The sequence below is a fragment of the Thermophilibacter provencensis genome, from assembly GCF_030372065.1.
Lineage (GTDB): Bacteria > Actinomycetota > Coriobacteriia > Coriobacteriales > Atopobiaceae > Thermophilibacter > Thermophilibacter provencensis_A.
In genome coordinates, this window is record NZ_JAUDEA010000006.1 from 56,644 (window position 1) to 114,314 (window position 57,671).

General features: G+C 65.1%; 48 protein-coding genes and 2 pseudogenes (2 of these 50 only partly in view). 14 read left to right on the top strand and 36 right to left on the bottom strand.

Features of this window, described 5'->3' with window-relative positions; all coding sequences use genetic code 11:
* On the top strand, positions 1-824 hold the 3' portion of the coding sequence (locus tag QUW25_RS05260) for an SLC13 family permease (protein ID WP_289511170.1). It extends 337 nt beyond the left edge of the window; only the last 824 of its 1,161 coding nucleotides appear in the window; the start codon falls outside the window, past its left edge; its stop codon occupies positions 822-824.
* A gap of 479 nt (positions 825-1,303) precedes the next feature.
* Here QUW25_RS05260 and QUW25_RS05265 read toward each other — a convergent pair whose 3' ends face one another.
* Together QUW25_RS05265 and QUW25_RS05270 are read right to left on the bottom strand one after the other, a co-directional pair.
* Complete coding sequence (locus QUW25_RS05265) at positions 1,304-2,668, bottom strand: D-alanyl-D-alanine carboxypeptidase family protein (protein ID WP_289511171.1); 1,365 nt, start codon at positions 2,666-2,668, stop codon at positions 1,304-1,306.
* Positions 2,669-2,680: 12 nt separating this feature from the next.
* Positions 2,681-3,601 (bottom strand): undecaprenyl-diphosphate phosphatase, encoded by a 921-nt coding sequence (locus QUW25_RS05270; protein ID WP_289511172.1) that lies wholly within the window; start codon positions 3,599-3,601, stop codon positions 2,681-2,683.
* A gap of 183 nt (positions 3,602-3,784) precedes the next feature.
* Between QUW25_RS05270 and QUW25_RS05275 the strand changes: the two genes are divergently transcribed.
* Together QUW25_RS05275 and QUW25_RS05280 are read left to right on the top strand one after the other, a co-directional pair.
* The gene (locus QUW25_RS05275) at positions 3,785-4,246 is read left to right on the top strand and encodes a universal stress protein (RefSeq protein WP_289511173.1); all 462 of its coding nucleotides are present in this window, start codon (positions 3,785-3,787) and stop codon (positions 4,244-4,246) included.
* A 128-nt stretch (positions 4,247-4,374) separates the two neighbouring features.
* Positions 4,375-5,592, top strand: a complete 1,218-nt coding sequence (locus QUW25_RS05280; protein WP_289511174.1) for a coiled-coil domain-containing protein — start codon at positions 4,375-4,377, stop codon at positions 5,590-5,592.
* 55 nt (positions 5,593-5,647) lie between these two features.
* On the opposite strand, the gene QUW25_RS05285 is transcribed toward QUW25_RS05280, so the two are convergent.
* Positions 5,648-6,571 (bottom strand): DMT family transporter, encoded by a 924-nt coding sequence (locus QUW25_RS05285; protein WP_289511175.1) that lies wholly within the window; start codon positions 6,569-6,571, stop codon positions 5,648-5,650.
* A 362-nt stretch (positions 6,572-6,933) separates the two neighbouring features.
* On the opposite strand from QUW25_RS05285, the gene QUW25_RS05290 reads away from it, so the two are divergent.
* Positions 6,934-9,864, top strand: coding sequence for an insulinase family protein (locus QUW25_RS05290; RefSeq protein ID WP_289511176.1), 2,931 nt, complete (start codon positions 6,934-6,936; stop codon positions 9,862-9,864).
* 58 nt (positions 9,865-9,922) lie between these two features.
* Here the strand turns inward: QUW25_RS05290 and QUW25_RS05295 are convergent, their stop codons facing one another.
* Together QUW25_RS05295 and QUW25_RS05300 are read right to left on the bottom strand one after the other, a co-directional pair.
* Positions 9,923-10,501 (bottom strand): nitroreductase family protein, encoded by a 579-nt coding sequence (locus QUW25_RS05295; protein ID WP_289511177.1) that lies wholly within the window; start codon positions 10,499-10,501, stop codon positions 9,923-9,925.
* 76 nt (positions 10,502-10,577) lie between these two features.
* Entirely contained in the window at positions 10,578-11,738 is a 1,161-nt protein-coding gene (locus QUW25_RS05300) for a pyridoxal phosphate-dependent aminotransferase (protein WP_289511178.1), read from the bottom strand.
* Positions 11,739-12,520: 782 nt separating this feature from the next.
* On the opposite strand from QUW25_RS05300, the gene nrdD reads away from it, so the two are divergent.
* Both nrdD and nrdG read left to right on the top strand, forming a co-directional pair.
* Positions 12,521-14,743: an anaerobic ribonucleoside-triphosphate reductase gene (gene nrdD, locus QUW25_RS05305; protein ID WP_289511179.1), complete on the top strand. Its 2,223-nt coding sequence runs from the start codon at positions 12,521-12,523 to the stop codon at positions 14,741-14,743.
* 349 nt (positions 14,744-15,092) lie between these two features.
* Complete coding sequence (gene nrdG, locus QUW25_RS05310) at positions 15,093-15,653, top strand: anaerobic ribonucleoside-triphosphate reductase activating protein (RefSeq protein ID WP_289511180.1); 561 nt, start codon at positions 15,093-15,095, stop codon at positions 15,651-15,653.
* Between the two features lie 24 nt (positions 15,654-15,677).
* Here the strand turns inward: nrdG and QUW25_RS05315 are convergent, their stop codons facing one another.
* The 12 genes and pseudogenes from QUW25_RS05315 to QUW25_RS05360 form a co-directional block, all read right to left on the bottom strand.
* Positions 15,678-16,019: a type II toxin-antitoxin system PemK/MazF family toxin gene (locus QUW25_RS05315; protein WP_289511181.1), complete on the bottom strand. Its 342-nt coding sequence runs from the start codon at positions 16,017-16,019 to the stop codon at positions 15,678-15,680.
* Positions 16,013-16,249: an AbrB/MazE/SpoVT family DNA-binding domain-containing protein gene (locus QUW25_RS05320; protein WP_289511182.1), complete on the bottom strand. Its 237-nt coding sequence runs from the start codon at positions 16,247-16,249 to the stop codon at positions 16,013-16,015. Before QUW25_RS05320 ends, QUW25_RS05315 begins: the two co-directional genes overlap by 7 nt.
* Before the next feature lie 275 nt (positions 16,250-16,524).
* The gene (locus tag QUW25_RS05325) at positions 16,525-17,004 is read right to left on the bottom strand and encodes a tetratricopeptide repeat protein (protein ID WP_289511183.1); all 480 of its coding nucleotides are present in this window, start codon (positions 17,002-17,004) and stop codon (positions 16,525-16,527) included.
* 12 nt (positions 17,005-17,016) lie between these two features.
* Positions 17,017-17,073 (bottom strand): annotated as a pseudogene (locus tag QUW25_RS09980) (hypothetical protein); the annotation flags it as partial.
* Between the two features lie 12 nt (positions 17,074-17,085).
* Positions 17,086-17,421 carry a hypothetical protein gene (locus QUW25_RS05330; RefSeq protein WP_289511184.1) on the bottom strand — a complete coding sequence of 112 codons (336 nt, stop codon included), beginning with the start codon at positions 17,419-17,421 and terminating at the stop codon, positions 17,086-17,088.
* Between the two features lie 135 nt (positions 17,422-17,556).
* Positions 17,557-17,667 (bottom strand): annotated as a pseudogene (locus QUW25_RS09985) (zinc-ribbon domain-containing protein); the annotation flags it as partial.
* A gap of 368 nt (positions 17,668-18,035) precedes the next feature.
* Positions 18,036-20,369: a hypothetical protein gene (locus tag QUW25_RS05335; protein WP_289511185.1), complete on the bottom strand. Its 2,334-nt coding sequence runs from the start codon at positions 20,367-20,369 to the stop codon at positions 18,036-18,038.
* A gap of 276 nt (positions 20,370-20,645) precedes the next feature.
* Positions 20,646-21,581 carry a GHKL domain-containing protein gene (locus QUW25_RS05340; RefSeq protein ID WP_289511186.1) on the bottom strand — a complete coding sequence of 312 codons (936 nt, stop codon included), beginning with the start codon at positions 21,579-21,581 and terminating at the stop codon, positions 20,646-20,648.
* Positions 21,578-22,519, bottom strand: coding sequence for a hypothetical protein (locus tag QUW25_RS05345; RefSeq protein ID WP_289511187.1), 942 nt, complete (start codon positions 22,517-22,519; stop codon positions 21,578-21,580). Before QUW25_RS05345 ends, QUW25_RS05340 begins: the two co-directional genes overlap by 4 nt.
* 7 nt (positions 22,520-22,526) lie before the next feature.
* Positions 22,527-23,267: a LytR/AlgR family response regulator transcription factor gene (locus QUW25_RS05350; RefSeq protein ID WP_289511231.1), complete on the bottom strand. Its 741-nt coding sequence runs from the start codon at positions 23,265-23,267 to the stop codon at positions 22,527-22,529.
* Positions 23,268-23,438: 171 nt separating this feature from the next.
* Positions 23,439-24,581: a hypothetical protein gene (locus tag QUW25_RS05355; protein ID WP_289511188.1), complete on the bottom strand. Its 1,143-nt coding sequence runs from the start codon at positions 24,579-24,581 to the stop codon at positions 23,439-23,441.
* A gap of 477 nt (positions 24,582-25,058) precedes the next feature.
* A complete protein-coding gene (locus tag QUW25_RS05360; RefSeq protein WP_289511189.1) occupies positions 25,059-26,771 on the bottom strand; it encodes a hypothetical protein in 1,713 nt (570 codons plus the stop codon).
* Positions 26,772-27,245: 474 nt separating this feature from the next.
* Between QUW25_RS05360 and QUW25_RS05365 the strand changes: the two genes are divergently transcribed.
* A complete protein-coding gene (locus tag QUW25_RS05365; protein ID WP_289511190.1) occupies positions 27,246-27,947 on the top strand; it encodes a hypothetical protein in 702 nt (233 codons plus the stop codon).
* A gap of 55 nt (positions 27,948-28,002) precedes the next feature.
* Here the strand turns inward: QUW25_RS05365 and QUW25_RS05370 are convergent, their stop codons facing one another.
* From QUW25_RS05370 to QUW25_RS05400, 7 genes are all read right to left on the bottom strand, one after another.
* Positions 28,003-29,211: a MalY/PatB family protein gene (locus tag QUW25_RS05370; protein ID WP_289511191.1), complete on the bottom strand. Its 1,209-nt coding sequence runs from the start codon at positions 29,209-29,211 to the stop codon at positions 28,003-28,005.
* 198 nt (positions 29,212-29,409) lie between these two features.
* Entirely contained in the window at positions 29,410-30,540 is a 1,131-nt protein-coding gene (gene leuB, locus QUW25_RS05375) for a 3-isopropylmalate dehydrogenase (RefSeq protein ID WP_289511192.1), read from the bottom strand.
* On the bottom strand, positions 30,540-31,049 hold the full coding sequence (gene leuD / locus QUW25_RS05380) for a 3-isopropylmalate dehydratase small subunit (RefSeq protein WP_289511193.1): 510 nt from the start codon (positions 31,047-31,049) through the stop codon (positions 30,540-30,542). Before leuD ends, leuB begins: the two co-directional genes overlap by 1 nt.
* 353 nt (positions 31,050-31,402) lie before the next feature.
* The gene (locus QUW25_RS05385; protein WP_289511194.1) at positions 31,403-32,905 is read right to left on the bottom strand and encodes an L-fucose/L-arabinose isomerase family protein; all 1,503 of its coding nucleotides are present in this window, start codon (positions 32,903-32,905) and stop codon (positions 31,403-31,405) included.
* Positions 32,906-33,144: 239 nt separating this feature from the next.
* Positions 33,145-34,632: a xylulokinase gene (gene xylB / locus QUW25_RS05390; RefSeq protein ID WP_289511195.1), complete on the bottom strand. Its 1,488-nt coding sequence runs from the start codon at positions 34,630-34,632 to the stop codon at positions 33,145-33,147.
* Positions 34,633-34,806: 174 nt separating this feature from the next.
* Entirely contained in the window at positions 34,807-36,069 is a 1,263-nt protein-coding gene (leuC, locus tag QUW25_RS05395) for a 3-isopropylmalate dehydratase large subunit (RefSeq protein ID WP_289511196.1), read from the bottom strand.
* Positions 36,070-36,207: 138 nt separating this feature from the next.
* Positions 36,208-37,743: a 2-isopropylmalate synthase gene (locus tag QUW25_RS05400; protein WP_289511197.1), complete on the bottom strand. Its 1,536-nt coding sequence runs from the start codon at positions 37,741-37,743 to the stop codon at positions 36,208-36,210.
* Between the two features lie 454 nt (positions 37,744-38,197).
* Between QUW25_RS05400 and QUW25_RS05405 the strand changes: the two genes are divergently transcribed.
* The 4 genes from QUW25_RS05405 to QUW25_RS05420 all read left to right on the top strand — a co-directional run bounded on the left by QUW25_RS05405 (position 38,198) and on the right by QUW25_RS05420 (position 41,388).
* A complete protein-coding gene (locus QUW25_RS05405) occupies positions 38,198-39,028 on the top strand; it encodes a Cof-type HAD-IIB family hydrolase (RefSeq protein ID WP_289511198.1) in 831 nt (276 codons plus the stop codon).
* Positions 39,029-39,246: 218 nt separating this feature from the next.
* Positions 39,247-40,488 (top strand): radical SAM/SPASM domain-containing protein, encoded by a 1,242-nt coding sequence (locus tag QUW25_RS05410; RefSeq protein ID WP_289511199.1) that lies wholly within the window; start codon positions 39,247-39,249, stop codon positions 40,486-40,488.
* 84 nt (positions 40,489-40,572) lie between these two features.
* Positions 40,573-41,067 (top strand): hypothetical protein, encoded by a 495-nt coding sequence (locus QUW25_RS05415; RefSeq protein WP_289511200.1) that lies wholly within the window; start codon positions 40,573-40,575, stop codon positions 41,065-41,067.
* Positions 41,068-41,106: 39 nt separating this feature from the next.
* On the top strand, positions 41,107-41,388 hold the full coding sequence (locus tag QUW25_RS05420; RefSeq protein WP_289511201.1) for a helix-turn-helix domain-containing protein: 282 nt from the start codon (positions 41,107-41,109) through the stop codon (positions 41,386-41,388).
* Here the strand turns inward: QUW25_RS05420 and nudC are convergent.
* Positions 41,385-42,287: an NAD(+) diphosphatase gene (nudC, locus tag QUW25_RS05425; RefSeq protein ID WP_289511202.1), complete on the bottom strand. Its 903-nt coding sequence runs from the start codon at positions 42,285-42,287 to the stop codon at positions 41,385-41,387. The two genes, QUW25_RS05420 and nudC, sit on opposite strands and share 4 nt — an antisense overlap.
* A gap of 109 nt (positions 42,288-42,396) precedes the next feature.
* Positions 42,397-43,362 (bottom strand): DMT family transporter, encoded by a 966-nt coding sequence (locus QUW25_RS05430; protein WP_289511203.1) that lies wholly within the window; start codon positions 43,360-43,362, stop codon positions 42,397-42,399.
* Positions 43,363-43,503: 141 nt separating this feature from the next.
* Between QUW25_RS05430 and QUW25_RS05435 the strand changes: the two genes are divergently transcribed.
* Both QUW25_RS05435 and QUW25_RS05440 read left to right on the top strand, forming a co-directional pair.
* Entirely contained in the window at positions 43,504-44,238 is a 735-nt protein-coding gene (locus QUW25_RS05435; protein WP_289511204.1) for an iron-sulfur cluster assembly scaffold protein, read from the top strand.
* 18 nt (positions 44,239-44,256) lie between these two features.
* Positions 44,257-45,261: a GGGtGRT protein gene (locus QUW25_RS05440; RefSeq protein ID WP_289511205.1), complete on the top strand. Its 1,005-nt coding sequence runs from the start codon at positions 44,257-44,259 to the stop codon at positions 45,259-45,261.
* A gap of 103 nt (positions 45,262-45,364) precedes the next feature.
* Here the strand turns inward: QUW25_RS05440 and QUW25_RS05445 are convergent, their stop codons facing one another.
* A complete protein-coding gene (locus tag QUW25_RS05445; protein WP_289511206.1) occupies positions 45,365-46,147 on the bottom strand; it encodes a transposase in 783 nt (260 codons plus the stop codon).
* Between the two features lie 276 nt (positions 46,148-46,423).
* Here QUW25_RS05445 and QUW25_RS05450 point away from each other — a divergent pair, with 276 nt between their 5' ends.
* Complete coding sequence (locus QUW25_RS05450; RefSeq protein ID WP_289511207.1) at positions 46,424-46,858, top strand: DUF1893 domain-containing protein; 435 nt, start codon at positions 46,424-46,426, stop codon at positions 46,856-46,858.
* 145 nt (positions 46,859-47,003) lie between these two features.
* Here QUW25_RS05450 and QUW25_RS05455 read toward each other — a convergent pair whose 3' ends face one another.
* The 9 genes from QUW25_RS05455 to QUW25_RS05495 all read right to left on the bottom strand — a co-directional run.
* Positions 47,004-47,684, bottom strand: a complete 681-nt coding sequence (locus QUW25_RS05455) for a PspA/IM30 family protein (protein WP_289511208.1) — start codon at positions 47,682-47,684, stop codon at positions 47,004-47,006.
* A gap of 20 nt (positions 47,685-47,704) precedes the next feature.
* The gene (locus tag QUW25_RS05460) at positions 47,705-48,793 is read right to left on the bottom strand and encodes a hypothetical protein (protein ID WP_289511209.1); all 1,089 of its coding nucleotides are present in this window, start codon (positions 48,791-48,793) and stop codon (positions 47,705-47,707) included.
* 369 nt (positions 48,794-49,162) lie between these two features.
* Positions 49,163-49,444: a hypothetical protein gene (locus QUW25_RS05465; RefSeq protein WP_289511210.1), complete on the bottom strand. Its 282-nt coding sequence runs from the start codon at positions 49,442-49,444 to the stop codon at positions 49,163-49,165.
* A gap of 5 nt (positions 49,445-49,449) precedes the next feature.
* Positions 49,450-50,484 (bottom strand): ABC transporter ATP-binding protein, encoded by a 1,035-nt coding sequence (locus QUW25_RS05470; RefSeq protein WP_289511211.1) that lies wholly within the window; start codon positions 50,482-50,484, stop codon positions 49,450-49,452.
* Positions 50,485-51,711 (bottom strand): ABC transporter ATP-binding protein, encoded by a 1,227-nt coding sequence (locus QUW25_RS05475; RefSeq protein WP_289511212.1) that lies wholly within the window; start codon positions 51,709-51,711, stop codon positions 50,485-50,487.
* A 21-nt stretch (positions 51,712-51,732) separates the two neighbouring features.
* Complete coding sequence (locus QUW25_RS05480) at positions 51,733-53,400, bottom strand: ABC transporter permease (protein ID WP_289511213.1); 1,668 nt, start codon at positions 53,398-53,400, stop codon at positions 51,733-51,735.
* Between the two features lie 19 nt (positions 53,401-53,419).
* Positions 53,420-54,406: an ABC transporter permease gene (locus QUW25_RS05485; RefSeq protein ID WP_289511214.1), complete on the bottom strand. Its 987-nt coding sequence runs from the start codon at positions 54,404-54,406 to the stop codon at positions 53,420-53,422.
* A gap of 213 nt (positions 54,407-54,619) precedes the next feature.
* The gene (locus QUW25_RS05490) at positions 54,620-56,887 is read right to left on the bottom strand and encodes an ABC transporter substrate-binding protein (protein ID WP_289511215.1); all 2,268 of its coding nucleotides are present in this window, start codon (positions 56,885-56,887) and stop codon (positions 54,620-54,622) included.
* Positions 56,888-57,232: 345 nt separating this feature from the next.
* Positions 57,233-57,671, bottom strand: partial view of a helix-turn-helix domain-containing protein gene (locus tag QUW25_RS05495; RefSeq protein ID WP_289511216.1) — the end only. 791 nt of this gene lie beyond the right edge of the window; 439 of the gene's 1,230 nt are visible here — the last part of the coding sequence; its start codon lies off the right edge, out of view; it ends in the stop codon at positions 57,233-57,235.

Consider the following 57,671-nt stretch of genomic DNA (forward strand, 5'->3'; position numbering starts at 1 on the left):
CGTTTGCCCTGCTCGTCCTGCGCATGCTGGGTCTCGGGGGCACCTCGGTCTTCACCGTGGTCATGATGACCATCGCCGCCAACCTCGGCAGCATGCTCACGCCCATTGGCAACCCGCAGAACCTCTATCTCTTCTCCGCCTCGGGCATGGGCGTGGGCGAGTTCCTGCTCCTCATGCTGCCCTATGCCGCGGTCTCGGGCGGCCTGCTCGTGGCGAGCGTGCTCCTCTACGGGGCGCGCCACCGCGGCCTTCCCCTCTCGGACGCGGCCGGCGAGAAGGACCTCGCGCCCCAGGAGGCGCGCATTCGCCGCCGCGCGCTCGCCCCGTGGGCGGCGCTCTTTGCGCTCAGCCTGCTCGCCGTGGTCCGCGTGGTTCCCGTGGCTCTGCTCGTGCCCGTCGTTGCGATCGCGGCGCTAATCATTGACCGGGGGGCGCTTGCCGAGGTGGACTTTGGCCTGCTCCTCACCTTTGTGGTCTTCTTCGTCTTTGTGGGCAACGTCGGGCGCATGGGCGCGGTGAACGACCTGCTCGCCTCGCTCGTGGGCGGCAACGAGCTCGCCGTCTCCGTCGCGGCGAGCCAGGTGGTCTCCAACGTTCCCGCGGCGCTGCTGCTCTCCGGCTTTACCTCGGCATGGCCGGCGCTCATCGTGGGCACCAACCTCGGCGGTCTGGGCACCCTCATCGCCTCGATGGCGAGCCTCATCTCCTACAAGCAGGTCGTCGAGTCCGAGCCCGACGCCGCAGGGCGCTACCTGGTCCGATTCACCATCGCGAACGTGGCGTTTCTCGCCGCGCTGGCGCTTCTCGCGCTGCTGCTCTTCTAGGCGGTCGCGCCCGAACCCGCATGGCCGCCCCGCCCAAACCCGCATGGCAGTCCCACCCGGGACAGTTCGGCCGGTTTTGGGCAACAACTTTTATGTTGGTGCCCCGGCGCACGCCAACTTTTCTCTCGGCGAGAAGAACGACCTGCGCAAACGTGGTCGAGGTTCTTCTCGGCGCGCCCTACAAGGGCGGCAGGGGTGCCGCAACATCAAAGATGTTGCCCAAAACCAGCCAAAAGGTCCCGGAAGAGCACCCCGCGGCAGCGCAGGAGGACTCGTTCACGCAAAACTTCCTGAAGTGAAGCATAATAATTGAATCAATCGGTGGCCGGTGGCCGGTGGACGGCAGCCATCCGGTAGCCGGCAGCCAATCGGTGCCCGGCAACCAACCGGCAGCTGGAAGTCAACCGATGGCCAGCCGCCAACTGGCGTCGGCAACCAGCCAGCGGCCACCCAACGACCAGCGCGCGGGCAAGAAGGGCCTACAACCTGAGGTGCCTTGACCCCACGGCGCGGCTACGCTTGCGGCGGCGAGAAGCCCAGCTGCCGATAAGCCCCACAACTAGGCAGAGGCCCACAAAGGATCCCACGACGATGCCGGCATGAACTGGGTCGGAGAGCCACCACATCACGTACGCGGGGATTGAGAGCTCCAGGGAGCGCGCGGCCACCACGGGAAGAGTGCCGAACGACTCCTCCCCCAGCGAGACGTCAACCGTGCCGAGCGCCTGACCCTCCTCAATCGGCGCCTGGAACGCCCCGGTCTCGGGGTCCGTCCCCTCCCATGCAGGGGTGAGCGTGAGGTCCTCGAACGTCATCTCGCGCGGCACCGTGCCCGAGGCCCCGCCCGCGGCCAGCGCCTGGACGGTGTCGCCCTCGTCGGAGAGCGTGACGTCAGCGGTCCCCAGGGCGTCCCCCGGGCTCACGATCGCGCCGGTCCGCCAGGCGCTGAGCCCCCACTCAACCAGGTTCCTCATGTCATAGAAGTTCTGGCCCACGCCCTCCTCGTCAACGTCCTCGAACGGCACGCCGAGCACCACGCCGATCACGTTGATGTCCTCGCCCGAGGCGGCAACCACCAGGCAGCGTCCGGCGTCCCCGGTGGTCCCGGTCTTGCCGGCCGCCACCGCGCCGTCCATGTAGAGCGAGCTCATGGGGTTGATGAGAAGGTTGGAGTTGGTGAGGGTTCGCGCGGGGTTGCCCGAGGTGGCGGGAAGGTCCCACGTTGCAGCCCCGGCAACCTCAACAAACTCCGGGTACGCCATCGCGGCGGAGAAGATCGTGGCGAGGTCGCGCGCCGTGGTGTAGTGAGCGTCGTCATGCAGGCCGCAGGGGTTGGCAAAGTGCGTGCCCGTGCAGCCCAGCTCCGCGGCCCTCTCGTTCATCATGTCCACGAACGTCCGCCAGTCGCCGGCCACGGCTCGGGCCAGCACGTAGGAGGCGTCGTTTCCGGAGGGCAGCATCAGGCAGGCGAGAAGGTCGCGCACGGTGAGGGTCTCCCCCGCCACAAGGCCCGCCACCGAGCTGTCCTCGGTGACCTCGTCAAAGTCCGCCTCCTCAACGCTCACCTGCGCGTCGAGGTCGAGGTTCTCGATCGTGAGCAGCGCGGTCATGACCTTTGTGGTGGACGCGGGCTCGCGGCGGGCGTCCGCCTCCTTGTCAAGAAGGACCGTGCCCGTTGACGACTCAACGAGAAACGCCGAGGGGGCCACGAGCTCGGGCTGGTCTGCGGCCAGCCACGTGGAGGCAACGCCCTCCTCGGCGGCGCGCGCCACCGTTGGCAGCGCCAGGCCACATCCCGCAAGCAGGGCGCAGGCGAGCGCCAGCCCCAGAAGTCCCCTTCTCATGCCAACCACTCCCTAGTGAAGGGCAAACCAGGCGATCACGGCGACGCCCAGCACGATGCGGTACCAGCCGAACGGCTTGAAGTCGTGACGGCGTACGAACTCCATGAGGAACTTGATCACAACGAGCGAGACGACAAACGCCACGAGGCATCCCACGCCGAGGATGGCCGCCTCGGTGCCGGCGAGCGCGTTGCCCGCAAGAAAGAACTTCACCAAACGCAGGCCGCTCGCGCCAACCATGACGGGGATGGCGAGGAAGAACGTGAACTCGGCCACCACGGTGCGCTTGCAGCCGAGGATGAGGCCGCCGATGATCGTGGAGCCGGAGCGCGAGGTGCCCGGGACGATGGAGAGCACCTGGAAGAGGCCGATGCCGATGGCGGTCTTCCAGTCGAGCTCCTCCAGGGTCTGCACGCGGGCGTCGGCGTCGGCAAGCTCGGAGCGCGTGAGCTGCCCGGACGGCGCGGCGGAGAAGTGCCTGCCGCCCCGCGTCTCCTCGAGCGCACGGTCGGCGCGGCGCTCGCGCACGGTCTCGATCACGATGAAGGCGATGCCGTAGACGATGAGCGCGGCAGCGATGACGAAGGGGCTCCCAAGGTTGGCCTCCATCCAGTCGTCGATGGGGATGCCGATGACGGCCGCGGGAATGCAGGCCACGATGGTCTTGGCCCACAGCAGCCACGTGTCGCGCTTCTCGCCGCGGCTCTTGCTCGGGGAGAACGGGTTCAGACGGTGGAAGAACATCACGCACACGGCGAGAATGGCGCCGAGCTGAATCACCACGAGGAACATGTTCCAGAAGTCCTTGGAGACGTTCATGGTGAGAAACTGATTCAGGAGCAGCATGTGCCCGGTAGACGAGATGGGCAGCCACTCGGTGATGCCCTCGACGATGCCAAAGACGGCCGCCTTGACGAGTTCGATGAAGTCCATGTTTCCTCCTCGGGTGCGCAAACCGTCTTATCATCGCCCCGTGGGCGTGCGGGCAGGGCCCAAAGCGCGGGCCCCCACCGAAAAACTATGCCGTTTGGCGAGAAAAACCGCAACTTCGCGGCTCGTGGGGCATAAGAGACACAGCCCGCGAAAATCGTCTGCGGAACGTGAAGGGAGCCCACCATGGCCGAAACCACAACCTCCTACCAAGACCTCGGCTACGACAAGATCTTCGTCTCCCTGGACGGGTCCGACCAGCAGGACAAGGTTCTCGACCGCGCCATCGTGATGGCCGCCAATGACAACGCCGAGCTCTACATCGGCCACGTCATCGACTCGACGGCCCTGGAGGCGGCGGGCACCTTCCCGGTTGACATAGTCCCCTCCCTCGAGAAGGCCTTCCGCGAGTCCGTCGAGGGGAAGGTGCGCGCCGCCGAGGCAAACCCCAACATCAAGAAGGTCGAGGTCATCGTGAGGGCCGGACGCATCCGCGAGACCATAAAGGACGAGATGCTCGACGTCATCGAGCCGGACCTCGTAATCTGCGGGGCGCGAGGCCTCTCCTCCATCAAGTACGCCATCCTGGGGTCCATCTCGACGTTCCTCACGCGCAACACGGAGTGTGACACCCTCATCATCAAGTAGCGCCACGGCCGCAGCCCGCGCCAACGGCATCTGAGCTCAGCTCGCCCCGCCCCGCCCCCGACGGAAGCGGGGCGAGTCATGTAGGAACCGTGGGGATGGGAGCCCCGTCGTATTATTAAGGAGCTTGTGTGACGAAAGCCCGCTCGTGGTGCGGGACCACCCGGTCGCGGAGGTCAACGATCGATACGACAGCAACACACTCGCGCGCTCACCGGCGCTGTGGCGTTCTTGCGGCCGCAGCCCTCGCCGCCGCACTTGGGCTTGCCGCCCTTCCCCAGGTGGCGCACGCCGCGCCCGCCGACGAGCTCAAGCAGCTCCAGGAAGAGATCAGCGAGAGCACCGTTACCTATGACGAGGCCGTTGCGCGCGTGGACGAGCTCCAGGGGCAGATTGACGAGAACGAGCAGCGCGTGGCCGAGATTGAGCAGCAGCTCCCCGGCGTTCGCGAGCAGGCGGCGGACTCGATGCGCCTGCTCTACAAGATGCAGCAGACCTCGGGCGGAATCGTCGAGCTGCTTCTCTCTGCCGACGACTTCTACGAGCTGCTCACCACGATTCAGTACCTCGACGTAATCCAGAGCCACAACAGCGAGGCCGTGAACGAGCTTGTCTCGCTCTCCACCGAGCTCGCGCAGACCCGCTCCACCCTCACGCTGCAGATGAAGCAGGCCGAGGAGGAGCGCGCCGGTGCGCAGACGGCGCTTGATGAGGCCATTGCCGCCCGCCAGAGACTCGAAGAGGAGATCGCCGCCCAGGCCGCCGCCGAGGAGGCCGCGCGCCGCGCCGCGATCGAGGCGGCCAAGGCGGCGCAGCAGGAGCAGGGTCGCGACAACCAGGATCAGGGTGTCAGCCAGGACCAGGACGCCGACCAGGACTCCAGCGAGGACCAGGCCGAGCCCCCCACCTTCACCACCGAGTCAGGCGAGCAGGCCCCGATCGAGGTGCCTGAGACCACCGACCCCGGAACCGTCGACTGGAGCTCCGACAAGGAGTCCTTCGTCTCCAGCTGGGCCGCGCGCATCGACGCGTTTCTTGCCGGCACGCCGCTTGCCGGGCAGGGAACGACCTTTGCCTCCGCCGCCTGGGACTACGGCTGCGACCCGCGCTTCTCCCCCGCCATCTCCATGGTGGAGAGCGGCGGCGGCCGCGTCTGCTTTAGGCCCCACAACGCCTGGGGCTGGGGCAGCTCGAGCTGGGGCAGCTGGGAGGAGGCCATCTACGCCCACGTTGCCGGCCTGGCCTCGGGATACGGCGGGCACCTCACCTACGCCGGCGCCCAGATGTACTGCCCGCCCAACGCGGACGCCTGGTACTCGAGCGTCCTCGCGTACATGGAGAGCATCTAGGCCTTGCCCCCACCGCCTGGTGGGGGCTTTTTTGGCGCCCGCCTTGCGCCGAGCGCTACGCCGTGAGGTAGACCATTGCGATGATGAGGGCAAAGCCCACGATCTCAGCCATCGAGAAGGGCGTTGCCAGCCACACGACCGTGGCCACCGTGGCCGTCACCGGCTCGATGGTGCCGAGCAGGCTCGCGCGCATGGAGCCGGCGTCCTTCACGCCCTGCAGGTAGAGCGCATAGGCGCCAAAGGTTCCCACCACGACGCAGAGCGCGAGCACGCAGACGGCCACGCCGTCGAGCGCGGGCATGTGCTCCCACGGCCGGTAGACCACGGTGAGGATGAGGCCCGAGCAGAGAAACGCGAGGCCGTTCACCGTGAAGTTGCCCCAGCGCGCCATGGGAGCAGCGGGCAGGATCGAGAGACAGGCGGCTGCCGCGGCGCATGCAAGCCCCCAGAAGAGGCCCTCGGGCGGGAGGCTCAGCTGCCCGGGGTTGCCTCCCGTTGCCACGAGATAGGTTCCCACGAGCGCCAGCGCCACGCCCAGCAGCTCGCGCCTGCGCGGGCGACGCGCCATCTTGACGCACACGTAGACGAGCACGAGCACCATGCCCAGGCTCTGCATGATCGTTGCCGTGGCAGAGTTGGTCCAGTCGATGGCCTCGAGGTAGGCAACCTGGGAGAAGAGAATCGCGCCCAGGCTCACGCCCAGGATGGCGAGAAGGTCGCGCGGACTTCTCCACACGCCGGCGAGCTGCTCGCGCCCGCGCGCCGTCAGCGCCGCCGCGGCGAGGAAGAGCCAGCACGCGGAGAGCTCGCGCAGGCAGACGAGCCAGAGCGGGTCGATGGCATAGGCGTCCATGAGCCACTTTGAGACGGTGCCGTTGAGGCCCCAGAAGATGCCCCCGACGAGCGTGGCCACGATGCCGCGCCTCACGCGGCGCCGGCGCTCCAGGTCCTTCTCGGTAAGCTCGCTCTTCTTGGCCACGCTTTCCCTCCCCCGTAGGATTTGCCCGCGATAGCCTACCACGCACCGCCCACGCGGGACACCAGACGCCGAGAAAAGTCGTCCTCTGTACCATCCTCGCGAGGATGCACCGAGAAAAACCCGCCGCTGTACCAATGCCCGGAATCAGATGCCGAGAAATGCCGGCCTCTGTGACGCCGGCGACTCCACAGGAGGTACAGAGGGTCGGTTTTCTCGGCCCCACCTGGTACAGCAGCCGGGTTTTCTCGGCGCGCTTCCTCAAATCTGGTACAGCGGCCGGGTTTTCTCGGCATCGTAGGACGACGGGGCGCCCCGGCCAATGCGCTATCCTCTTCTCGTGAAACCGCGTCTCTGGAGGACCCATGACCAAGAAGAACCGCTTTGCCACCCCCAATCCCGCCCTTGCCGTGGGCACCGCCCACGCGGGCTTCACCGTCACGCGCGTCGAGGCCGTCCGCGAGATCTCCGGCACCGCCTACCTCATGCGCCACGATGCCACGGGCGCGCGCATGCTGTGGCTTGCCTGCGCTGACACCAACCGCTCCTTCTCCATCGCGTTCAAGACGCCACCGGTGGACGACACGGGCGTCTTTCACATCCTCGAGCACTCGGTGCTGTGCGGCTCCGACCGCTACCCGGTGAAGGAGCCCTTTGTCAACCTGCTCAAGACGAGCATGCAGACCTTCCTCAACGCCATGACCTTCCCCGACAAGACCATGTACCCCGTGGCCTCCACCAATGTGGCCGACCTCGAGAACCTCATGGGCGTGTACCTTGACGCGGTCCTGCACCCGGCGATCTATCACCGCCCGCGCATCTTTGAGCAGGAGGGCTGGCACCTCGAGGCGGACGAGTCGGGCGCGCTCTCCTACAACGGCGTGGTCTTCAACGAGATGAAGGGCGCGCTCTCCGACCCTGAGGACCGCCTCTACCAGGAGGTCTGTCGCCAGCTCTTCCCCGACACCGCCTACGGGCACGAGTCCGGCGGCAACCCGCGCGCCATCCCGAGCCTCACCTACGAGGCCTTCCTCGACACCCATGCGCACCACTACGCGCTCGCCAACAGCTACACCATCCTCTACGGCGACCTCAACATAGACCGCGAGCTCGCCCTCATCGACGAGCGCTTCCGCGAGGCCACCGCACACGAGGCCGGCGCCCCCAACCCGCTCGCCCTCCAGGCGCCCGTCCGCGCCCCGCGCGTCACGATCGAGATGGCAACGGCGCCGAGCAACTCGTCGATCGCCCTCTCCTACGTTCTGGGCACCGCGGCGGACCGCGCGCGCGTGCTCGCCGTGGACGTGCTGCTCGACGCCCTCTGCGGCTCCAACGAGGCCCCGCTCAAGCGCGCCGTTCTCGACGCGGGCATCGCTGACGACTTCTCGGCCATGCTCGTCGACGGGGTGCTCCAGCCCCAGGCGCTCCTGATGCTCCGCGGCCTCAGGCCGGGCGCGGGCGAGAAGTTCCGTTCACTCGTTGAGTCCACCTGCGCCGAGCTCGCCGAGGGCGGCATCCCGCGCGACAAGCTCGAGGCGTCGCTCGCCCAGGCAGAGTTCAACCTGCGCGAGGGCGACTTCGGCGGCTACCCGGACGGCATCGCGCTCTCCATAGCCGCCATGTCGAGCTGGCTCTACGACGACGAGCGCCCCCTCGACTACCTGCGCTACGAGGACGCGCTCGCCGAGCTCAAGCGCGGGCTTGACGACGGCCTCTTCGAGCGGCTGCTGCGCGAGCTCGTCTGCGAGAGCGCGCACAGCGCCGAGGTCGAGCTCGTCCCCTCCGAGACGGGTGACGCCGCAGAGGAGGCGGCCGAGCTCGAGCGCCTGCGCGCGGGCATGAGCGAGAAGGACGTGGAGGCCGTTCGTGCGGAGGTAGCCGCGCTGCGCGCCGAGCAGGAGGCGCCGGACTCGCCCGAGGCCCTCGCCGCGCTGCCGCGCCTTGGCATCGCCGACGTGGAGCCGCCCGCGCCCGAGCCCGAGGCGCTCGAGGCGGAGGCGCCGCTGCCCTGCACGGCGCATGAGCTGGACACCCACGGCATCGCCTACGTCTACCACTACTTTGATCTGCGCCGCCTTGAGTTCTCGGACCTCCCCTACGTGGGGCTCCTGAGCGACCTTCTGGGCAAGCTGGACACGGAGCTCCACCCCGCCTCCGACCTCGACACCCTCGTCGAGACCAACCTCGGCGGGCTCGACTTCTTCACGGAGACCTACGCGCGCGACGAGGACCTCGCCTATGCCGCGCCCGCGCTCGTCGTTGGCGCCTCGGCCCTCAGCGAGAAGGTCGACGCGCTCGCCACGCTGCCCGCCGAGGTGTGGGGCAAGACCCGCTTCGACGACCTCGCCCGCATGCGCGACATCCTCACGCAGCGCAGGGTCGCCCTCGAGCAGTACTTTGTGAGCTCGGGTCACACGGCCGCCGCGGCGCGCGCCAACGCGTACTTCTCGTCCGCCGCCGTGGCCTCGAGCGCGATGGCGGGGCTCGAGTACTATCTCTTCCTGCGCGATCTTCTCGGCAACTGGGAGGAGCGCTCGACCGAGCTGCCCGCGCGCCTCTCCGAGCTTGCGGCGCGCGTCTTCACGGCCGACGATGTGCTGGTGAGCTTCACCGGCTCCCCGGATGACCGCGAGCGCTTCTGGGCCGCGGGCGGCACGCTCGCTCTACCCGTCACCGGGGGCGCCGAGCACCGCCTCTCGGTCCCCACGCCCAGCCCGAGAAACGAGGCCTTCGTCATCCCCTCGGACGTGTGCTACGTCGTGCGCGCCAGCGGCCGCAGCGGGCGTGACGCGGGCACCATCGGGTGCTGGCAGGTCGCCACGCGCCCGCTCTCCTATGACTATCTGTGGAACGAGGTGCGCGTGAAGGGTGGCGCCTATGGCTGCGGCTTCAGGCGCACGAGCGAGCGGCTGAGCGCGTTCTGGAGCTTCCGCGACCCCTCCATTGACGCCACGCTCGCGCGCTACGACGGCGCCGCCGCGTGGCTGGCAGCGTGGGACGGCACGGACGAGGAGCTCGAGGGCTACGTCGTGGCCACCGTGGCCTCCCACGACGCGCCCGTCAAGCCCCGCCAGATGGCGCGGCGCCAGGACGTTGCGCGCTTTGGCGGCAAGGAGCCCGGCTGGCGCGACGTCGTTCGCGCCGAGGAGCTGGCCGCCACGGCCGATAACGTGCGCGCGCTCGCGACGGTTCTCGCCGACGAGAGCGTCCCGCGCGGCATCTGCGTCTTTGGCGGGCGCGACGCCATCGAGGCGAGCACCGTGCCCTTTGACGCGGTGGTCGAGCTCGTGCGCTAGACCTGCCCATGCCCCGTGTCCACCTTGTACTGGGTACAAGGTGGACACGGGATGCGCGCTAGACGAGAAGATCCTCGAGCCGCAGCTTGGGCACGCAGTGGGTCCCGTCCGGCTCGCGCCAGTACGTGAGGCCGTGCTCGGTGTCCGGCCCCTCGAGGACCACCCGCTCGCCGTGGCCGCCTATAGCGAGCACGAGCGCGGGCACCAGACCGTCGGGAAGGTCGAGCTCGTCGGCAAGGCCGGCATCAAAGCTGCGCAGCATGCAGCACCCCAGCCCGCGCGCCGCGGCGGCAAGTGCCATCGTCTGGGCGGCAATGCCCACGTCGATGAGGCGGATCGCGTTTCCCTTAAGGCCCTCCGGCACGCAGATCACCACGTAGCCGTGCGGGCGCTCGCCCTCGGCGGGACCGTCCCAGTCCTTGTAGAGGGCGGCCCAGCGCAGGTGAGGGAAGACCGCGTCGCACGCGTCCTTCTCGCCCACCACGCGAAAGCGCAGCACCTGCATGTTGTTGCCGCAGGGGGCAAGCCGCGCCGCGTCAACGAGGCCGGTGAGGACCGTCGAGCCCACGCGCTGGTCGCTGAAGCGACGATACGTCCTGGAGGACGCCACCAGATCCTGGAACTCAAGAGCGTTCATGAGTCTCCCCTTCTCCACGTGTCCAGAGCGAACCCGGCACATGTCCAAAATGTACCCGGTACAAAGTGGACACAGACTAGATGCCCGCGGCGCCGATGGCCGCAACGACCTCGCGCAGCTGCTCGGGCGGCATGACGAGCGCCATGCGCACGTAGCCCTCCCCCGACGGGCCAAAGCTCGACCCTGGCGTCACGATCACGCCCGCACGCTCCATGAGCTCGAGCACAAAGGCCGCCGAGTCCGTGCGCCCACCGGGAAGCTTGGCCCATACGAACATGGAGCCGTGCGCGTTGGGGCGCTCCCAGCCTATCGACTCCAGACCATCGCAGAGGGCGTCACGGCGCCCCTGGTAGAGCAGGCGCTGGCGCTCCACCTGGTCGCGCGGGCCGGTGAGCGCTGCGATGGCGGCGTCCTGCTCGGGGTAGAACATGCCAAAGTCGATCTGGCTGCGGAGCTTGCGCGCGGCAGCCACCACGTCCGGGCGGCCCACCAGGAAGGACAGGCGCGCGCCGGTGACGTTGAAGGACTTTGAGAGCGAGAGGAACTCCACGCCCACGTCAAGCGCCCCGGGGTACGAGAGGAACGAGCCGCCCGCGGGGCCGTCGAAGACGATGTCGGAGTACGCGTTGTCATGGATGACGATGAGGTCGTGCTCGCGCGCGAAGGCGATGACCTCCTCGTAGACCTCCGGCGTTCCCACCGAGCCCACGGGGTTTGCCGGCAGGGAGACGATGAGGTACTTGGCCGCGTCCGCCACCTCGGCGGACACGTCAGCCAGGTGCGGCAGGAAGTCGTGCTCGGCGGTGAGCCGGTAGTAGTGCGGGCGGGCGCCGGCGAGCAGCGTCGCGTTCTGAAAGACCGGGTAGCACGGGTCGGGCACGAGGGCCACGTCACCCGCGTCCACGAGCGCGGAACACACGTGGACGAGGCCCTCCTGCGTTCCGCGGCAACTCATGACCATGTCCGGCGTGATGCCCTCCACGCCATAGCGCTCGGCGTAGTAAGCGCAGACGGCGGCGAGCAGCTCGTCCTTATCGTGAAGCGAGTACCTCCAGTTGACCGGGTCCGCGGCACTCGCTCGCAGGGCCTCGACCACGTGCGGGGCGGGCTCGAAGTCCGGCGTGCCCACGGAGAGGTCGTACACCCGCCTGCCCGCCGCCTCAAGCTCGCGCCGGCGCGCGTTGAGCGCGGCAAACACCTCGTCGCCAAAGAGGTCGAGTCGCTTAGAGAACTCCACGTTCGCTCCTTTCAAGCGGTTTTGGTACCCACTGTAGCGCTCGCAGCGCCGCAGGCGCCGAGCTGTGCCCATGTGGAAACCTTGGGCGCGCGCCTGTCGCCGCGCGATGCCGACGTGCCGAGAAAACCCAGGGGCTGTACCACTTTCCCAACAAGGCGCCGAGAAAACCGACGGTCTGTACCACCGTCTCAAAGTGATGCCGAGAAAAGACAGCGAGTGTACACGCCCCATGCCGCCCCTGCCGAGAAAGTCCGCCCTCTGTACCAGTCAACGTGCCTGCCCGCCGAGAAATGCGAAGGCGTGTACCAACCGCGCCCGCACTTCTCGCCCGCCGCTGGTACAGAGGGCCGCTTCTCTCGGCATCATTTGCTAAAACTGGTACAGCGGCCGGGTTTTCTCGGCGCGTGAGCGGGAGGGGCGGCCCCTGCCGAGGCACAGCGGGCGGGTTTTCTCGGCGCTGCAGGAAGCTCTTCTCGCCACAATGGCGGGGGCATTTTTCCGGAGCCTCAACCATCCGCCGAAACCCCCACGCCACCCACACATTCGTCAACGGGCAATTGAGAAAAAGCTATTATCCCGACGCTTTGAAACTACCTGCGCCGATATGGCTTATCAACACGCATTTCACCACGTTATCAACAATATCTAGTGTATTTTGTCACCACAAACCACAACCAGTTGTGCCATAGTTATTCTTGCGCACAAGCGGGCGCATCCAGATGACAAACACGGGCGGGCACGTGGGCAAACGTGCCTTTTGGCGGAAAAGGGGTCGGACACACATGAAAATCATCAAGCGCAACGGCTCGGAGGTCACCTTCGACATCTCCAAGATCGAGAACGCCATCCGCGCTGCCAACAACGAGGTGCCCGCCAGCGAGCGCCTCACCGAGCGCGAGATCAAGTTCGCCTCCCTGAACGTCACGGACGAGTGCATGGAGGCCGGCCACACCGTCACCGTCGAGGAGGTCCAGGACCTCGTGGAGGACCAGCTCATGGCCCTCGACCACTTTGAGGTCGCTCGTCGCTACATCATCTATCGCTACGTGCAGAACCAGAAGCGCCACAAGAACACCACCGACGACAAGATCCTCGCCCTCATCGAGTGCAACAACGAGGAGGTCAAGCAGGAGAACTCCAACAAGAACCCCACCGTCGTCTCTGTTCAGCGCGACTACATGGCCGGCGAGGTCTCCAAGGACCTCACCATGCGCGAGCTGCTCCCCGCCGAGGTCGTAGAGGCCCACAACGAGGGCATCATCCACTTCCACGACTCCGACTACTTTGCCCAGCACATGCACAACTGCGACCTCATCAACCTCGAGGACATGCTGCAGAACGGCACCGTGATCTCCGGCACCCTCATCGAGCGCCCGCACAGCTTCTCCACCGCCTGCAACATCGCCACGCAGATCATCGCGCAGGTAGCCTCCTGCCAGTACGGCGGCCAGTCCATCTCGCTCACGCACCTCGCGCCCTTTGTGGACGTCTCCCGCAAGAAGATCCGCCGCCAGGTGGAGGCCGAGATGGAGGTCATCGACGCTCACCCCGGCGAGGCCAAGATTGCGGAGATCGTCGAGAAGCGCCTGCGCGAGGAGGTCTCCCGCGGCGTCCAGACCATCCAGTACCAGGTGGTCACCCTCATGACCACCAACGGCCAGGCGCCGTTCATCACGGTCTTCATGTACCTCAACGAGGCCAAGAACGAGCAGGAGAAGGCCGACCTGGCCCTGTGCATCGAGGAGATGCTCAAGCAGCGCTACCAGGGCGTCAAGAACGAGGCCGGCGTCTGGATCACCCCCGCCTTCCCCAAGCTCATCTACGTGCTCGAGGAGGACAACGTCGCCGAGGGCACCCCGTACTTCTACCTCACCAAGCTCGCGGCCAAGTGCACGGCCAAGCGCATGGTGCCGGACTACATCTCCGAGAAGAAGATGAAGGAGTACAAGCTCTCCAAGGGCGAGACCGAGGGCAACGGCGACTGCTACACCTGCATGGGCTGCCGCTCCTTCCTCACGCCGGACCGCTCGGGCAACGGCTTTGACAACGTGGCCAACGCCGGTAACTACGAGCCCGGCAAGCCCAAGTACTACGGCCGCTTCAACCAGGGCGTCGTGACCATCAACCTCGTGGACGTGGCGCTCTCCGCCAACCGCAGCATGGACGAGTTCTGGAAGATCTTCGACGAGCGCCTGGAGCTCTGCCACCGCGCCCTGCGCTGCCGTCACGAGCGCCTGCTCGGCACCACCTCCGACGCCGCGCCGATCCTCTGGCAGTACGGCGCCCTCGCGCGCCTCAAGAAGGGCGAGAAGATCGACAAGCTCCTCTACGGCGGCTACTCCACCATCTCCCTCGGCTACGCGGGCCTCTACGAGTGCGTCAAGGCCATGACCGGTCACAGCCACACCGACAAGGAGGCCACGCCGTTTGCCCTCGCCGTCATGCAGCGCATGAACGACAAGTGCGCCGAGTGGAAGGCCGCCGAGAACATCGACTACTCGCTCTATGGCACGCCGCTCGAGTCCACCACCTACAAGTTCGCCAAGTGCCTGCAGCGCCGCTTTGGCATCATCCCCGGCATCACGGACAAGGGCTACATCACCAACAGCTACCACGTCCACGTGACCGAGGAGATCGACGCCTTCACCAAGCTGCGCTTTGAGTCCGAGTTCCAGCGCCTCTCCCCCGGCGGCGCCATCTCCTACGTCGAGGTGCCCAACATGCAGGACAACCTCGAGGCCGTCATCTCCGTCATGCAGTACATCTACGACCACATCATGTACGCCGAGCTCAACACCAAGAGCGACTACTGCCAGGTGTGCGGCTTTGACGGCGAGATCCAGATCGTGGAAGACGACGGCAAGCTCGTCTGGGAGTGCCCGCACTGCGGCAACCGCGACCAGTCCAAGATGAACGTCGCCCGCAGGACCTGCGGCTACATCGGCACCCAGTTCTGGAACCAGGGCCGCACCGAGGAGATCAAGGACCGCGTGCTGCACCTGTAGGGCTTCCGGGCGGACCCCAGGAGATGAGGTCCGCCGCTCAAACAGCTTTGCTGCGCAAAGAACTCGCGGCGGACCTCATCTCCTGGGGTCCGCCGCGAGCCTTTTCGGGGTACGGCACGCGGGCCTTGGCTCGGCTGCGGCCCTTCGGCTCTTCCCGACGGTTGACTCAGCGAAAGTCACGCTTTTCTCGCCCAAAGCGTGACTTTGAGCGAGCTGTGACGGCGCGCGCCGCGGGCGAGCGAGACCTCCACAAAGGGTGATGTATACTAATCGCGCAAGCCCCGTGATGACCGCTGGTTTCCATGTCACCGGGGCCTTTTCGTACTCACAACCTCGAAAGCCGGACTCCATGAACTACGCAAACATCAAGTACTGCGACATCGCCAACGGCGTGGGGGTGCGCACGACCCTCTTTGTCTCCGGGTGCCGCCTGCACTGCCCCAACTGCTTCAACGAGGAGGCGTGGGACTTCAACGCCGGCGAGCCCTTCACGGCAGAGGTTGCCGAGAAGATCATGGACTCGATGGACGTGCCGTACGTGGACGGCCTCACCATCCTGGGCGGCGAGCCGATGGAGCCCGAGAACCAGCAGGGACTCGTGGGGTTTCTCGAGGCGGTGCGCAAGCGCTTTGGGAACAGCAAGTCCATCTGGCTCTTCTCGGGACACACGTGGGAACAGCTGGCACCGGGAGGTGCCTGGAACCTGGGGGACGTGACCGACCGCCTGCTCGACACGCTCGACGTGCTGGTGGACGGGCCCTTTGTGCAGGAGCTCCACGACATCACGCTGCGCTTCCGCGGGTCCTCCAACCAGCGGCTCATTGACGTGCGGGCCACCCTGGAGGCACCGGGCAACGACGTTGTCTGGTGGGAGGACGAACCGATCTTCTCCACGCACACGATGGAGTAGCTGCCCAAGGGCGGAAAACGTCGCCTAGAAGAAGCTCCTGACCACGCTGAGTACGTTGGTCATGAACTCGCCTGTGGGATCAAGGCTCGCAACGATGCGGGCATTTCTCGCCGCGAGGTCAAAGCAGCGAAGCTGCTCGAGCACCACCCAGCCATGGCACCCATCAAGCTCCGGAAGCTCCAGGTGCAGCGGAAAACCGTTGTCGCGCGTGGTGATGGGACAGATAAGCGCCATAGAAGTTGCCGCGTTAAAGTCAAAGCTGCTCACCACCAGGCCGGGGCGCCTGCCAAGCGGCTCGTGCCCCACCGAGGGGGAGAAGTCAAACTCAACAACATCGCCCGCACAGAACGCAACCTCGTTTACCACAGCTCCCTCCCCACAGGCGCGCCAAGCTCAACAAGCTCCGGTGCGGGGCCCTCGTAGCCGCGCATAAGCGATTGCAGCGTCATCGGTTTGCGAACGGGCGTGAGTCTAAGCGACTCGCCGTCATACTCTATGGTCACCTTATCCCCAAGCTCAAAGCCCGGGCGACGAAACTCCTTGGGGATGGCCACCCCAACGGAGTTACCCATGCGCGTGAGCGTTACCGTAGCCATCTCAGCCTCCTTGTACGAACGCCGTACGTACAGTATATCGTACGTACGGCGTTCGTACAAGAGCCTCAACCTCTCTCAACGTTCGCTCGGAGCCACCCGACTCACCACGAGGGTGTGTACACGGTTGCGGTCCCTGTGTGGCTCCCCCATCAATAAAACCGCAGGTAGCGCATCAACAAGAAGAAAATCAAATCTACAACCGCGCACATGCCATTGAGGCCGACCGACGACCCCGCAGTTGTCCGCAAATTAGTGCGGACAACCGCAGGGCCATCCTAGAGCCCGGCGAGAAGCGCCCGGGCATCGTCGCGCCCTCGCTCGTCGCGCGGGTTGTTGACCGCCGTCTCGGCGTAATAGCGCGCAAGGTCGTAGTCCCTGGGAACCCCGTCACCGTCGCGGTAGCATTCCGCCAGGTAGAGCTGAGCCAGGGAGTTTCCCCGGTCAGCCGAGCGATGGTACAGCTCGATGGCCCGCTCGAGGTTCCGCTCGACCCCCAGGCCATCGTAGTAGCAGGCGCCCAGGTTGACCAAGGCGTTGTCCTCGCCGGCGTCTGCCGCGAGCTGATACCAGTAGATCATCTTGTCGAGGTCCTTCTCGACGCCATAGCCGTGCTTGTAGCAGTTGCCAAGGCCGTTCTCTGCCGAGGGAACGCCCTCCTCGGCCGCCTTGACAAACCAGTCGTAGCAGGCCTCGTGGTTCTGCGTCGTCCCATAGCCGTTATACAGGCATTTGCCGACCATTGCCTGCGCAAGCACGTCCCCCTCGTTGGCTGCGGACAAGAAGTGGTCGTACGCTTGGTCGTAGTCCTTGGTGGTTCCGCAGCCGTAGAAGTAGCATTAGCCCAGGTAGTACTCTGCCTCCACGTCACCCAGACCAGCTGCCTGAGAGAACAGCTCAAAGGCGTGGCTTGCGTCGTTGTAGTTGCCCGTGGTCTCAAACGAGTTGAGCAGCACGATGCCGTCGCCCGTCAGCTGGGAGGGGTCCTCGTCAGTTGCGTCCTCGTCAGCCGGTGCGTCATACGGAACAAACACCACGTGCTCGAGCGGCCGAGCCTGCTCGTCAACCGGCTCTTCCCCCTCGTCACTGGCAGCGGGCTGCGAGAACGCGCCCTTGAGGATCGTGGGAACCACCAGGGCAAGCCCGAGAACAACGGCAACGACAGCAACCGCCACCCCAGCGCGCCGCAGCCACCTTGCGTCCCCAAACTCATCGGCCCGATGCGTGTCACGAACGGGCGTCGAGAAGGGCGCGGTGTCGGAAGGGCCCAGCCTTGCCTGGTCGGAATCGCCCGGCCGCGGCTGTTTGGCCCCGCACTCCGGACAGAACCTCACATCATCAGCTATCTTTGCCCCACACTGTAGGCAGAACACGCTCTCCTCCTTGTCTCGACGAGCTGCGCCCGCGCCCCGCCATGCCACGCCCTCCGCACCCGCTCTGGCGTAAATACTGAAACCTCATGGAGGGCGTTTGCGGCCTTTGACACAATCAAGCGCCGTCATGTCACTTTAAGGGCGCGGAACCCACGAACGGCATGCGGAAGAGTGGCGCGCCAACCTGGTTTCGCTGAGCCTCGCGAGGGTATGCACACAGTTGCAGGCTTTATGCGACCCCAAGCCAACAAAACCGCAGGTCACGCCCCGGTGAGAAGAACATCAATCCCGCAACTGTGTACATGCCCTCGCAGGGCGCCGGGGGGATGAAGGCGTCCGTAGACCCCAGCGACAAAAGCGGGGCGGCGGGAACCCCATTGCTTGGGTTCCAGCCGCCCGTTAATGCCCTGATGGGGCTACTCGACTACCGTGACCTTGCAGATACGCTCGAAGTGATTTGCATTCCCGCCAATAGTCGTTCCAAACCGGACGCGAATGTACGTTTCCCCCGGAGCACGGGCTGTAATAGTTGCGGCCATCTCATTGTCATCAACATCTGCCGTGGCTATTCTCCAGTCATCCTCGCTCCATGTCCAGACCTTTTTGCCGTCGTACTCAAATCCGTGCTTGTTATACAAATCTGTAACCGACTGAGAAGCTTCAAGCTTGAAAGTGTCTCCAACGTGCATCGTGAGCGAGTATTGCGAGAGCTCTAGGGGGAATTCCTCTGTCTCGCAGGTATCAAATGTGACCGAAGGAATCTGCGAACGCCACGCCCCCTCTCCCGAGCAATGGATACTCCACACCTTCACTCGTCCAACCAGCACTTCAATCGTAATAAAGTCATCATCATTCAAACTATCCGGATGCATCAGGACACCTGTGCTGAGCTGAGCATTGGTTTGAGTCTTAGTTCGATAAACAGTATTCCCATCAATGCCGAACATCAAACTAGCGCTATAGTCCTTCGACGTCTTTATCGTCACCGACGTACCCGCGTTGATGTAGAACGGCTCGGCAAGCTCAGCGTCGCCGTCCTCGTCCTCCTGCCATATCGGCTCGGTGCCCCAGCCCTCATCTGTGAGGAAGGGCATGCCATCAAAGTCGGGATCGGTGCCGGTCTGCACGTCCCCCGACGGGCCCTCGGGTTCTCCAGGCTTCTCGCCGTCCTTACCGTACGTGCACTCCGGCACGCGCTCGCCGTCCTCGAAATGCCAGGCGAGCTTGAGCGGGGAGTTCTTCTCGTTAATGAGGTCCTTGTCGAGGGTCCAGCCGAGCTTGACCAGGTAGTTGGTGCCGGTGCCCACCTCGACGCCCAGGTACGCGTACGCGTTGAGGTCGCTGCAGGTGAGGCCCGTCTCGCGGACCGTAGTCTTGGCGGTGCCGTCGGCGCCGGCGTCCACGGCGGCGTCGACCAGCTGGACCTCGAGCCACTTGAGCTCGGCGCCCACCTTGCCGCCCAGACGCATGTGGATGGCGGCGGAGAGCTCGGTCGTGAACGTGCTGTTGTCCTTGGAGACCCACTCGCCGTCGTCCAGGCGCACGGTGGTGTCCATCTGGTAGTCAACGGAGGCCGTGAGGTCGCCCTCCAGGCTCACGTGCACGTACAGTGGGATGTCGACGGAGAAGCCGTAGGCGATGGGCACCTTGGCCTCGAGAATCTTGACGTCCTTGCCCGCGTTCTTGTTCTGGACGTGCGCCTGGGCGTTGATGCTCGCGTCGCCCTCGAGCTCCAGCACGCAGCGCTCGAGACCGCCGAAAAGGGTCCACTTGACGTCGTAGCCGATCGTGGGCTTGACGCTGAAGTTGCCCTTCACGTAGCTGCCGCTGTTGTCCAGCTTGATGTTGAAGCCGTCACCGATGGCGCCGCCCGAGGGAGACCAGCTGTCCTCCGCCGAGACGCCGCCCGCGCCCGAGACCGCACCCTCAACCTCGGCCATGGAGGAGTCAATCGCAACGTCCCACTGCGTGGCCTCGAGACTGTAGAAGACCTCGGAGGGGTCGGTCGCCTGCTTGAACGTCACGGAGACGGTGCCGTCGGAGTTCTTGGTCACGGCAGTGACGGTACCAGCCGCGCCGAAGGGGTTCTCCTCGGTCGCCTCGAGGACGATCTTGTCGCCCACCTTGAGGTCGCTCTGCGAGGAGGGCGCCTTGAACGAGGTGTCGCCGGTGGGGGTGTAGTCCTCGAGCTGAGTGACGCCGCTGCGCAGCACGTAGTCGTAGCCATTCGCGCCGCCGGAGGAGCCTGCGTCAACGCCGTACCACGCCGTGCCCTCGTAGCGCCAGCCGATCTTCACGAGGGCGTCGCGCTCCTCGGCGCCCGCGGTGTAGTGGTGCGTGCAGGACTGCGCGTAGGGGTTGAACAGGCGGTGGAGCTCAACCCCCTTGTCGTCGTCGGAGTACCAGCCGACGCCCTCCTTGCGCCAGCCGATCCTCCCGAGCTCGTCGTACTCGTTCTCGTCGGTGGTGTAGTGGTGGTCGCCCTGGGGCGCGTAGGGGTTGTAGAGGCGGTAGACGGGGGTGCCCGACTTCGTCGGCGCGACCCAGCCCTCGCCCTCCTTGGTCCAGCCGAGCCCGGCCAGCGCGTCGCGCTCCTTGGCGTCCGCGGTGTAGAGGTGCTCCCCGCTCCACTGGTTGTAGAGGCGGTACATCACCTGCGTGTCGGCCGCGTGCGCCACACCCGGGCCGGCGAGCGCTGCCACGACGGCAAACGCCACCGCGAGCAGCGCGGCGAGTCTCCTGCGTCTCATGGGTCCTCCTTCTCTTTGGGCCTCTCGCGTGCCGCCTCCCACGCTAGGCGAAGGGGCGCCTGTGCGGGAGCCGCCGTCAAAATCGGGCCTGCCGGCGTCACTTTCGCCGCGCGGGGCGGCCGGGCGGCGCGGCGGGCGGCGAGGGTATGCGCACAGTTGCGAGATTGATGTCCTTCTCGCCGAGACGCGACCTGCAGGTTTGTCGGAGCTGAGGGCACATCAGAATCGCAACAGTGCGCATACCCTTTTGGCCGGGACCCCGCAGCCCGGCAGCCCTCACTCCCCCAGCGGCAGCACCACGCTCGTAGTCCATACGCCGTCCTGCCCCGAGGCCACGACGCTCCCGCTATGCCGACGGGCAAGCGCCTCCAGGATGGAGAGCCCCCAGCCGTGCAGCGGCGCGCCGTCCTTCTCGCCGCCGGAGGTCGCGCGCCGCGAGACCCCTTCGTCATAGGGGTTGGTCGCGCGCACCACCAGATGCCCCGCCCGCACGCTCGCGCGCAGCATCACCCAGCGTCGGCTCTCGTCGCTCAGCTCCGCGCTCGCCGCGAGCGCGTTGTCCAGCACGTTGGCAAAGACCGCGCAGAGCTCCACGTCGGGGACGTCGCAGCTCCCGGGAACGCTGGCCAGTACGTCGAGCCGCACGCCCCGGGCACGAGCCTCCGTCACCTTTGACGCCACGAGCGCGTCCACGCTCGCGTTCTCACAGAACCGCTCGTCAACCGGGGCCACGACCTCGGACATCCGCCTCAGCCCCGAGCGCGCCGCATCCGTGTTGCCCGCATCGAGCGCGCGCCCCACGTCGTCAAGTCCCGTCGCAAGGCTCTCCCGCAGGCGCGCGAGGGAGTCCCCGCTCGCACGAAGCTCCTCCAGCGCCTCCCAGCACTTCTCGGCACGCTCCTGAAGAAGCGCCTCGCGCGCCCGCTGGGCCTCCAGCTGCTCGGAGCGCTCGAGCATCCTGAGCAGCCACGGGTCAATCAGAGCACAGGCCGCGCCAGTGCAGGAGATCGCGAACAGGCCGTCCGCTCCCAGGCCAAACCGGCCGACCGACCATAGCGCATACGCAACCAGCACCAGCTGGCTCATCGGGTACCCCACGCGCGCCAGGCGCCGCCGGGCGGGGAGCCCCTTGGAGGCCAGCCAAAACCGCACGGAGACAGCGCCGAGAAGCATCAGAGACAGCACCGACGCCGCGTACGCAACCGCCATCATGGCCGCTCTCCGACTGCGGGCGCCTCCTGCGGGCCATCCCCTTCTGTGGTACGCAGGCGGCCCGCCACGTCGTGTGCGTACGCGCCCGCCCGGTCGGTCTCACCGCGCTCGAGCAGCGCATCCATAACCTGAAGATGATTGCGCAGGTCATGGCGCAGGCGCGCCGTCTCGGCGTTCTTCTCGCCCTGCCGGGACATCTCCGCGAGATACCCCTCAAGGCGAAGCTCCGCCTCGTCCGCCGCGTCCATGGATTCGCTCACCTGCTCCGCCCGGCCGGAGTCCCGCACGAGCAGCACGTCCACAGCCACCATCATGGCGCTCAGCGGCAGGAGCCCCACAAAGAAGCCCGTCGTGTCGTCAAGGCTCAGGAGGCAGAAGAACATGAGGACCCACACGAAGACCATCTGCAGCGCAAAGAGCCCAACATACGGGGCCAGGCTTCCCATCGGGCGCTTGGATGCATGCCCGCCGCGCGCCCGATCGAGCAGCCATCGCATCCCCAGGCCCAGGCACCACATGATCACGCACCACTGGACGTTGGCGAGAAGCCAGGCAATCAGGTGATCGGAGATCTGCGCGTTCCCAATCGGCGCGCCGCCCGTCATGACCTCCCAGACAGCCGCGCCCGTTGCCTCGCAGACGAACCTCGCCACAAAAATGAGCATGACGCCCAGGACGCGGAGCCTGACCTCGCAGGTCCAGAAGAGCATCGGGAGCACGAGGAGCTCGAGCAGGCCCACAGGCAGGCGCGACCAAAAGAAGTAGTCGCGCACAAACGCCACGGAGGCAACGAGGAAGCAGAGAAACAGAAAGAGGGCGCGCCGGCGCATTGGCAGGATGCGACTTGCGACCACGTCCGCCACCATGGAGTTGATTACGGCGTTGACGTTGAGCAGGGCGAGAAGAACGCCCGCGGGAAGGCCTTCCAGGACACCCATGCGCGTCCTAGGAGCTCTGGAGAAACTCGAGCAGGGCGTCTTGCGTCGCGCGCCTCCGGCTCTGGCTCACGGGCACGACGTCACCCGTCGAAAGAACGAGCTCTCCGGTACGGTGGCCCGAGACAAAGGCGACGTTCACGAGAAAGCTCTTATGGCAGCGCACGAATGCGCCGTCAAGCCTCTTCTCGTAGTCCCCGAGCTTGCCGTAGGCCTCCACCACCTCATCTGCGAGGTGAATCCTCACCACGCGACGGTTACTCTCAAGGTAGACGATCTCATCCGGGCGCACGAGGCGCTCGCTTGCGCGCGCACGCACCACCAGCGGCCTCGGGGCCCTTCTCCGCAGGCGCTCCAGCGCGCATCCGAGGGCAAACTCCATCTCGGAGTGCTCCACGGGCTTGAGCAGAAAGCAGGCGTGCTCGGTCTCGTACGCGCGCGTGTGGTACCCCTCGTAGCCCGTCACGTAGACCACCTCGGGATCTGCGCCCAGCGCTCGCACGCGCTTGACCAGGTCTATGGCAGTCTGGGGCTCCCCCTCGCCCTTCTCGGCGGCAAGCGCGGGCTCGCCCAAGACGACGTCTGCCACCAGAAGCTCGGGCGAAAAGCCCCGGACCAGGCACTCCACGAGCGCGTCGGGGCCGGCGCAGCGCTCCACGCAGGCTCCCTCGTCGGTGAGACAGTCCTCCACCATGGACGCCAGCAGCTCGAGCTGGACCGGGTCGTCCTCGATCACCGCAACGCTGAGCATGGCAGGCACACCCCCTCCCTCAAGTACCACTCTCGTTACTATACTTGAGGGAGGGTCAAGCGAGACGAGACTTTACTCACCGGTTCCATTGCGACGGTCAGGGGCAGGCGCGGCCTCGGCGCCCGGGCACGCGGCGGACACCGACGGCCGAAAGCGCCCAAACCGTCTCGCTCAGTTTCTGACCAAGCCCGACCCCACGAGCGTCCGCACCTGCGTGCGCACAATCGAGGTGAGGTGGCAGCCGAAGAGGCTCTCATCGTCACGTTGGACCTCCACGCGATAGCTTGCCACCGTGGAGTCGGCGATGCCGTCGGAATAGGTGACCTCGGCGTCAAAGGTCACGGAGTCCCCGCTCGTCTGCCAGTTGCTCGTCTTGATGTTTCGGCCAAACGGGCCGTCCGCCATGCCCATCCTCCAGCCGTCCCCAACGTAGGTAAGGTACGTTCCGCTGAACTGGCTGAGATTGCTCGGGCAGCTCCCGTAGATTGAGGAGATGATCTGTCGACCGGTCTCTGATGGCACAAAGAAGTTCACAAAGTCATCGAGCTCAGCATAGACGAGCCCATAGGCGTTGTTGGGGTAGTTGAGCGTCTCGCGCCCGCTGGCAAACGTCTTATAAATCATCGAGTAGATAAGCTCTTCATCGCGCGTCGTATCCCCGCCGGGGCGTCGCATGACGTTGACGTCTGTCGTGCTGCTCTCGTCGTAGCCCGGAATCCATGCCGTATAGAGCAGCACCAGGTCCTCTGCCGCGGTTCGGTTGAAGCCGTTCTCGTCAATCTCCCAATCAAAGTCCTGAGCGGCATCTCCTGTATCGATACCGTACCAGGCAACGCCCTCGTAGCACCAACCCCTGGCGATGAGGGAGCTGCACTCGTCAAGGTTTGCGGTGTAGTGGTGCGCACCCGTTGCCGCATAGGGGTTAAAGAGGCGCTGCAGCGCTGTGCCCTTCTCGTCATCCGAGTACCAGGCGATGCCCTCTCCCTCCCAGCCTATGGTCTGGAGCTGGTCGTACTCTTGCTCGCTGGTGGTGTAATGGTGATCGCCTCCTGGAGCGTAAGGGTTATAGAGTCGCCAAACGGGAGTCTGGGACTTAATGGGTGCCGTCCACGCCGCCCCCTCGGCGAGCCAACCATATGCAGGCAGCGAGCTGTACTCTTTTTCACTGGCGGTGTAGAGGTGCTCTCCGGTCCACGGGTTGTAGAGCCTGTACATTGTTACGGACTCGGCGGCGCTTGCCACAGAGGGCACAGCAAGGCAGACGAGAAGCGCCATGAGCGCACTCAGGATGTGCGGTCTCCACGCTGGCTTCATAGGAACCTCCTGTCACGGATGGTCTTGTAGGACTGAACATAGCCCAAGCGGTGTCGGGCGGCGCCACGTCGAAATAACTAACCGTGTCCTTGTCAAAACTAACGTGCGGGGCCGACGGGCGGAAATCTGGGCGGAGCACAGGCTTTCGGGGAGCCGGTAGAGATGAGCAGCGAGGGTATGTACACTGTTGCAGAATTTATGCGACTCCCCCACCAACAAAACCGCAGGTCACGCGTTGGCGAGAAGAACATCATTTCTACAACTGTGTACATACCCTCGAGGCCGGGCCGGTGACCCGCTGTTGTCCGCAAAAAAGTGCGGACAACAGCGCTTGGCGGGCGAGAAGAACCCGGGTGGCCCCGCGTTGTCCGCACTTATTTGCGCACAACGCGGCCCCTCCACTTCATCGCAAAGAAGGGCCCGCCCCACCCTGATCACGGGTTGGGGCGGGCCCCGAGGTCCGTCAGCCTCCCGAGGCTACTTGGCGCTCACTGCGTACCAGCCGGCGCCCTCGGCGCGCCAGCCGATCTTCACCAGCGCGTCGTTCTCCTCCCTGCTGACGGTGTAGTTGTGGGTGGCGGTCACCGCGTAGGGGTTGAACTGGCGCAGCACCGGGACATCGCCGCCCGAGTACCAGCCCACGCCCTCGTCGCGCCAGCCGAGCCTCTTGAGCGCGTCGCGCTCGTCGGCCTTCATGGTGTAGTGGTGGTCGTCGCTGTAGGGGTTGAAGAGGCGGTAGACGGGGTCTCCCGTGGCCGGTGCCACCCAGCCCACGCCCTCGTAGGTCCAGCCGATGGACTTGAGGGAGTCGCGCTCGGAGGCCGAGGCCGTGTAGAGGTGCTCGCCGGTGTACTGGTTGTAGAGGCGGTACATCGTAATGGTTTTCGCGGTCTGATCTGTGTCGGGTTTCTCATCCGGGGTAGTTCCGGGCTCCGTCGACGCCTTCTCTACGATTCGAATGACCGAGGAGTTCCAGGCTCTCAGAGTGGATACATAGTGATTACAGACGATGGCGGCATATCCCTCAGGCGTTGCATGCGTTGCTCCGTCAGGAGTACCGAAGCCGTCAATGTTCCCAAAGTTATAGTGCCCCGTCTTGATGGTGAACGTTCCGTTCCCGTTGTTGGTTGCCACTATCCACTTGCAGTCATCGGGCGTAGTTCCAGCCGGAATGGTCTGGCTGATGTCCCATGAGAACGCGCCGAAATCTCCGTCATCTCCCCGCCTCTGGAAGAGATCGTCAGCATACCCATAGACTTCTTTGGCGTTGGGCAGGGAGATGGTGACCTCATACACGGCGATGTCTCCCCCAAGCTGTTGGCCCGCAGGCAACTTTTCGCTGTAAATCTTGACACTGTCGCTAGCAACGTAATAGTAGTCATACGACCCATCATCGTTCATGGCCGCAAGCTGGAAGCCCGTATCGATATCTGCCCTAACTTCCATGGTCGCGGGAACGTTATAGATAGAGACGTGGGTCGACTTCGTCTCGCTCAAAAAAACGTCTGACCGCCCCTCCGTAGGGTATTGGAGGCTCACACTGGTTTCTTGGCACTCCGTCAGCACCGGAATGTCAAACGAGACGTCGTGAAACTCAACGGAATCGCCATCCGGGAGCTCTACGACGTTTTTTGCGCACGCCACGGTTTTATTCTGTTGCTCCATTTCGTGCTCGGGATCTCTGAACGCATGCTTTGACATGGAGGAACTTCTTGCCGTGTCAACAAGATGGACTGTCATTGAGGCGTCGGAGCCGGCAACCGTCCCGTCCGACACCCAAATGGGAACGAGGTAGAGATCGCTCTCCCCGCTCATCGGTACCACATTCCCCGAATCAATATGACTCAAACCCGTGTTAATCATGTCCGGGTTCCAGTATGTAGTGCCGTATCCTGCAGATTCGGGGTCTTTTGCGAGCACGTAGTAGAGAACGGGCTCCTCTCCGTCTTTGGTCGGGTGCTCAATGTCCGCCTTCACGTTCTCAAGAGGCTTAGACGTCACCCAAAAGTTGTTCGGGGTATAGGTTCCCACAGTCTTTTCCCATGTCCCATCATTCAGGACGTAGAGATCTATGGGATGGGGATCCTCGGGTGGGTCAATCGGTGATGCGTTAGCAGTTAACGGAAGCAGTAGAAGAGCGAGGAACGTGCAAAGTAGTCCGATGATGGTTTTTCTCGCTGGAAGTCTCATCGATGCGCCTCCTTCATTTCAGGCAAACCGCAGATATCTGAAATGTTAGTAAAGGAAGCACTGAATTCATCATCCCCCCCCCACTCATTTTCGGTAAACGGACCGCAACAGCTCCCCAACAGGCAGGAAGGGGTCGCGTTGTCCGCAAAATAATGCGGACAACGGCGCTTGGCGGGCGAGAAGAACCCGGGTGGGGCCGCGTTGTCCGCACTATTTTGCGGACAACGCGGGCATCCGACGGGTCTGAGGACGGAGCGGTAACGTCCGTGACGCAAACCAATCGGCCATATATGCAATTTCAGATCACTCAGGCCGCCCGGGGCGCTCTGGCGACCATTCGCAGAGTTTTTTGGCACGGCATCCAACACGGCACCGTGCGTCACCTCGGCACGCAGACAGCGGGAAGATAACGGACAGACAAGCATCCGCAAACGCTGGTAGCCTCCTTCGCACGGCGAACGAGGGAGGAACAGCATGAGAAGATGCACAACGACCATCGGAGACGTCCTCGACCAGGCACGGGCACCCTACACGCACATGGACGAGAAGGACACCGAGCTCTTCTACTCCACCATGAACGCGCTTCTCGTCTATGCCAACGAGCGGCTGGGTGTTGTTGACCCCGCGCTAGTCCACGAGCGGCCGGAAAGCCCCACCATGCTCTACACGCAGGGCGGGCGCGTAGCCGAGGCGCTCTGGCGACACCGCGCCCTTGTGGACGACTTTGTGCGCGAGAACCCCGCGGGGCTCTCAGACGAGGCGCTTGCCTGCGCGCTCCCCTGGCGCCATGCCCTGCGCGACATGTTCACCTGCGTGGACGCCAACGAGGACCGTCTCGTCATCATGAACCGCGACCGACTCTTTGTGGTGGGCGCGATGCAGGACCCTGCAGACAGCCACGTGCACCACATTCCGTCTCTCCAGCTCCTGGTACTGCTACCCTTCAAGGGAGGCATCGTCACGGACGGAAAGACGCTCCATCTCTCGCCGCGGCCCCGGCCCGAGGCGCTCCCGCTCATAGCTGAGCAGCTGAGGGACCTCTGTGCGCACCCGCTCGTGGAGAGCGCCGAGCAGCTCCTTGACTACGCGCGAGACATCCCGGATGCCGAGAACCGCGTGTCGCCACGCTTTCAGAGGACCGTTGACCAGGCGTTCTCACAGGGACTGCTCGCCTAGGAAAGGCGCGGCGCCGCACGTCACGTTTTGACGAGCGGCGCCGCGCGCTGGGTCATCAGGCGTTGAAGACGTGAGCGTCGAGGCGCTCAAAGGCCTCCTGCACGCGCGAGAGCGGCAGAGCGAGGTTCATCCGGATGTGGCAGGGGCCGTTGAACGCGCGGCCGTCCTGCCAGTACACGCCCACGCGCCACCCCTCGCGCAGCAACCACTCGACGTCACGCCCGTTCTTCTCGCACCATTGAGAGCAGTCGAGGAAGAGCATGTAGGTGCCCTGGGGCTTGAAGACGTCAACGCCACCAAAGTGCTCTGCTATGTAGCCGCACGCCCAGTCGACGTTACCGGCAATCACCTGGTTGAGCTCGTCCGCCCACGCGCGGCCATCTGCGGAGTAGGCGCCGATAAGCGCATGCTGCGAGAGCACGTTCATCGAGTTGTAGTGGGTCTTCTTGCCCCGCGTGGTCACGCGATCGCGCAGGTAGTCGCTGTAAATGACGTGGTAGCTGCCAATGAGGCCGGCGAGGTTGAAGGTCTTGCTCGGCGCGTAAAGGGCAACCGTGCGCATGCGCGCGTCCACGGACACGGACTGCGTTGGGATGTGCGTGATTCCGGGGCGCACGATGTCGGACCAGATCTCGTCCGAGATGACCACGCAGTCGTACTTCTCGTACAGCGCCATCGCGCGCTCGATCTCCCAGCGCTCCCAGACGCGCCCGCAGGGGTTGTGCGGGGAGCAGAAGATGGCCACGTGGATGCGCTCGTCGGCAAGGCGGCGCTCCATGTCCTCGTAGTCCATGCGCCAGACGCCCTCCTCGTCTCGCACGAGCGGCGAGTGGACGATCCTGAAGCCGTTGTCCTCAAGGCTGTGCGTGAAGCCCACGTAGGTGGGGCTGTGCACGAGCACGGGGTCTCCCGGCGCCGCAAATGCGTGCAGCGTGGACACCACGCCGCCGAGCACGCCGTTCTGATAGCCAATGTGGTGCGGATCGAGGTCCGTCACGCCCTTGCGCGTGCGATGCCAGTCAATGATGGCCTGGTAGTAGGCATCGCTTGCGTTGAAGTAGCCAAACGTCGGGTACTGCAGGCGCTCCTGAATGGCGCGCGTGATCGAGGGGGCCACGGGGAAGTTCATATCTGCGACCCACATGGGAATGGGGTCAAAGCCCGCGTCCGGCGCGGGGTAGCCAGAGCCGGGAGCCCCGATGGCGTCAACGGCGATGGCATCGTGGCCGGCTCGGTCGAGAATCGAGGTGAAGTCGTAGGTCATGGGCGTCCCTTCGTCGAGGTTTCCGGGTGATAGGATACCGCTCGGTCACCGCGCGGGGACTCAAGGCGACACTTCTCACGCCCAAAACGTCGGGATGCGCCCACGATAAGAACGCGGGGACGCGGGCCGACACTTTCACGAGAAGAAGCGTCGGCCCGCGTCCCCAAACAGGAGCAAGGTATCATGCGCCCGGAGCGCCTAGCCCAGGGCCTCCACGATCTTGTCGCCCATCGCCGCGGTGCCGAGCACCTTGTCTGCGGGCGTGCTCTCGTCGGCAATGTCCACGGTGCGCCAGCCCTCGTCGAGCACGCGCGTGACCGCGGCTGCCAGCTCGTCGGCGGCAGCGTCCATGCCAAAGCTATAGCGCAGCATGAGCTCAACGGAAAGGACCTGCGCGATCGGGTTGGCAATCCCCTGCCCCGCGATGTCCGGAGCGGAGCCGTGGCTCGGCTCATAGAGGGCCGTGCCATCACCCAGGCTCGCGGAGGCGAGCATGCCAAGGGAGCCCGTGAGCATGGAGGCCTCGTCGGAGAGGATGTCGCCGAAGGTGTTCTCGGTCACGAGCACGTCAAACTGGCGCGGGTTGGCAACGAGCTGCATGGCGGCGTTGTCCACGTACATGTCCTCGAGCGTGACGTCCGGGTACTCGGCGGCAACGTTGTGGGCCACCTCGCGCCACATGCGGGAGGTGTCGAGCACGTTGGCCTTGTCGACGGAGTGCACCACGCCCCTGCGGCGACGCGCCGCGTCAAAGGCCCAGCGCACCACGCGGTCAACCTCGTACTCGGAGTACTCGAGGATGTCGCGCGCGTACTCGCCGCGGGTACCACCCACGCCGGCGCCCTCCACGCCCATCATGCGCTCGTGGCCGCCAAAGTAGAGGCCACCCGTAAGCTCGCGGACGATCACCAGGTCAACGCCCGTAAGCACCTCGCGCTTGAGCGTGGAGGCATCGATCAGCGCATCGAACATGCGCACCGGGCGCAGGTTGAGGTAGAGCCCCAGCTCCTTGCGGATGGCAAGAAGCCCCTGCTCGGGACGAACGGCGCCCACGCGCGTGTCGGTCCACTTGGGTCCGCCCACCGCGGCGAGAAGAACCGCGTCAGCAGCGCGCGCGGCATCGAGCGTGGCGTCCGGAAGCGCGCTCACGGGACCGCCCGCCGCCTCGGTGGCGTCGATGGCAGCGCCGCCGATGAGCTGGTCCTTACAGACGAACTGGACGTCGTACTTCTCGCCAAGCGCCGCGAGGACCTTCTTGGCCTCGGCGATGATCTCGGGCCCGATGCCATCGCCCGGCAGGGTGCAGATGCGGTAGGTCGTGGAAGACATTACTCGGTGCCGCCCTTCTCGGCCATGACGCGCTTGGTGCGCGCGACAAGACCGCCGTCGTTGATGATCTCCTGGATGAACGGCGGGAACGGCTGCGCGTGGAACGTGGCGCCCGTCGTCTCGTTAGTGATGGTGCCGGTGTCCGCGTCCACGCAGACCACGTCACCGTTTTCGATGGCGTCAACGGCCTCGGGGCACTCGAGGATCGGCAGGCCCATGTTGATGGAGTTGCGGTAGAAGATGCGCGCAAAGCTCTTGGCAATGACGCAGGACACGCCGGCCTCCTTGATGGCCACGGGCGCGTGCTCGCGGGAGGAGCCGCAGCCAAAGTTCTCCTCGGCAACGACGATGTCGCCGGGGCTCACGCGGCTCACAAACGTGGGGTCGAGGTCCTCCAGGCAATGCTTGGCAAGCTCGGCCGGGTCGGAGGTGTTGAGGTAGCGCGCCGGGATGATGACGTCGGTGTCGATGTCGCGCCCGTAGCGAAAGACGGTCCCCTTGAACTGCATGATCATCCTTTCTGTACGCCCGTGGTGCCGCCGGGATCATCCCTGCGCCCAAACAGTTTGCTGCGCAAGAACTGCGCGAAAACCGTTCCGGCAGCTCATGGTCGAGAAGAACGTACGGATACGTTGGCGTCATTCTAACGTCGGAGCCGGCGAGCTCTTGCGGAAAGGGGAACGGGTTCTTCGAGCTGAAACGGAAGCGGCCACGAAGGACGCGCGAGCCGCGGACGATTTGGCGGCCCAAAGCGTCCACGGCCCGCGCGCATGGCAAACGGGCGGCCTGCGGACAGTCCCTTTGGGAGAGACGCCCGCAAGCCGCCCGCTCTTCTGGTCAGGTCAGCCGAGCAATCCCAGCCTTACGCGAAGGGGTTCTCCGTGGGGTACGGGAGGCTCTTGGGCTGGTTGTAGGCGATGTCCTCAACGCCCAGGAAGCGCAGGGCGTCAAAGAGGACGCGGCCGCAGTGGTTGAAGGCAACCGCGCCGTGGTGCGGGTAGCGCTTCTGGATCAGGACGTGGCGATAGAAGCGGCCCATCTCCGGGATGGCAAAGACGCCGCGGCCGCCGAAGGAGCAGGTCGTGACCGGCAGGACCTCGCCCTCGGCAACGTAGCTGCGCAGGACGCCGTCGGAGTCGCACTGCAGGCGGTAGAACGTGATCTGGCTCGGGGCAATATCCGCCTCGAGGGTGCCGCGGGTGAAGTCCGGCTCGGAGCCGGCGGGCTCGAGCAGGCGGTGCTGGATGAGCTGGTACTTGACCGCGCGGTCGGCGCAGAGCTTGCAGCTCGGGGTGTTGCCGCAGTGGAAGCCCATGAAGGTGTCCGTGAGCTTCCAGTCCTGATCGAACTTGTCGGCGATCTGCTCCTCGTAGAGGGAGGCGGGCACGGAGTTGTTGATGTCGAGCAGGGTCACCGTGTCGTCGGAGGCGCACATGCCGATGTACTCGGAGAGGGCGCCGTAGATGTCGACCTCGCAGGCCACGGGGATGCCGCGGGTAACGAGGCGGGAGTTCACGTAGCAGGGCTCAAAGCCAAACTCCTCGGGGAAGGCGGGCCAGCACTTGTCGGCAAAGGCCACGTACTTGCGGGCGCCCTTGTGCTGCTCGGCCCAGTCGAGCAGGGTCAGCTCAAACTGCGCCATGCGCTCGAGGAGGTCGGGGTAGTAGTTGCCCTCGCCCATCTCGGCGGCCATGTCGGCGCAGACGTCTGCGATGCGCGGGTCGTTGGCGTGGGCCTTGTAGGCAACGAGAAGGTCGAGCTCGGAGTTCTCCTCGATCTCAACGCCAATCTGGTAGAGGCCCTTGATCGGGGCGTTGCAGGCAAAGAAGTCCTGCGGGCGCGGCCCGAAGGAGATGATCTTGAGGTTGCGCACGCCGATGACCACGCGGGCCACGGGCACAAAGTCCTTGATCATCTGCGCGACCTCGGGGGCGGTGCCCACCGGGTAGGCCGGGATGTGCGCCGTGAGGTGACGCATGCCAAGGTTGTAGCTGCAGTTGAGCATGCCGCAGTAGGCGTCGCCGCGGCCGTTCACGAGGTCGCCGTCACCCTCGGCGGCGGCCACGCACATGGCCGGTCCGTCGAACTTCTGGACGAGCAGGGTCTCCGGCGTCTCGGGACCAAAGTTGCCGAGGAACACGACAAGCGCGTTGGCGCCGGCGGCAACCGCCTCGGCGAGGGCGGGCTCGACGTCGGCCTCGGACTCAACGGTCTTCTTCACCTCGACGGCGTCGACGCCGAGCTCGGCCGCGGCGGCCGCAACGGCGGCGCGGCGGCGCTCGGAGAGCTCGATCGGGAAGCAGTCGCGCGAGACGGCGACGATGCCAACCTTGACGTCAGGGATGTTGCTGGACGTGATGGCCATGCTGTTACTCCTCTCCTCGGGGCGCGAGAAGCGCGGTGCGCCCCAGCCAATTTGCTCTATAGATAGGGTCAGTTTATTAAACGTTTAGGCCTGACACAAATCTGCGAACGGTAGCATTTCTCTCGGTATCGGCATACCGCGAGCAAAACGTGGGTACACGGTGTTTATAAACGTTTATATACGTTCAAGGATGCTCGGGCTCTCGTGTGGCAAGGGACGGGTCCTCCACGGAACAGGCCTCAGTCGTTGCGGGCTCCCATCGTTTCAAACGTATCCCTCAGCGCGGGGTACAGCCCATGCCAGATCTGATAGCGCCGCTCGTACGCTGCGGTGAGCTCGAGCTTGGGCTCGATCCTCTCGCGTTCGCCCACGATGGCGCCCGCACACGCCGCAACGGAGGGGTAGGCGCCCGCCGCAACGGAGGCGAGCATGGCCCCGCCGTAGCCCGGCCCCTGCTCGGTGGTGGGCAAGACGAGCTCGATGCCCAGCACGTCAGCGAGCATCTGCAGCCAGAGGCGGCTCTTCGCGCCGCCGCCGCACACCGTCGAGGTCGTCACGTCAACGCCGAGCGAGCGCGCGATCTCCACCGAGTCGCGCACGGCAAAGGCAACGCCCTCGAGCACGGCGCGCGTGAGGTCCGAGCGCGTGGTGGACATGCTCATGCCCACGAAGGCGCCGCGGGCGTTGACGTCGTTGAGCGGGGTGCGCTCGCCCATGAGGTACGGCAGGAAGTACGGGAGGTCGGCGCGGGCAGAGGACCCGTCGATCCCCGCCTGCTCGGCCGCCATGTCGTCTGTGCCGAGCACGTCGTTCACCCACCAGGCGTTGCAGCTCGCCGCCGAGAGGATGCACCCCATGAGGTGCCAGGCCCCGTCCGCGTGGCAGAAGGAGTGGATGCGGTCCCCCACCCCCGAGGCAAACTCCGCGGTGGGAATGAACACGGTGCCGGACGTGCCGAGGCTGATGTTCATCGTGCCCGCGCCCACGGCGCCCGTCCCCACCGCCGCGGCGGCGTTGTCGCCCGCGCCGGCGGCCACGACCACGCCTCGTGGAAGCCCCAGCTCGTCGGCGACCTCGGGAAGCAGCGTGCCGATGGGCTCGTAGCTCTCGTAGACGCGCGGCATCTGCGCCGGGGTGAGGCCGCAGAGCTCGAGCATCTCGTCGCTCCACGTGCGCCGCTCCACGTCAAAGAGCAGCATCCCCGAGGCGTCCGAGACGTCGGTTGCGTACTCGCCCGTGAGCAGGTGGTTCAGGTAGTCCTTGGGGAGCAGCACGTGCGCGATGCGCGAGAAGAGCTCGCTCTCCTCGTCGCGCATCCACAGGAGCTTAGGCGCGGTGAAGCCGGCGTAGGCGATGTTGCCGGTGAGCTTGAGCAGCCGGGAGATGCCCACCTCCCCGTTAAGGAAGCGGACCTGCTCGCCGGTCCTGCCGTCGTTCCAGAGGATGGCGGGACGAATCACCTGGTCCTTCTCGTCCAGGGCAACCAGGCCGTGCATCTGGCCGCCGCAGCCGATACCCGCCACCTGGGAGGCGTCAAAGCCCGCGAGCAGCTCGGGAACACCCTCGCGCACCGCGCGCCACCAGTCCTCGGGGTTCTGCTGGCTCCAGCCGGGACGCGGGTACTCAACGTCGTAGGACCCGCTCGTGATGTTGAGAATCTCGCCCCGCTCGTCCATGAGCAGGAACTTGCAGGCAGACGTGCCCAGGTCGACGCCAATGAAGTACATGGTTGCCCCTTCTCTCCCCATGACGCTCACCGATCTGCATTCTTTTATAAGGCACTTTGGCTGCGTGCGCCCCGACGAGCAAGAAGAGCGGGCGGGCCATGGACGTTGTTCCCAGAAGATCGTCCACGGCCCGCCCGCTCCGGAGACGGCGGCTGGGCGGCAGCCTGCGGAGCCCTACAGGTCAGACGGCAGGGCGATGTGGCCCGCCACGGCGGACGCCGCGGCAACGGCCGGGCTCGCGAGGTAGACCTCTGAGGTCGGGTCTCCCATGCGACCGACGAAGTTGCGGTTGGTGGTGGAGACGCAGCGCTCCCCCGCCGCGAGGATGCCCATGTAGCCGCCCAGGCACGGGCCGCAGGTGGGCGTTGAGACCACGCAGTGCGCGTTGATGAAGATGTCCATGAGGCCCTCGTGGACGCACTCGAGCCAGACGCCCTGCGTGGCGGGAATCACGATGCAGCGAACGCCGTCGGCGACGGTGCGCCCGCAGAGCACCTCGGCCGCGGCGCGCATGTCCTCGATGCGACCGTTGGTGCAGGAGCCAATGACGACCTGGTCAATCGTGATGTCGCGGCTCTCTGCCACGGGATGCGTGTTGCTCGGCAGGTGCGGCCAGGAGACCGTGGGGACGATGTCCGCGGCGTCGATGTGGATGACCTGCTTGTACTGGGCGTCCTCGTCGGGGTGGTACTCGACGAAGGCTCGCTGGCTGCGGCGGCGCACGTACTCGCGGCACGTGTCGTCAACCTCAAAGAGCCCCGCCTTGCCGCCCGCCTCGATGGCCATGTTGGCAATGGTGAGGCGGCCCTCCACGGAGAGGGCCTCGATCGTGGAGCCGGCAAACTCCATCGCGCAGTAGAGGGCGCCGTCCACGCCGATCTTGCCGATCACGTAGAGGATGACGTCCTTGGCGGAGGCACCAGCGGGAAGCTCGCCGTCCACGACGATGCGGATGGTCTCGGGAACCTTGAACCAGGCGCGCCCGGTGGCCATGCCCACGCCGGCGTCGGTGGAGCCCACACCGGTGGAGAAGGCTCCGATGCCGCCGTAGGTGCAGGTGTGCGAGTCCGCGCCGATCACAAGGTCGCCGGGGACCACGATGCCGCGCTCGGGGAGAAGGGCGTGCTCAATGCCCATGCAGCCCTGCTCGTAGTAGTGCTCGATCTCGTACTCGTGGGCAAAGTCGCGCGTGACCTTGGTCTGCTCGGCGCTCTTGATGTCCTTGTTGGGGGCGTAGTGGTCGGGCACGAGGCAGATCTTGGTGCGGTCGAAGACGCCAGCGCCGATCTCGCGCACGGTCTTGATGGCGATGGGCGCCGTGATGTCATTGGCGAGCACGAGGTCGAGGTCGCACTCCACGAGCTGCCCGGGGACGACCTCCTCGAGCCCGGCGTGGGCGGCCAGGATCTTCTCGGCCATGGTCATGGGACGTGCCATGTCTCTCCTTCCGTAGAGCTCGCGGGAGGTTGTCCCCGTGCTCAAACAGCTTTGCTTCGCAAAGAACTGCGCGCGGGAACAACCTCCCGCGGAAGGCAGCTCGATGAAGGCTGCAGCGGCGAGAAAAGCTTCTAGCCGCTACTTACCCTCCTTGGAACGGGTGGTTTGGATCATGCGGTTGATGGCGTTCACGTACGCCTTGGCGCTCGAGACGATGATGTCGTTGTCGGCGCCGCGGCCGGTGTAGACGCGGCCGTCCTCGGCCGTGATGCGCACCGTGACCTCGCCGATGGCGTCGATGCCGCGGGTGATGGCCTTGACGGAGAACTCCGCAAGGTCTCCGTGGACCGCCACGACCTTGTCGATGGCCTGGTAGGCGGCGTCAACGGGGCCGGCGCCGGTGGCGGCCACCACGTGGCTTACGCCCAGCTCGTCAGTGATCGTGGCCGTGGCCGTGGGGATGAGCGGGTCGCCGCAGGAGACCTGCAGCGCCTCGAGCGTGTAGACGGCGGCAACGTCGCGCTGGCGCTCTTGGACCATGGACTCGAGGTCCTCGTCGTAGACCTCCTTCTTCTGGTCCGCGATCTCAAGGAAGCGCTGATAGACCTCATCAAACTCGGCGTCCTCGAAGGTGTAGCCAAGCTCGGCCAGGCGGTGGCGCAGCGCGGCGTGGCCGGAGCGAGCAGAGAGGATGATCTCGGAGCCGGCGGCGCCCACGTCGGCGGGGTCGATGATCTCGTAGGTGTTGCGGGCCTTGAGGACGCCGTCCTGGTGGATGCCCGAGGAGTGCGCGAAGGCGTTGGCGCCCACGATGGCCTTGTTGGCCTGGACGCTCATGCCCGTGATGCGGCTGACGAGGTGGCTCGCACGCGTGAGCTCCTGGGTCACGATGTCGGTGTGAGCGTCGAGCTCCTCGCCGTGCATCTTGATGGCCATGACGACCTCCTCGAGCGCGGTGTTGCCGGCGCGCTCGCCCAGGCCGTTCACGGTGCACTCGATCTGGCGGGCGCCGTTCTTCACGCCCTGGAGGGCAAGGGCCGTGGCCATGCCGAGGTCGTTGTGCGTGTGCACGGAGATGATGACATTCTCGATGCCAATGACGTTGTCCGCGAGCCCCTTGATGCGCCGGCCGAAGTCCTCGGGCAGCTGGTAGCCCGTGGTGTCCGGAATGTTCACGACGGTCGCGCCGGCCTTCACCACGGCCTGGATCACGCGCTCGAGGAACGCCTGGTCGGCGCGGCCCGCGTCCTCGGCGTAGAACTCGACGTCCTCCACGTAGCGCTTGGCGTACTCCACGCAGTGGATGGCGCGCTCGACGCACTCGTCCTCGGTGATGCGCAGCTTGTCATGCAGGTGAGAGGGCGAGACGCCAATGCCGGTGTGGATGCGCGGGCGCTTGGCGGTAGCCAGCGCCTCTGCCGCGCGGTCGATGTCCTTCTCGACGGCGCGCGTGAGGCCGCAGACCACGCAGTCGTCGCCCGCCAGGCGGCCGATCTCTGCCACGGAGCGGAAGTCACCGGGAGAGGAGATGGGAAATCCCGCCTCGATGACGTCCACGCCCATGCGGATGAGCTGCTGGGCGATGACGAGCTTCTCCTCGGTGTTCATGGAGGCGCCGGGGCTCTGCTCGCCGTCGCGCAGGGTGGTGTCAAAGATGTGAATCTTCCTGGTCATGTGAGCTGCCTTTCTCGTATGCCGTGGGCTTGGCTTCTCTGGCGCATGGCTCAAAAGAAAGTGCCCCGTTCCCAAGGGGAGCGGCGGCACGGACGCGCGCGCAAGGGTATGGGCCACTCCCTAGCGCGCGCCAGGTAGCGAGAGTAGGTTCTCGGCGAGAGGGGCACATGCGCGCCTGATAGCTCGAACGTCAGCTGTCCTGCGCTCCGCCATACCCTGCCCCCCGTGATCGTTGCGCCCTCGGACGGGCGCCCCTTTTGTCGCACTATCCCATAGATTCGGAGCGCCGTGCGGAACGGTTTCTGGTACGTAACAATCCGTTCCGCAGGCGGTTTCGGCGAGTCGCCCACGGTGCGGGTGGGAGGCCCTGCGGTCAAAGCCGTCCGGAGACCGCCGCGCTTCCCGCCGCGTACAATTGACGAGAAGAGCCACGTGACGAAAGCGAGCCCAGCCCATGTACCGACTCATCGCCAGCGACCTTGACGAGACCCTGCTCGACAGCAGCCACCGCATCCCCGATCGCGTCCGCGCCGCCATCCGTGCCGCGCGCGAGCTGGGCGCCCGATTTGTGCCGGCGACGGGGCGCCCCTTCAACTCCGTTGACGACACCCTTGCCGACCTTGAGCTTCTTGGGGCGCCGGGCGAGTACGTGCTCTCCTTCAACGGCGGCGTCATCATCGAGAACTCCAACGCCAGCAGCCCCCTCACCAGCTGCGAGCTCTCCCCCGCCACGGCAGGCGCACTCTATGAGGAGGGCGTGCGGCGCGGCCTCTGCATGCACCTCTACACCCTCGAGCACGTCTACCTCTACAACTACCTTCCCATTGAGCGCTCCTACATCGAGGGACGCATGAACATCGTCGAGACGCACGAGCGCACCCTGGACTTCCTCAGGGAGGCGGGCGAGAAGACCGTGAAGCTCCTCTTCATGAGCACCAGCATGGACGAGCTGCGCGCGACGGAGCGCGAGCTGGCAGACCTTGGCCTCACGGACGGACTTGACGTGGTGTACTCGTCAAACCGCTACCTCGAGTTCAACGCGCCCGGGGTCAACAAGGGCTCGGGACTGCTCGAGCTCGCGCGGCGGCTCGGCATCTCCCCCGAGGAGACCATGGCCATAGGCGACAGCTCCAACGACATCCCCATGATTCGAGCCGCCGGGCTGGGCGTGGCCGTGGCAAATGCGACAGATGAGGCAAAGGCCGCAGCCGACTACGTGTGCGCAGCAGACAACAATGCGGGCGGCGTGGCCGAGGCCATCGAGCGGTTTGTCCTCGGCGCGTAAGCGGCGGAATTGACAGACCGTTTCCTTATCTGTCCACTGTGATTAGATTTTTGCAGCGCGGGCAGCTCCTCTGTGCACGTGTACTTCAATCATATACAGTCACAGTGCCATAGATTAACTGGTTCAATGGTTGGTTTTTTCAGGTAACTGGCATCCAAAATCGGACATATACCCCCAGGTCTATTATTCACACCTGTCAGCAACCTGAAGGAACCAGCATGAGACTTTCTAGCAGCACGCGGCTCTTCTCGCTCTCTGGCATACCCATGGTCGGAAACGTTGTGACGGGCGCAATCATCGGACTCACCGTCTCAGGAAGCGCCCTCTGCCACAAAATGGCAGAGGGCGACGTCAGCGAGGACGAGGTCCCCGAGGACTGCGCGGAGCTCGTCGAGCATCTCCGCGCAGGTGCCTACCTCAAGGGCGCGCCTCTCCCCCAGCCACGCGTCACCAGCGCCTACCTGCACGTCACCCAGCGCTGCAACCTCGCCTGCCGATTCTGCTACTCGGAGGACGCTGGGAGAAACGCGCTCGCGGACCCAAGCCTTGATGACCTCATCCGCGCCATCAATCTTCTTACATCCCTTGGCGTCACGCGACTCGTCATATCTGGAGGCGAGCCCTTTCTGCGCCCCGACCTTCCCCACATTGCGGAGCACGCCAAGCGCTCCGGCGTGGAGGAGCTCATTGTTCTCACCAACGGGCTGCTCGTCACCAGGGAGCGCGTTGAGCCGCTCGTGGGAACTGTGGACTGTGTGGCGGTTGCCTTTGACGGGGCCTCCGCATCCGACCCCGCCCACCTTCGCGGAGAGCAGAGGTTCGACCTCCTCGTCTGCGCCGTCGAGACGGTCCGCTCGCTGGGCATCGGGGTACGGGTGCTGCCGACCCTCCACGCGAGAAACCTCTCGGACATGAACCGCTATCAGGACCTTGCCGATCGGCTGGGCGCAACCCTCGGCTTTAGCCTGCTCACCGGAAACGTCTGCGAGCTGGGAGATCTCTCGCCAACCGACGATCAGCTCAGGGAGATGGGCAGGAGGGCACGTGAGCTCGCCGGTTCCGGGAGCGACCCCCTTACGGAGAGGGGCTCGTCTTTTGCCGCCCGCCGGTCATGCGGCGCGGGCGTCCGAACGCTCAGCGTTGCCGCGGATGGCACGGTGTACCCCTGCCACATGCTGCACGACCAACGGCTCGCGATGGGAAGCGCGTTTTCCGACACTCCCGAGAAGATCATGGGCGGCCCCGTGGCGCAGCGTCTCAGGTGCCTGGACGTTGCGGAAATCGACGGCTGCGCCGCCTGCGACGCGCGTTACCTCTGCGGCGGCGGGTGCCGGGCACGCGCGCTCATGTCCGCGGGGAGCCTCACCGCCGCCGACCCCTACTGTGAGCTCCCGCGCTCGCACTACGAGCATATCGGCGAGCGGCTTGCCAGCGGGTTCGCGCCGAGGGGAGGTGGATGACATGCTGTTTGACACTGCGGAGCGGGCAACGGTCTGCGTTGAGATCTTCGGCATCATCATCGGCACGTAGTAAGGAGTCATCCCATGCCAGAGGAAGTCAGGAGCACATATCAGACAGCGAGAAGGTCGGCGACCATCGGGGCGGTCGCGATGGGGGTGGTCGGGGCGCTGCAGCTCCTCGTCCTCGTCACGTGCCTCGCAGCGGTCTTTGGCGACGTGGGCCCCTCGCTCATGGGGACGCCGCGCGGGTGGACGCTTCTTGCCTCCATCGCCACGACGCTCGCCTCCACCGTCCTTCTCGGGCGCTTCTTCTGGTTCTTTGGGAGGGACAGGTCCCCGTTTGGAACGAGGCAGTCGCTGAGGCTGCTCGTTGCCGCGGGGCTCTACCTGGCGAGGGTGGGCGTTGACGCGCTCATGCCCGCCCTCGCCTCCGTCGAGCTTGCCGGAGGGGCAATCTCCATCACGCAGCAACCGGGAATTGACCTCAAGACAGTTGCGGTTGTCGTTTTTCTCGGCTGTCTTGCGATGGTTATGCGCTATGGGGACGCTCTCAAGGAGGATTCGGACAGTATCGCGTAGAATGGGTGCAACATACACCGCTTTCCAGGGAGGTACAAGGTGCCCATCGTTATGCGACTCGACCGAGTCATGGCAGAGAAGAAGATTTCCTCGACGGAGCTTGCCGCTCGTATCGGCACCTCCACGGTCAACCTCTCCAACATCAAGAACGGCCACATCCGTGGGGTCCGCTTCTCCACGCTCGAGGCCCTCTGCCAGGTCCTCAACTGCAAGCCCGGAGACCTGATCGACTACGTGTCCCCCGAGGACCTCGCGCAGGAGCGCGCCCTCGGAGAGATCACGGAGCGCAGCTACCCGCGCCGCGGCGAGAAGAACGCCTAGTCTCCCCAGGCCCCGCGTCCGTACAACCTAAACCGCTCGATCATCTCGCCCGTGAGGCTGGCGCGGTCGCTCGTGCGCTCAAGGGGTATCTCGTCGCGCCTGAACCACCGGGCCTCCTTGAGCTCGGAGTGGTCGACGCGGAGGGCGTCGGCGCCGTCGACCTCGCACCAGAAGCCGGCCATGAGAGTGTCCGTGAAGCTCCACGGCTGGCTCTTGTAGAAGCGCAGGCCCTTGACGGAGAGCCCGACCTCCTCCATCACCTCGCGGCGCACCGTCCCCTCGAGCGGCTCCCCGATCTCGGTGAAGCCGGCGACGAGCGCCCAGAGCGCGGTGGTGCGCCCCGCGTAGCGCGTGAGCACAATGCGGTCGTCCGCGGGGTCGTCCGCGAGGCTCACCACGGCGACGATGACGCCGGGGCAGATCTTGGGGTACACGATGCGCGCGCATTCCGGGCACACGATCTCCCTGCTTGACGGGGCAAGCTCGGTGGGATGCCCGCAGCGGCCGCAGAAGCGGTTCTCGCGATACCAGCGGTCAAGCTGAGAGGCCGTTGCGGCCGCAAAGAGCAGGTGCTGGGGCTCGGCGTGGCGCAGCCAGTTGACGGACTCGTAGGAGAAGCCCGCCGGGACGGGCAGGCTGTCATCAAGCGCCAGGAAGAGACGCTCCTCCCCCAGCGAGAAGAGATACGTCACGCGAGAAGGACGGCGCGGGTAGTCGGCGAGCCGCGGAAGGTCGATCACCTCACCGGAGTCGCCCGCGTCGGCGTCCGAGCCGCCCACGTGCGTGACGCGCGTCAGGCAGCCGCGGTCGCGGAAGTGCAGGACATAGTCCTTCTCGCCCGGCTCGCAGGGCTCAAAGTGGTTGTCGTAGGCGTACTCCGCACCAAATTCCTGAATCATGGCTCCCCCTCTGCGCGGATGGCCGTCACCCGCGCGCGTTGGGGCGACTTCTGGACGCTTTTGTGGTCCATTGTGTCCTGGAGCCGCCCGTTCTTTCCGTACGGGCAGCTTACGGACGTTCTTTCGCCCCGGACCGTCCGGAACTCGCCCGCTTGCGCCCAAGGCCGAACTCGCTCACGAGAACGGCGACGAAGATGGTTCCAAAGCCCACGGCAATTCTCGGCGTCACGAGCTCGTTATAGAAGATGACGCTCGAGACCACGGCAAAGACACTCTCGAGCGAGAGCAGAAGCGACGCCTGGGCGGGCGGCACGTGGGCCTGCCCCAGGTTCTGCACCACCATGCACACGCAGGACGAGAGAAGCACGAGGTAGGCAAGGGAGAACCACACGTCGGCGCTCGCAAAGGCCGAGGGTGCGGGCGGCGGCCCCATGACGACGGCGGTCCCGAGGGCCACGAGGGCGCTCACGCCGAGCTGCACCACCGTGAGCGTCATGACGTCGTGCGCGGACGAGAAGCGCGCCACGAGCACGATGTGCACGGCAAAGAGCACGGCCGCCACGAGCGTGAGCCAGTCGCCGCCGCTCATGATGAGCGAGAGGTCGTCGCCAAGCGCCACCAGGCCAACGCCCACGATGGCAAGAAGCGCCGCCACGAGGTTGCCCGCGTCGGGGCGACGGCGCGTCACAAACCAGTTGATGAACGGCGTCATCACGCAGTAGGTTGCCGTGAGGAAGGCGTTTCTGCCGGGCGTGGTGTCGTCGAGGCCCACGTTTTGCACCACAAAGGCGGCGCCCGAGGCAAGGCCCAGGATGGCGCCCATGGCAAGGTGGCTCAGGTCCAGGTTGTCGCGCAGGCGCCTCCAGAAGAGCGCGCCCACTATGACGGTCGAGGCCGCAAAGCGGATGCCCATGAGCCACGCCGGGGGGATCACGTCGAGCGTGTCCTTCATGACCACAAAGGACCCGCCCCAGATGGCGGCGCACACCGCAAGCGAGAGCTTCCACGCCCACTGCGGCACGACGCGGCGCCCGGGTCGCGCAGTATTGTCTGCTATGTCCTTCTCGATAGTCACGAGACGTGATTATACCCAAGAAGAACCGTGAGATTGATGCCGCTCTGGCCTTCTCGCGCGCCGTTTTGCCGTAAACTAGATGGGACTGGCAGCACGGCCGGTCGCATGGCACCGACCTGATATCACGGAGAGGAGCACTACATGCAGTATTCCGCAGAAGTCGAGAATATGTGCCCCGTTGCCAAGGGCGCATATCACGGCCCCGCGCCCATCCCCGAGGAGGGCAAGTGGGTCCAGGCCAAGGAGATCAAGGACATCTCCGGCCTCACGCACGGCGTTGGCTGGTGCGCGCCCCAGCAGGGTGCCTGCAAGCTCACCCTTAACATCAAGGAGGGCGTCATCGAGGAGTGCCTCGTCGAGACCCTCGGCTGCTCCGGCATGACCCACTCTGCCGCGATGGCCTCCGAGATCCTCCCGGGCAAGACCATCCTCGAGGCCCTGAACACCGACCTCGTCTGCGACGCCATCAACGTCGCCATGCGCGAGCTGTTCCTCCAGATCGTCTACGGCCGCTCCCAGACCGCCTTCTCCGAGGACGGCCTGCCCGTCGGCGCCTCTCTTGACGACCTCGGCAAGGGCCTGCGCTCCCAGGTGGGCACCATGTTTGGCACCAAGCTCAAGGGCGCCCGTTACCTCGAGCTCGCCCAGGGCTACGTCACCCGCATGGCCCTGAACGAGAACAACGAGATCGTTGCCTTCGAGTTCCTGAACCTCGGCAAGTTCACCGACGCCCTCAAGAACGGCAAGTCTCCTGAGGACGCCATCGCCGGTGCCATGGGCCACTACGGCCAGTGGGAGAATGCCGCCAAGTACATCGACCCGAGGACGGACGAGGAGACCCACACGGTCGCCAACGTCTTCCCCGTTCACGAGTAGAAAGGGAGGGAAAACCAAATGGCAGTTTCGTTTGAGGGCTATGAGCGCCGCATCGACAAGATCAACAAGGTGCTCGCTGAGAACGGCATCTCCTCCCTCGAGGAAGCCGAGCAGATCTGCCTCGACAAGGGCGTGAACCCGCGCGAGATCGTCGAGGGCGTCCAGTCCATCGCGTTCGAGAACGCCAAGTGGGCCTACGTCTGCGGCTGCGCGATCGCCATCAAGAAGGGCGCCAAGAGCGCCTCTGAGGCCGCCGCCCTTATCGGCGAGGGCCTCCAGGCCTTCTGCGTCCCCGGCTCCGTTGCCGAGGACCGCAAGGTCGGCAAGGGCCACGGTGACCTCGGCGCCATGCTCCTCGGCGACGACACCGAGTGCTTTGCCTTCCTGGCCGGCCACGAGTCCTTCGCTGCCGCCGAGGGCGCCATCGGCATCGCGCTCAACGCCAACAAGGCCCGCAAGAAGCCGCTGCGCGTCATCCTGAACGGCCTCGGCAAGGACGCCGCCCAGATCATCGCCCGCATCAACGGCTTCACCTACGTGAAGACCCAGTTTGACTACTTCACGAGCGAGCTCAAGGTCGTCGAGACCATCCCGTACTCCGACGGCCCGCGCGCCGCGGTCAACTGCTACGGTGCCGACGACGTCCGCGAGGGCGTTGCCATCATGTGGCACGAGAACGTTGACATCTCGATCACCGGCAACTCCACCAACCCCACGCGCTTCCAGCACCCCGTAGCTGGCACCTACTTCAAGGAGCGCGTGCTTGCCGGCAAGAAGTACTTCTCCGTCGCCTCCGGCGGCGGCACCGGCCGCACCCTGCACCCGGACAACATGGCTGCCGGCCCCGCCTCCTACGGCATGACCGACACCATGGGCCGCATGCACTCCAGCGCCCAGTTCGCCGGCTCCTCCTCGGTGCCCGCGCACGTTGACATGATGGGCCTCATCGGCATGGGCAACAACCCCATGGTCGGTGCGACCGTCGCCTGCGCCGTCGCCGTCAACGCCGCTCTCAACGAGTAGCGATGCTGACAAAGGTGACAGGGTAAACTGTCACGTTTCGGGCCGTCACCCCCCCCCGGGTGGCGGCCCTTTTTCATGACAAAGGTGACAGGGTAAACTGTCATCAGTCGTTGCCCTGCGCTTCTCGCTCCCGGCGAAGCACGTAGGCAATTGTCCCCCTCCCCACCCCCGTCATGCGCTCGATGCGCCGTATGGAAAAGCCCAGTTTGCTCAGCACCACGATGGCCTTGTTCCTCCTGGGCTTGGAGAGTCCCTTGACGTCACCGGGAGCGCAGAGGCCTGCGGCGAGAAGGGCATCTGTGGCAATTGTCAGCGCGTCGTCCTCATCCAACAGCTCGCAGCGCGGGACATACGCATAGGCATCATCCGGCTGACGAATCAGCCTGGCAAATCCTTCCGTCCCCTGAAGCATGTCCAGCACGATATCGGTTCTCGTGAGCTGAGCCGTCTTGTTTCCAACGTATTCGGAATAGCTGCTCCACCGGTACTTCTCGGCAGCACAGAGCCCGCCCTTTTCAGGGTTGAGGTGAACGTACCTCACGGCAGCAAGCAGTTGTCGATCGCTTTCGATCGTCTCGCTGAAAAAGCGCTCCTGAAAGACGTGCCCCACATGACCGGTACGCGCGTTAAATCGGTTTGCATAACGGGTCAGAAGCGTGCGCATGACATCGCTGAGCCTGCCGTCCGGGTCCAGCAGAACAATGTGCACGTGGTTCTCCATGAGGCACCAGGCAATGACGCTCACCCCCTCTGAGTGCGTACACTCCCGGAGCAGCCTTACAAACGCAGCGCGATCTTCGTCGCTTTCAAAGATGATCTGCTTGCCGTTGCCTCGCGTCACAACGTGGTAAAACCCCGATTCGGCAACCCTGCGGGCAGCCCTCATGACCTCTCTCCTCTCCTTAGATGATGAGATAACAATTCCCCAAAGAGATTCAGAGTATTCAGTGATTTTTAATTTCTACTTGTTTCTTTTATAGTGATAGTTATCAGCTAAATAATGGGAAGATATGAGGAAGCCAGCAGGCAGTTTGATGACAATCTACCCTGTCACCTTTGTCACCTTTGTCATGTCATTCGGCGAGCGGTATTGTCGCCCCTTGTGGTTGTGATAAATTGCCCACTGACTTGATTCACCCACGAATCTGGGAGGATTGAAGACATGCAAGCCACCGATTTGGACCTCGCCCGCGCCCTGCTCATCGCCAACAAGGGGGCCACCCTCGTCGCCGTGCGCGGGGACGAGATCTACACCTGCACCGAGCGCGGCGTGAAGCCGCTCCTCAAGTGGGTGCTCGACCACAAGAGTCTGCGCGGCTTCTCCGTGGCCGACAAGGTCGTGGGCAAGGCGCCCGCGCTGCTCTACGCCATTCTGGGGCCCGAGGCCGTCTTCTCCCCCGTCATGTCCTGGACCGGCCGCGCGGTGCTTCTCGCCAGCGGCATTGCCACGAGCTACGACCTCCTGGTGCCCCACATCTCCAACCGCAGCCGCACCGGCCAGTGCCCCATGGAGGACACCGTCGCCAACGTCTGGGAGCCCTACGAGGCCGTGAGCGCGCTCGAGGAGCGCGCCTGCCAGATGGGACTTCTCATCTAGCGGGCAAATCAACAGAGAAGCGCAACGCGCGGGCGAGAAGAACGGTCTTCTCGCCCGCGCGTTTCGTAACGGTTCATGACAGTTTACCCTGTCACCATTGTCATCATGACAGTTTACCCTGTCACTTTTGTCACCTTTGTCATCATTAGAGGCCCATGTCGGCTTTGAGGCGGGCGAGCTCGTCCTCCACGGCGGCGTCGCTGGCGGCGTCGGCGTACTTGGCCTCAAGCGCCGCGGCATCGTCGACAGGCTCCTCACTGAGCTCCGCCATGGCGTCGGCGGTGTCGAGCATCTTGTCGGCCTTCTCCTCCATGCGGTTGAACGCCTCGATGGCGCTCTCGGCCTTGTCGGCGCCGGAGGTGAAGCCGGCGACCTTCTCCTGCGTCTTGGCAACGGCCATCTTGGCCTTGATCGTCTCGCGGCGGCTCTTCAGCTCCTCGATGTCGCCCACGAGCTTGTCGTGCATCTGACGCATCTTTTCGGCGTTGGCGTGCGCGGCGTCGGCGGCCTTTGCCATCTCGGCGCCCGCGGCCTCGAGCTTCTGCTTCTTGGCGAGAAACACGCGCGCGTCGTCCTCGTTGCCGGCGGCGAGCGCCTTGCGCGCGAGACCCTCCATGCGGGCGACTTCCTCGGCGTTGGCATCGACGGAGCGCTTGGTGCGCGCCTCCTCCGCCATCACGGCTGCCGTCTCCTGCTTGACCTCGGCAAGCGACTCGGTGAGGTCAACAAGGTACTGGTCGACCATCTTGGCCGGGTCCTCCGCCTTGTCGAGCAGTTCGTTGACGTTGGCCTTCACGATGGTGGCAAAACGATCCAGGATTCCCATGTCTGTTCCCTTCTAGAGAGCTAGTCCTTGTCCCCGCTCACGGGGCCGTCCTTCTCGTACTTGTCCGCAAGGTCCTCGACGTCCTTCTCGCCGAACTTCTCGAGCGGGGTGTTGAGGATGTCCTCCATCCTCTTCTGCTCCGCCGCCTCCTTTGCCTTGCGCTGGCGAACCACAACGTAGGCAACAACACCCACCACGGCAACAACCGCGACGACGACGCCCACGGTGCCAAACGTCTCCTCGCGCGCCTGCTCGTCCGCAGCGGACATGATGCGGTCGGCCGTGTTGCGGAAGGCGTCCGAGAAGACCTCCTCATCGCTCTCGGCGTTGTTGTAGGCGTCGTTAAGCTCGTCCGCCAGGATGTCAAGCGCCTCGGAGTCCATTATGGCAGAGGCCTCCGTGCCAACCACGTACCCGCAGTTGAAGGAGCCGTGCCCGTCGTCGCAGAAGACGAGGAGAAGGTGCCCCTCGTCCGAGAAGAGCTCGTCATAGAGCGTCTCCGCGCGCGCCGTGAGCTCTTCGACGGACGCACTCTCACCGTTGGGGAGAATGTAGACGTAGGGCTGCACGCCGGTCTTGTCAAAGAAGTGCTCGAGGCCGCTCGTGAGGGCGCCCGCGCTGTGGATCCAGTCACCATCGGCGTCCGTGTACCAGTCCGTCTTGGAGACGGCGCTGGCAGGGAGCTTCTCGCGCACGGTGCTCGACGCCTGGGTCTGGGACTGGCTGGAGGAGTACCCGTACCCGTAGCCGCCGCTGCAGCCCGGAAACGCCGTCGAGAAGAGCGCAAAGACCAGGGCGAGAACCACGATGGCGGCAAGGATGCCAGCGCAGCCGCCGCACCCGCAGCCGCCGGCACCGCCGTAGCCCGGGGTCACGACGACGGGACGGTGCCAGCCGCCAAAGAAGGGCATGCCCATATGGGGACGAGGCATGGGGCCCGGACCACCGGGATGCGGCCCGCCCGCGGGATGGAAGCCGCCAAAGCCGCCCGACCTGCCGCCGGAGCGTCCGCCGCCGCCCGAGAAGCCGCCCGAGCGACGTCCGCCACCCGAGAAGCCCCCGCTGCGGCCGCCTCCGCCGCCCGACCTGCCGCCACCAGATCTACCCATGGCATCCCCTCTCAGATAAGGTTCTCTTGCCAGTATGCCAGAACGCGCTCCGGCACTCCCCCAGCACCCCGTCATGCCGAGAATTGCCGCCCTCTGTACCACCTTTTCAAAATCGTGTCGAGAAAAGCCCGCCTCTGTACCGCTGCCTCAACCGCAATGACCGCTCGCCGGCACAGAGGGCATTGTTTCTCGGCACCTAGTGGTACAGGGGGCCGATTCCGTCGGCATAAGCACGCGAGAGTGGTACAGACCCCTGGTTTTCTCGGCACCAAACGCAGCAGCTGGTACAGAGCGCCGATTCTCTCGGCACGGTGGTGACAGGACGGCGATGACAAAGGTGACAGGGCAAGCTGTCACCCTTGTCCACCTCTACTGCAGGAACATCCAGAAGGCCAGCAGGCCAAAGACGATCACGCCGAGAAACGCCACGTAGACGCAGCCCACCGTGAGGCCTGCGCGAAGGGCGCCGAGCATCATCCAGAGGCGCTCCTTCGTGGTGAGCTCAACCTTTGGTCGACGCGGCGCACGCGGCTCCCGTGGCCCGCGCCGCTCCGGCAGGTGCCCAAGGAGCGACGGCCGCTCCACCGCCGACATATCGGCGATGACGCGGCCGTCGTCCTCAAAGTCGTCTGTCCTGCGCCTCGCAGCCACGGGCCCTACTCGTCGTAGAGGTGGCAGGAGACAAAGTGACCCGGCTCAAGCTCCTTCTGCTCGGGCGCGATCTCCTTGCAGCAGTCCTTGGCAAACGGGCAGCGCGTGTGGAACTTGCAGCCCTTGGGCGGGTTTGCCGGCGAGGGAATGGAGCCCTCGAGCACGATGCGGTTCTGCTTGGCCTTGGGGTCCGGGATGGGAATGGCCGAGAAGAGCGCCTTGGTGTAGGGGTGCAGCGGGTTGCGGAAGATGTCTTCCGTGAAGCCATACTCGACCATGCCGCCGAGGTACATGACGCCCACCGCGTCGGAGATGTGCTCGACGACGGAGAGGTCGTGGCTGATGAAGAGGTACGTGAGCCCGCGCTCCTCCTGCAGGTCGTGCAGGAGGTTGATGATCTGCGCCTGGATGGACACGTCGAGGGCGGAGACGGGCTCGTCGCAGACGATGAACTCGGGGTTCAGCGCCAGGGCGCGCGCGATGCAGATGCGCTGGCGCTGGCCGCCGGAGAACTCGTGCGGGTAGCGCATCTTGTGGTACGGCTGCAGGCCGCACTCCTCCATGACCTTGTCGATGTAGTCGTCAAACTCGTCCTTGGGCACGAGGTTGTGCTCGCGGACGGCTTCGCCCACGATCTCGGAGATCGGGAGGCGCGGCGAGAGGCTCGAGTACGGGTCCTGGAAGATGATCTGCATCTTGGTGCGGGCGTCGTGGAGCTCTTTGGCGGTGAAGTCATAGACCTCGCGGCCGTTGAAGAGCACCTGGCCGCCGGTCTTCTCGCCGGCAAGGCGCAGGATGGTGCGGCCGGTGGTGGACTTGCCGCAGCCGGACTCGCCGACGAGGCCCATCGTGTGGCCGCGGCGCAGCTTGAAGGACACGCCGTCAACGGCCTTGACGAAGCCCTGGGTGCGGTTGAACATGCCGCCCTTGATGGGGAAGTACTTCTTGAGGTCGTTGACCTCGAGGATGATGTCCTCGGTGCCGGGGGCCGCGGGGGCCTGCGTGGACGTGACGTCCACAGTCGTGTTCGTGGATGCCATTTACTTGTCCTCCCCCTCCGTGCCGGTGCCAGAGATGAGCTCGTCGAGAACCGCGGCGGTCTCGTTGGCGGCATCGGCCGTGGCGTTGTCGTAGTAGCGGTAGCAGCTCACCTCGTGCGTGGGCGAGAGGCGCACCATGTGCGGGTACTCGCCGTCGCACGCCTTGACGCAGAGCTCGCAGCGGTCCTTGAAGTAGCAGTAGTTGGGCATGTTGACCGGGTTGGGAACCTTGCCCGGGATGGAGTAGAGGCGCTCCACGTGCTTGCCCACCACGGGCTTGGAGGCCATGAGGCCAATGGTGTAGGGGTGGGCGGGGTGATCGAAGATCTCCTCGGCGGTGCCGCGCTCGACGATGCGGCCGGCGTACATGACCACCACGTAGTCGGCCATCTCGGCGACGACGCCCAGGTCATGCGTGACCAGGATGATCGAGGAGTTGATCTTGTCCTTGAGAGAGCGCAGGAGGTCGAGGATCTGCGCCTGGATGGTCACGTCGAGGGCCGTGGTGGGCTCGTCGGCGATGATGATGCGCGGGTTGCAGGCAAGCGCGATGGCGATCATGATGCGCTGGCGCATGCCGCCGGAGAGCTCGTGCGGGTACATCCCGTAGACGCCCTCGGAGTTGGCGATGCCAACGGTCTCGATCATCTCAATGGCGCGAGCCTTGATCTGCTCCTTGGACCAGTCCTTGCCGTCGTGGAGGGCGATGACCTCCTCGATCTGCTCGCCCACCTTGAAGACGGGGTTGAGCGAGGTCATGGGCTCCTGGTAGATCATGGAGACCTCAGAGCCGCGGATCTTCTGCATGGCCTCCTCGGGCGCCTTGGTCACGTCGATGGCGTGGTCGCCCAGGTTGAGGCGGATGGAGCCGCCCGTGACCTGGCCCTGCGGGCGCTGGAGGAGCTGGATGAGCGAGAGGCAGGTGACGGACTTGCCGCAACCGGACTCGCCCACCACGCCCACGGTCTTGCCCACGGGGACGTCGTAGGACACGCCGTCGACGGACTTCACCACACCCGTGTCCGTGAAGAAGCAGGTGTGCACGTCGTCAAACTCGACGGCGTTGTTGGGGTCGCGCATCTCGCAGGCGTACTCGGACGGGTCCACGTTCTTGCGCTTGCGCTTCTTCTCGTACTGCTCGGTGATCTTGCGGTTCTCGCGCGAGATCTTGCGGGACTCCTTGGCGGAGAGGTAGCCCGCCTCTTTCTTCTTGTCAGATCCAAACATTGGCTTGTCTCCTCTCTGCCCTTAGCGGTTCATCTTCGGGTCAAAGGCGTCGCGCAGACCGTCGCCCACGAAGTTGAAGCCGAGAACCGCGAGCAGCAGGCAGATGCCAGCGGGAATCCAGATGAACCAGTAGTTGGTCATGACGAACGCGTTGTTGACGTCAGAGATGATGTTGCCCCAGGAGGCAAACGGGAACTTGACGCCCAGGCCGAGGAACGAGAGCGTGGCCTCGGTGATGATCGTCGAGCCGAGGCTCATGGTGCAGGAGACGATCAGCTGCGGCATGACGTTGGGGATGAGGTGGCGAATGATGCGGTGCGGGACGGAGATGCCCGTGGCCTCGGTGGCGAGCATGAACTCCTGCTCGCGCAGCGACAGGATCTGGCCGCGCACGAGACGCGCGATTCCGGGCCAGGACAGGAAGCCGAGGATGAGCATGAGGTAGATCATGCGGATCCAGGGGTCCAGGCGCATGGCGTCCATCGCCGAGCCCAGGATGATGATGATCGGCATCGAGGGCAGGCAGTAGAAGACGTCGACGATGCGCATGATCAGGTTGTCGACCCAGCCGCCAAAGTAGCCGGAGATGCCGCCCATGATGACGCCCAGGCCCGCCGCGATGAAGACGACGATGAAGCCGATGATGAGCGACACGCGGCCGCCGTACATGAGGCGCGTGAGCATGTCCATGCCGTTGCCGTCCGTGCCGAGCCAGTGCTCGAGCGACGGCGAGGCGTAGCGGTCGTAGACGAGGTTCTCGGTGGTCTCGGTGACGTTGTAGACCTTGGAGTAGGCGTCATAGCTGATGGTGTAGGTGTGCTCGGCGCCGTTGGCGTCCGTGTAGACGACCTCGGAGGCGTCGGCCTCGATGGCGGTGAGCAAGGCCTGACGGAGGTCGTCGGGGATGACGGTGTTGCCGTCGGAGGCGGACATGACGAACGGGCTCACCATGGCGACCACGGTGCCGGAGCCGTCCATGACGTTGCCGGCCTCGTCGAAGGAGTAGGTGGCGCCGTCGACCTCGAAGGTGTTGCCGGCGGCCTCTGCTTCGGCGGCGGCGTCGGCGGCGTCGCCCTCGTCGCTCTCCACGACGACGGTGCCGTCCTCTGTGACCTCGGGCGCGTCGGCCGCGGGCTCCTCGGCCTCGTCAGCAGCGGTGATGGCCGTGATGGCGGCAACCTGGAACTCAAAGGACGGGGCGGTCGCGCCCGCGGGCACGCTCACCACGTTGGAGGAGGCGTAGGCCACGACCTGACCACCCTGCGAGAAGGTGTAGAGGTCGGGCGTGGGCTGGTCGATCGTGTAGACCACGCCGTCGCGCTCAAAGCTCGTCTCGCCAGCGTTGATGGCGGAGTTGGCCTTGGACTGCACCAGCGCGCCAAACTCGGCGTCGGGGGCGGCGGTGTAGCGAAGCGACGTGGTCTCCGTGATGCCAGCGTACTGCGTGTTGAGCTCGGTCATGGTGGAGAAGGTCTCGTCCTGGCCGTAGGGGCTGATCACGCCGCCCACAAACGAGAACAGGAACATGGCCACAAGGATGACGAGTCCCACGACGGCCAGACGGTTGCGGAAGAAGCGCTTGGCGATAAGGGCGCCCGGCGAGAGGACCTTCACGCGACGGTCGTCGTTAAGGGAGTACTCCTGCTCCTCTGCCTGATCGGCGGGCTTGACGTTCTTGTCGTTGCTCATGTTGGTACACCCGCCTTTCTTAGGAGATGCGAACGCGGGGGTCGACCACCGCGTAGAGGATGTCGGTCAGGAGGTTGGAAAGCAGCGTGATGATGGCGATGAAGGTGAGGAAGAACATCGTGTAGGGGATGTCTCCGGCCGTCATGGCCTGGTAGGAGGTGTAGCCGGTACCCGGGATCATGAAGAGCGTCTCGGTGATGAGAGCGCCCGAGAAGAGGCCGGGGAGAGACCCGCCGATGACGGTCACGAGCGGGATGAGGGTGTTGCGGAACGCGTGCTTGTAGATGACCTTGTGCTCGGGCAGACCCTTGGTGCGCGCCGTGCGGATGTAGTCGGCGTTCAGGACCTCGAGCATGTTGGTGCGCGTGTAGCGCATGAGCGAGCCGATCTGGATGACTGTGAGCGTCACGACGGGCATGACCATGTGCTTGACGATGTCGATCATCTGGCCAACGGCGTCGAGCTGGGCGTAGTCGCGGCCCATGAGGCCGTAGAGGTCAAACCAGCCCAGGCCGACGGAGAAGACGAGCTTGAGCAGGGTTGCGAAGAAGAACGTGGGAAGCGAGATGCCGGCGAGGGCGACGGCGGAGATGATGTAGTCGCCCTTGGAGTACTGGTGCGTTGCCGCGAGGATGCCGAGCGGCACGGCGATGACCGTGGAGAACACGAAGGCAAGGCCGCCCATGGCGAAGGAGATGCCAATGGTGTTGTAGAACTCCGTGAGCACCGGCACGTTGAACTTCCAGGAGTCACCAAAGTTACCGGTGAGGAAGTCACCGAGCCAGGTGACGTAGCCGATGGGCACCGGAAGGTCGAGGCCGTACTGGGCGTTGAGCTGGGCGAGCCACTCCTCGTAGGGCTTGGCGCCCGGCGCCTGGGAGAGCTGCATGGCCATGGTCTCCACGTAGGAGGACGGCAGCGAGCGCATCAGGCCGTAGATGATGAAGGTCACACAGAACAAGATGATGACCGAGATTCCGATGCGCTTGGCGATGTAGGTTCTCACTCGCAAACGCTCCTCTCACTCATGCCCGCGCCTCTGGCGGGCGTAGAGACCCCTTTTCTGCGCTGGAAGAGCAGCGCAAGACGCTTCTCCCAGCACGGGAAGGAGGTCTCTCACTCCAACAGGGAAGGCCCCTCTGCTACTACGCGGCGGGGCGCGGCGGCACCTTGCCGCCGCGCCCAGCGCGTTTAGCTCGGGAAAGACTCAGGAAGAGCTCTACTTGAGCTCGAGCTTCTCGATCTCGTCCTTCCAGGTCCAGTACGGGGTCTGATCCTTGACGACGGACTCGACGTTGACGCGCTCAGAGGAGACGAGCGTGCACTCGGAGCGCTGGTAGACGGGAAGCTCGACGCCCCAGTCGAGGATGATGTCCATGGCCTCCTTGTAGATCGGCTTGCGGCTCTCGGTGTCGAGGGTCTGACGGCCGGCCTCGATGAGCTCGTCGAGGTCGGGGTCGTCGATCTCGTAGTAGTTCGTGGAGCCCTGGCTGTGATAGAGCTGGTACATGTCGGGATCGGCCGTGGACTGCCAGGCGGCGCACCACATCTCGGCGGCGCCAGACTGGTAGGAGGCGAAGAGGTCGGCGGAGTTGGCGATGTCGTTCACCGTGAAGGTCATGCCGATCTTCTCGAAGGCGTCAGCGGCCTCCTGCAGGATCATGAACGTCGGGTGGTCGCCCTGGCCGCCGCCACCGATGTTGCAGCGGTACTCGAGCTTGGCGCCGGCGGGGGCAGCGGTGAGCTTGCCGTCGGCAACGGTGTAGCCAGCGGCCTCAAACCAGGTGAGGGCGCCCTCGAGGGCGGCGTTGACGCGGTCCTCGTCGCTCATGTCAGCGGTGTAGAGCGGGTTGCCGGAGGCATCCGTGGAGTAGCAGACCGCATAGCCCGGGTCGGTCTCGTTGGGCGAGGCCCAGGAGGACGTGGAGATCGGGTAGTTGAGGACCGTGGCGGTGTCGCCGTAGTAGGAGGCGATGCCGGAGTCACGGAACACCGCGATGACGGTGCAGAGGGCCTTGCGGAGGGCCTTGGAGGCGTCGGAGCCCGGCTCGCCGTTCACGCAGACGTTGCCGGCGGAGATGGCGAGGTAGCCGTAGCCGCGGAAGTCGTGCAGGAAGGTGGAGAGGACGTCACCGGTGGTGGAGTCGTTGCCGTTGATCTCCTTGATCTGGGTCTCGACCTCCATGGAGTAGGACGGCTGGGAGATGTCGAGCGTGCCGGCCTGGACGCCGGTCACCATATCGGCCTCCTGGGTCTCCACGACGTTGAGGTTGGAGACCTTCGGGGCGCCCTTGTAGTAGTCCGGGTTGGCGGACATGAGAACCTGGCCGCCCTCGTAGCTGTCGAACTTGAAGGCGCCGGAGCCCATGGGCTGGCCGTTGAGGCTACGAGCCTTGGAGAGGTCGCCCTTGGTGAAGCCGAAGGAGTTGTTCTCGTAGTCGTAGAGGGACTCGTCTCCGTAGTACTTGTAGGAGCACGGGGCAATGGAGAGCTGGTAGATCATCGTGGCGTCGACGCCGTTGGTGGTGACGGTCATCGTGTAGTCGTCAACGCGGACGATGCCGGAGACGTTGGCGGCGGCGTCGCCGGTCTCAACGCCCTGGGTGCCCATGGCGTAGACGTCCTCGGGGATGAGGTCGGAGAGGGCGGTGCCGGCGGTCTCGGCCTCGCACGCGGAGAAGTTCCAGTCGTAGGCGGCGCCGATGGCCTCGAAGAAGTCGGTGGCGGTGGCGTCGGCGGGGAGGTCGGGGTAGTTCCAGCCCGCGGCGGCAGAGGCGACGTCGGTGGCGCCGTTCTCCATCATGTAGTCGACGATCTCCTGGGCAAACTTGGTGCCGCCGTCGTCAACGGCCGCCCAGAAGGCCTCCTGCTGCTCCTGCGTGAAGTTGGTGAAGTCGGTGTTGTCACGGCCGGCGTTGCCGATGAGGGAAGCCAGCGTGGCCATGCCGGTGCGGTACTCCTGCAGGCCAACGATGTCGTTGGAGTAGAGGGTGGCGGAGCCGTCATAGGTGGGGTCGAAGTACGCGTAGAAGGTGAAGATGGCGTCATCGATGGTGACGGGGGTGCCGTCGTGGAACTTGAGGTCGTCACGCATCTTCACGGTGTAGGTAACGGTGCCGTCGGCGTTCTCCTCCATCGTGATGTCGGCGGGGCCGGTGTAGGTGTAGTCGGTGCCGTTGTACTCGCGGGTCTCGCCCTCGATGGCGTTGAGGACGGGCTCGGCCATGCGGTCGGTCATGAGCAGCGCGATGTTGTTGAAGCTCACGACGTCCTGGTCAGCCGCGGAGGCGGTGAACAGGGGGCAGAACTTGCCCTCAAGGCCGTTGCCGGCAACGACGAGGGTGCCAGCGTGCTCGTTGGAGCCGCCGTTCTCGCCCTCTCCGCCGGTCTGCTCACCGGTGGTGGAGCCGTTGTTGCACGCGGCAAGCGCGAGCGCGCCCATGGTGGCTGCAGAGAGCCCGAGCATCTTCCTTCTGGTAACGAGCATGTTTCCCTACCTTTCCTCCCGTTAAGTGGGGATTTTCCTCACCGGGCGGGTTTGCGCCCGGCGTAGAGCCCAGATTCGGCGCGATTTCTAGAGAATTCGCGCTTACGGCATGTTACTTTTTGGAAATCTCAAGTTGGGGCTCGTCGGGATACCGTTCACGCTTTGGTTACAAACGGCGTACACACAGTCCCCTCTCGCCACGAGCGCGCTTGGGACACCTTTGGCAAGAAGAACGGTCGCGACCTGCCCGTTTTGCTGTGCGGGCCACTGCTGGCACCCAACGTTGCCAACGTGTCGACCGTGGTCAACGCCCCGGCGATCGCACCCCAAAGAGGGCCGTCAGGCCTAGCACGCCCCTCCTGCCCCGCCACGCCCGGCGGGCGCGGGAATCTTGAGCGGGAAGTCGCGCTCAAGCTCAAAGGCCGCGCGATACTGGCGGTTGGCGGTGTACCACTCGCGCACCCACGGCAGGTGGAACGCGGCAAAGCCGATGGGCAGCTCCGCCCGGCAGCGCGCAAAGACCTCGAGCAGGGCCTCGCCGTACTCGGGACGGCGAAGGTAGTCGGGGTTCTCCAGGCGAAAGCGCACGAGGCCGCAGAACTTCTCGGCAAGGTCCTCCGCCACGTCCGAGCCCTCCTCGCGCCGCGCCGTGCCCACGCGGTCGAGCGCCGCGAGCGCCTCGTCGCGCCGGCCCAGGCGCTCGCAGCACACCGCAAGCTTGTGGAGGTCCAGCATCGAGGGGTCCTCACGGGCCGAGAAGAACTCGTACGCCTCCTCGTAGCTG

What these genes read in the sequence shown, in the direction of transcription:
- QUW25_RS05265 (WP_289511171.1), bottom strand. Translation starts at nt 2,668, where the DNA reads ATGAGAAGGGGACTTCTGGGGCTGGCGCTCGCCTGCGCCCTGCTTGCG.
- QUW25_RS05270 (WP_289511172.1), bottom strand. Translation starts at nt 3,601, where the DNA reads ATGGACTTCATCGAACTCGTCAAGGCGGCCGTCTTTGGCATCGTCGAG.
- QUW25_RS05275 (WP_289511173.1), top strand. Translation starts at nt 3,785, where the DNA reads ATGGCCGAAACCACAACCTCCTACCAAGACCTCGGCTACGACAAGATC.
- QUW25_RS05290 (WP_289511176.1), top strand. Translation starts at nt 6,934, where the DNA reads ATGACCAAGAAGAACCGCTTTGCCACCCCCAATCCCGCCCTTGCCGTG.
- QUW25_RS05295 (WP_289511177.1), bottom strand. Translation starts at nt 10,501, where the DNA reads ATGAACGCTCTTGAGTTCCAGGATCTGGTGGCGTCCTCCAGGACGTAT.
- nrdD (WP_289511179.1), top strand. Translation starts at nt 12,521, where the DNA reads ATGAAAATCATCAAGCGCAACGGCTCGGAGGTCACCTTCGACATCTCC.
- nrdG (WP_289511180.1), top strand. Translation starts at nt 15,093, where the DNA reads ATGAACTACGCAAACATCAAGTACTGCGACATCGCCAACGGCGTGGGG.
- QUW25_RS05320 (WP_289511182.1), bottom strand. Translation starts at nt 16,249, where the DNA reads ATGGCTACGGTAACGCTCACGCGCATGGGTAACTCCGTTGGGGTGGCC.
- QUW25_RS05335 (WP_289511185.1), bottom strand. Translation starts at nt 20,369, where the DNA reads ATGAGACGCAGGAGACTCGCCGCGCTGCTCGCGGTGGCGTTTGCCGTC.
- QUW25_RS05340 (WP_289511186.1), bottom strand. Translation starts at nt 21,581, where the DNA reads ATGATGGCGGTTGCGTACGCGGCGTCGGTGCTGTCTCTGATGCTTCTC.
- QUW25_RS05345 (WP_289511187.1), bottom strand. Translation starts at nt 22,519, where the DNA reads ATGGGTGTCCTGGAAGGCCTTCCCGCGGGCGTTCTTCTCGCCCTGCTC.
- QUW25_RS05350 (WP_289511231.1), bottom strand. Translation starts at nt 23,267, where the DNA reads ATGCTCAGCGTTGCGGTGATCGAGGACGACCCGGTCCAGCTCGAGCTG.
- QUW25_RS05355 (WP_289511188.1), bottom strand. Translation starts at nt 24,581, where the DNA reads ATGAAGCCAGCGTGGAGACCGCACATCCTGAGTGCGCTCATGGCGCTT.
- QUW25_RS05360 (WP_289511189.1), bottom strand. Translation starts at nt 26,771, where the DNA reads ATGAGACTTCCAGCGAGAAAAACCATCATCGGACTACTTTGCACGTTC.
- QUW25_RS05365 (WP_289511190.1), top strand. Translation starts at nt 27,246, where the DNA reads ATGAGAAGATGCACAACGACCATCGGAGACGTCCTCGACCAGGCACGG.
- QUW25_RS05370 (WP_289511191.1), bottom strand. Translation starts at nt 29,211, where the DNA reads ATGACCTACGACTTCACCTCGATTCTCGACCGAGCCGGCCACGATGCC.
- leuB (WP_289511192.1), bottom strand. Translation starts at nt 30,540, where the DNA reads ATGTCTTCCACGACCTACCGCATCTGCACCCTGCCGGGCGATGGCATC.
- leuD (WP_289511193.1), bottom strand. Translation starts at nt 31,049, where the DNA reads ATGCAGTTCAAGGGGACCGTCTTTCGCTACGGGCGCGACATCGACACC.
- QUW25_RS05385 (WP_289511194.1), bottom strand. Translation starts at nt 32,905, where the DNA reads ATGGCCATCACGTCCAGCAACATCCCTGACGTCAAGGTTGGCATCGTC.
- xylB (WP_289511195.1), bottom strand. Translation starts at nt 34,632, where the DNA reads ATGTACTTCATTGGCGTCGACCTGGGCACGTCTGCCTGCAAGTTCCTG.
- leuC (WP_289511196.1), bottom strand. Translation starts at nt 36,069, where the DNA reads ATGGCACGTCCCATGACCATGGCCGAGAAGATCCTGGCCGCCCACGCC.
- QUW25_RS05400 (WP_289511197.1), bottom strand. Translation starts at nt 37,743, where the DNA reads ATGACCAGGAAGATTCACATCTTTGACACCACCCTGCGCGACGGCGAG.
- QUW25_RS05405 (WP_289511198.1), top strand. Translation starts at nt 38,198, where the DNA reads ATGTACCGACTCATCGCCAGCGACCTTGACGAGACCCTGCTCGACAGC.
- QUW25_RS05410 (WP_289511199.1), top strand. Translation starts at nt 39,247, where the DNA reads ATGAGACTTTCTAGCAGCACGCGGCTCTTCTCGCTCTCTGGCATACCC.
- QUW25_RS05415 (WP_289511200.1), top strand. Translation starts at nt 40,573, where the DNA reads ATGCCAGAGGAAGTCAGGAGCACATATCAGACAGCGAGAAGGTCGGCG.
- nudC (WP_289511202.1), bottom strand. Translation starts at nt 42,287, where the DNA reads ATGATTCAGGAATTTGGTGCGGAGTACGCCTACGACAACCACTTTGAG.
- QUW25_RS05435 (WP_289511204.1), top strand. Translation starts at nt 43,504, where the DNA reads ATGCAGTATTCCGCAGAAGTCGAGAATATGTGCCCCGTTGCCAAGGGC.
- QUW25_RS05440 (WP_289511205.1), top strand. Translation starts at nt 44,257, where the DNA reads ATGGCAGTTTCGTTTGAGGGCTATGAGCGCCGCATCGACAAGATCAAC.
- QUW25_RS05445 (WP_289511206.1), bottom strand. Translation starts at nt 46,147, where the DNA reads ATGAGGGCTGCCCGCAGGGTTGCCGAATCGGGGTTTTACCACGTTGTG.
- QUW25_RS05450 (WP_289511207.1), top strand. Translation starts at nt 46,424, where the DNA reads ATGCAAGCCACCGATTTGGACCTCGCCCGCGCCCTGCTCATCGCCAAC.
- QUW25_RS05455 (WP_289511208.1), bottom strand. Translation starts at nt 47,684, where the DNA reads ATGGGAATCCTGGATCGTTTTGCCACCATCGTGAAGGCCAACGTCAAC.
- QUW25_RS05460 (WP_289511209.1), bottom strand. Translation starts at nt 48,793, where the DNA reads ATGGGTAGATCTGGTGGCGGCAGGTCGGGCGGCGGAGGCGGCCGCAGC.
- QUW25_RS05470 (WP_289511211.1), bottom strand. Translation starts at nt 50,484, where the DNA reads ATGGCATCCACGAACACGACTGTGGACGTCACGTCCACGCAGGCCCCC.
- QUW25_RS05475 (WP_289511212.1), bottom strand. Translation starts at nt 51,711, where the DNA reads ATGTTTGGATCTGACAAGAAGAAAGAGGCGGGCTACCTCTCCGCCAAG.
- QUW25_RS05480 (WP_289511213.1), bottom strand. Translation starts at nt 53,400, where the DNA reads ATGAGCAACGACAAGAACGTCAAGCCCGCCGATCAGGCAGAGGAGCAG.
- QUW25_RS05490 (WP_289511215.1), bottom strand. Translation starts at nt 56,887, where the DNA reads ATGCTCGTTACCAGAAGGAAGATGCTCGGGCTCTCTGCAGCCACCATG.